The 47,012-nt window shown below is 39.2% G+C and carries 39 protein-coding genes, 3 tRNA genes, 2 rRNA genes, 1 pseudogene and 1 riboswitch; of the genes and pseudogenes, 7 read left to right on the forward strand and 38 right to left on the reverse strand.

Annotated elements, in window-relative coordinates; translation table 11 throughout:
- From tnpA to moaC, 6 genes are all read right to left on the reverse strand, one after another.
- Nucleotides 1-239: IS200/IS605 family transposase (tnpA, locus tag VCHSUH04_RS09975; RefSeq protein ID WP_146104570.1), on the reverse strand; the 239-nt coding region annotated here is incomplete at its 3' end.
- A 203-nt stretch (nt 240-442) separates the two neighbouring features.
- The gene (gene typA, locus VCHSUH04_RS09980; RefSeq protein ID WP_005385769.1) at nt 443-2,254 is read right to left on the reverse strand and encodes a translational GTPase TypA; all 1,812 of its coding nucleotides are present in this window, start codon (nt 2,252-2,254) and stop codon (nt 443-445) included.
- 302 nt (nt 2,255-2,556) lie between these two features.
- Complete coding sequence (gene murB / locus VCHSUH04_RS09985; RefSeq protein ID WP_105086446.1) at nt 2,557-3,489, reverse strand: UDP-N-acetylmuramate dehydrogenase; 933 nt, start codon at nt 3,487-3,489, stop codon at nt 2,557-2,559.
- Complete coding sequence (locus tag VCHSUH04_RS09990; RefSeq protein ID WP_060924059.1) at nt 3,461-3,829, reverse strand: YlbF family regulator; 369 nt, start codon at nt 3,827-3,829, stop codon at nt 3,461-3,463. Before VCHSUH04_RS09990 ends, murB begins: the two co-directional genes overlap by 29 nt.
- Before the next feature lie 104 nt (nt 3,830-3,933).
- Nucleotides 3,934-4,419, reverse strand: coding sequence for a tRNA (uridine(34)/cytosine(34)/5-carboxymethylaminomethyluridine(34)-2'-O)-methyltransferase TrmL (gene trmL, locus VCHSUH04_RS09995; RefSeq protein WP_005385766.1), 486 nt, complete (start codon nt 4,417-4,419; stop codon nt 3,934-3,936).
- 28 nt (nt 4,420-4,447) lie between these two features.
- Nucleotides 4,448-4,960: a cyclic pyranopterin monophosphate synthase MoaC gene (moaC, locus tag VCHSUH04_RS10000; RefSeq protein WP_105086447.1), complete on the reverse strand. Its 513-nt coding sequence runs from the start codon at nt 4,958-4,960 to the stop codon at nt 4,448-4,450.
- A 108-nt stretch (nt 4,961-5,068) separates the two neighbouring features.
- Between moaC and VCHSUH04_RS10005 the strand changes: the two genes are divergently transcribed.
- Nucleotides 5,069-5,746, forward strand: coding sequence for a metal-dependent hydrolase (locus tag VCHSUH04_RS10005; protein ID WP_105086448.1), 678 nt, complete (start codon nt 5,069-5,071; stop codon nt 5,744-5,746).
- Between the two features lie 124 nt (nt 5,747-5,870).
- On the opposite strand, the gene VCHSUH04_RS10010 is transcribed toward VCHSUH04_RS10005, so the two are convergent.
- The 17 genes and pseudogenes from VCHSUH04_RS10010 to VCHSUH04_RS10090 all read right to left on the reverse strand — a co-directional run bounded on the left by VCHSUH04_RS10010 (nt 5,871) and on the right by VCHSUH04_RS10090 (nt 25,975).
- Nucleotides 5,871-7,514, reverse strand: coding sequence for a VWA-like domain-containing protein (locus VCHSUH04_RS10010; protein WP_105086477.1), 1,644 nt, complete (start codon nt 7,512-7,514; stop codon nt 5,871-5,873).
- A gap of 138 nt (nt 7,515-7,652) precedes the next feature.
- Complete coding sequence (locus VCHSUH04_RS10015) at nt 7,653-8,753, reverse strand: AAA family ATPase (protein ID WP_105086449.1); 1,101 nt, start codon at nt 8,751-8,753, stop codon at nt 7,653-7,655.
- 12 nt (nt 8,754-8,765) lie between these two features.
- Nucleotides 8,766-9,572 (reverse strand): hypothetical protein, encoded by an 807-nt coding sequence (locus VCHSUH04_RS10020; RefSeq protein WP_105086450.1) that lies wholly within the window; start codon nt 9,570-9,572, stop codon nt 8,766-8,768.
- Between the two features lie 113 nt (nt 9,573-9,685).
- Complete coding sequence (locus VCHSUH04_RS10025) at nt 9,686-10,336, reverse strand: TrkA family potassium uptake protein (RefSeq protein WP_105086451.1); 651 nt, start codon at nt 10,334-10,336, stop codon at nt 9,686-9,688.
- A 73-nt stretch (nt 10,337-10,409) separates the two neighbouring features.
- Nucleotides 10,410-11,771, reverse strand: coding sequence for a TrkH family potassium uptake protein (locus VCHSUH04_RS10030; RefSeq protein ID WP_105086452.1), 1,362 nt, complete (start codon nt 11,769-11,771; stop codon nt 10,410-10,412).
- Nucleotides 11,772-11,781: 10 nt separating this feature from the next.
- Nucleotides 11,782-12,798 carry a carbohydrate kinase family protein gene (locus VCHSUH04_RS10035; RefSeq protein ID WP_105086453.1) on the reverse strand — a complete coding sequence of 339 codons (1,017 nt, stop codon included), beginning with the start codon at nt 12,796-12,798 and terminating at the stop codon, nt 11,782-11,784.
- Nucleotides 12,799-13,010: 212 nt separating this feature from the next.
- Entirely contained in the window at nt 13,011-14,651 is a 1,641-nt protein-coding gene (gene hutW / locus VCHSUH04_RS10040; protein ID WP_105086454.1) for a heme anaerobic degradation radical SAM methyltransferase ChuW/HutW, read from the reverse strand.
- Between the two features lie 19 nt (nt 14,652-14,670).
- Entirely contained in the window at nt 14,671-15,189 is a 519-nt protein-coding gene (locus VCHSUH04_RS10045; protein WP_105086455.1) for a flavodoxin family protein, read from the reverse strand.
- Between the two features lie 62 nt (nt 15,190-15,251).
- Nucleotides 15,252-16,046: an energy transducer TonB gene (locus VCHSUH04_RS10050; protein WP_105086456.1), complete on the reverse strand. Its 795-nt coding sequence runs from the start codon at nt 16,044-16,046 to the stop codon at nt 15,252-15,254.
- Nucleotides 16,047-16,048: 2 nt separating this feature from the next.
- Nucleotides 16,049-16,456: a biopolymer transporter ExbD gene (locus VCHSUH04_RS10055; protein ID WP_105086457.1), complete on the reverse strand. Its 408-nt coding sequence runs from the start codon at nt 16,454-16,456 to the stop codon at nt 16,049-16,051.
- A gap of 2 nt (nt 16,457-16,458) precedes the next feature.
- Nucleotides 16,459-17,076: a MotA/TolQ/ExbB proton channel family protein gene (locus VCHSUH04_RS10060; protein WP_105086458.1), complete on the reverse strand. Its 618-nt coding sequence runs from the start codon at nt 17,074-17,076 to the stop codon at nt 16,459-16,461.
- A gap of 35 nt (nt 17,077-17,111) precedes the next feature.
- Nucleotides 17,112-22,196, reverse strand: coding sequence for a TonB-dependent siderophore receptor (locus tag VCHSUH04_RS10065; RefSeq protein ID WP_105086459.1), 5,085 nt, complete (start codon nt 22,194-22,196; stop codon nt 17,112-17,114).
- Nucleotides 22,197-22,465: 269 nt separating this feature from the next.
- Entirely contained in the window at nt 22,466-23,356 is an 891-nt protein-coding gene (locus tag VCHSUH04_RS10070) for an AraC family transcriptional regulator (protein WP_105086460.1), read from the reverse strand.
- A gap of 212 nt (nt 23,357-23,568) precedes the next feature.
- Nucleotides 23,569-23,823 (reverse strand): annotated as a pseudogene (locus tag VCHSUH04_RS10075) (DUF454 family protein); the annotation flags it as partial.
- Entirely contained in the window at nt 23,824-25,191 is a 1,368-nt protein-coding gene (locus tag VCHSUH04_RS10080) for a PTS ascorbate transporter subunit IIC (RefSeq protein ID WP_105086462.1), read from the reverse strand.
- A gap of 31 nt (nt 25,192-25,222) precedes the next feature.
- Nucleotides 25,223-25,498 (reverse strand): PTS sugar transporter subunit IIB, encoded by a 276-nt coding sequence (locus VCHSUH04_RS10085; RefSeq protein WP_199176447.1) that lies wholly within the window; start codon nt 25,496-25,498, stop codon nt 25,223-25,225.
- A 12-nt stretch (nt 25,499-25,510) separates the two neighbouring features.
- Entirely contained in the window at nt 25,511-25,975 is a 465-nt protein-coding gene (locus tag VCHSUH04_RS10090; RefSeq protein WP_105086463.1) for a PTS sugar transporter subunit IIA, read from the reverse strand.
- A 357-nt stretch (nt 25,976-26,332) separates the two neighbouring features.
- Here VCHSUH04_RS10090 and VCHSUH04_RS10095 point away from each other — a divergent pair, with 357 nt between their 5' ends.
- Genes VCHSUH04_RS10095 through VCHSUH04_RS10105 form a run of 3 tightly spaced genes read left to right on the forward strand, consistent with a single transcriptional unit; the run spans nt 26,333 to nt 29,137 of the window.
- Nucleotides 26,333-27,340 (forward strand): iron ABC transporter permease, encoded by a 1,008-nt coding sequence (locus tag VCHSUH04_RS10095; RefSeq protein WP_105086464.1) that lies wholly within the window; start codon nt 26,333-26,335, stop codon nt 27,338-27,340.
- 26 nt (nt 27,341-27,366) lie between these two features.
- Nucleotides 27,367-28,113, forward strand: a complete 747-nt coding sequence (locus VCHSUH04_RS10100; RefSeq protein WP_105086465.1) for an ABC transporter ATP-binding protein — start codon at nt 27,367-27,369, stop codon at nt 28,111-28,113.
- Nucleotides 28,114-28,132: 19 nt separating this feature from the next.
- Nucleotides 28,133-29,137 carry an ABC transporter substrate-binding protein gene (locus VCHSUH04_RS10105; RefSeq protein WP_105086466.1) on the forward strand — a complete coding sequence of 335 codons (1,005 nt, stop codon included), beginning with the start codon at nt 28,133-28,135 and terminating at the stop codon, nt 29,135-29,137.
- A gap of 235 nt (nt 29,138-29,372) precedes the next feature.
- Here VCHSUH04_RS10105 and VCHSUH04_RS10285 read toward each other — a convergent pair whose 3' ends face one another.
- The 5 genes from VCHSUH04_RS10285 to VCHSUH04_RS10125 all read right to left on the reverse strand — a co-directional run bounded on the left by VCHSUH04_RS10285 (nt 29,373) and on the right by VCHSUH04_RS10125 (nt 35,472).
- Nucleotides 29,373-29,546, reverse strand: coding sequence for a hypothetical protein (locus VCHSUH04_RS10285; protein ID WP_167388607.1), 174 nt, complete (start codon nt 29,544-29,546; stop codon nt 29,373-29,375).
- Between the two features lie 414 nt (nt 29,547-29,960).
- Complete coding sequence (locus VCHSUH04_RS10110; RefSeq protein ID WP_105086467.1) at nt 29,961-30,959, reverse strand: inorganic phosphate transporter; 999 nt, start codon at nt 30,957-30,959, stop codon at nt 29,961-29,963.
- Nucleotides 30,952-31,581 carry a DUF47 domain-containing protein gene (locus VCHSUH04_RS10115; RefSeq protein WP_105086468.1) on the reverse strand — a complete coding sequence of 210 codons (630 nt, stop codon included), beginning with the start codon at nt 31,579-31,581 and terminating at the stop codon, nt 30,952-30,954. Before VCHSUH04_RS10115 ends, VCHSUH04_RS10110 begins: the two co-directional genes overlap by 8 nt.
- Before the next feature lie 282 nt (nt 31,582-31,863).
- A complete protein-coding gene (locus VCHSUH04_RS10120) occupies nt 31,864-33,333 on the reverse strand; it encodes a [FeFe] hydrogenase, group A (protein WP_105086469.1) in 1,470 nt (489 codons plus the stop codon).
- 132 nt (nt 33,334-33,465) lie between these two features.
- Nucleotides 33,466-35,472, reverse strand: coding sequence for an ABC-F family ATP-binding cassette domain-containing protein (locus tag VCHSUH04_RS10125; protein WP_105086470.1), 2,007 nt, complete (start codon nt 35,470-35,472; stop codon nt 33,466-33,468).
- 112 nt (nt 35,473-35,584) lie between these two features.
- Here VCHSUH04_RS10125 and VCHSUH04_RS10130 point away from each other — a divergent pair, with 112 nt between their 5' ends.
- A complete protein-coding gene (locus tag VCHSUH04_RS10130; RefSeq protein WP_105086471.1) occupies nt 35,585-35,905 on the forward strand; it encodes a hypothetical protein in 321 nt (106 codons plus the stop codon).
- A gap of 126 nt (nt 35,906-36,031) precedes the next feature.
- On the opposite strand, the gene VCHSUH04_RS10135 is transcribed toward VCHSUH04_RS10130, so the two are convergent.
- The 6 genes from VCHSUH04_RS10135 to VCHSUH04_RS10160 form a co-directional block, all read right to left on the reverse strand.
- The gene (locus tag VCHSUH04_RS10135; RefSeq protein WP_105086472.1) at nt 36,032-37,186 is read right to left on the reverse strand and encodes a glycosyltransferase; all 1,155 of its coding nucleotides are present in this window, start codon (nt 37,184-37,186) and stop codon (nt 36,032-36,034) included.
- A gap of 82 nt (nt 37,187-37,268) precedes the next feature.
- Nucleotides 37,269-37,568, reverse strand: coding sequence for an HU family DNA-binding protein (locus VCHSUH04_RS10140; RefSeq protein ID WP_005385694.1), 300 nt, complete (start codon nt 37,566-37,568; stop codon nt 37,269-37,271).
- A 51-nt stretch (nt 37,569-37,619) separates the two neighbouring features.
- Nucleotides 37,620-38,402: a nucleoside triphosphate pyrophosphohydrolase gene (gene mazG, locus VCHSUH04_RS10145; RefSeq protein ID WP_105086473.1), complete on the reverse strand. Its 783-nt coding sequence runs from the start codon at nt 38,400-38,402 to the stop codon at nt 37,620-37,622.
- Nucleotides 38,386-39,993: a polysaccharide biosynthesis protein gene (locus tag VCHSUH04_RS10150; protein ID WP_105086474.1), complete on the reverse strand. Its 1,608-nt coding sequence runs from the start codon at nt 39,991-39,993 to the stop codon at nt 38,386-38,388. The genes mazG and VCHSUH04_RS10150 overlap by 17 nt, the downstream gene beginning before the upstream one ends.
- The gene (mfd, locus tag VCHSUH04_RS10155) at nt 39,990-43,286 is read right to left on the reverse strand and encodes a transcription-repair coupling factor (protein WP_105086475.1); all 3,297 of its coding nucleotides are present in this window, start codon (nt 43,284-43,286) and stop codon (nt 39,990-39,992) included. The genes VCHSUH04_RS10150 and mfd overlap by 4 nt, the downstream gene beginning before the upstream one ends.
- Before the next feature lie 104 nt (nt 43,287-43,390).
- Nucleotides 43,391-43,475, reverse strand: a tRNA-Leu gene (locus tag VCHSUH04_RS10160).
- Nucleotides 43,476-43,963: 488 nt separating this feature from the next.
- Nucleotides 43,964-44,136, reverse strand: a riboswitch (cobalamin riboswitch).
- Nucleotides 44,137-44,277: 141 nt separating this feature from the next.
- On the opposite strand from VCHSUH04_RS10160, the gene VCHSUH04_RS10165 reads away from it, so the two are divergent.
- Both VCHSUH04_RS10165 and VCHSUH04_RS10170 read left to right on the forward strand, forming a co-directional pair.
- The gene (locus tag VCHSUH04_RS10165; RefSeq protein ID WP_060924083.1) at nt 44,278-44,553 is read left to right on the forward strand and encodes a helix-turn-helix transcriptional regulator; all 276 of its coding nucleotides are present in this window, start codon (nt 44,278-44,280) and stop codon (nt 44,551-44,553) included.
- Nucleotides 44,554-44,565: 12 nt separating this feature from the next.
- Nucleotides 44,566-45,009, forward strand: coding sequence for a hypothetical protein (locus VCHSUH04_RS10170; RefSeq protein ID WP_105086476.1), 444 nt, complete (start codon nt 44,566-44,568; stop codon nt 45,007-45,009).
- A gap of 157 nt (nt 45,010-45,166) precedes the next feature.
- Here VCHSUH04_RS10170 and VCHSUH04_RS10175 read toward each other — a convergent pair.
- The 4 genes from VCHSUH04_RS10175 to VCHSUH04_RS10190 form a co-directional block, all read right to left on the reverse strand.
- Nucleotides 45,167-45,243 (reverse strand) — tRNA-Arg (locus VCHSUH04_RS10175).
- A gap of 113 nt (nt 45,244-45,356) precedes the next feature.
- A tRNA-Trp gene (locus VCHSUH04_RS10180) sits at nt 45,357-45,432 on the reverse strand.
- Nucleotides 45,433-46,679: 1,247 nt separating this feature from the next.
- A 5S ribosomal RNA gene (gene rrf / locus VCHSUH04_RS10185) occupies nt 46,680-46,796 on the reverse strand.
- 74 nt (nt 46,797-46,870) lie between these two features.
- Nucleotides 46,871-47,012, reverse strand: a 23S ribosomal RNA gene (locus tag VCHSUH04_RS10190); the annotation flags it as partial.

A 47,012-nucleotide genomic window follows, 5' to 3' on the forward strand; every position in this document is an offset into this window, starting at 1 on the left:
CCCATAAAAGATGAAACTGATATTTTAGGTGGAATTAATACTAGCATATGCACATGATCTGCCATAAGCTCCCCCTCTATAATCTTGACGCCCTTATATTCACATAAACGTCTCAGTATTTCACGTAAACTATTTCTGTATTGATTATATATAACTTTACGTCTATACTTAGGTGTAAATACTATGTGGTATTTGCATAACCATTTTGTGTGCGCAAGGCTCTGTGTCTTTGTTGCCATATAAAATCACCTTTCTTTTGTATATAATGCGGCTTGAACACCTACATTATACTTAAGCAAGGTGATTTTTTTGTATAACTTTCGTTGCCGCACCCGCATAGCGGGTGGTTTTATGATTCGCGACTACGTCGCGAACCAGTCTAAAGACAATAATAATAAAAACGACGCCCCCATAGGAGCGTCGTTTTATATCACTAAGGATATTATTTTTTGTTTTTAGCAGCTTTCGCACGTGCGTTACGATCAAGGATTGTTTTACGCATACGAATACTTTCAGGTGTTACTTCAACAAGTTCGTCATCGTTGATCCACTCAAGAGCTTGTTCCAAGGAGAAGATACGAGGTGGAGTCAAGCGTACTGCTTCGTCAGATGAGCTGGAACGCATGTTAGTAACGTGTTTTTTCTTACATGGGTTAACATCCATATCAAGTTCACGAGTGTTTTCACCAATAACTTGGCCTGCGTACACGTCTTGATTAGGACCAACGAACAATGTACCACGGTCTTGAACAGAGTTCAAACCATATGGTGTAGTTTCGCCATTTTCAAATGCTACCAAGGCACCGCGTGTACGGGAAGGAATTTCACCTTTATATGGTGCATAACCATGGAATACATGGTTCATAATACCATTACCTTTTGTAGCTGTTAAGAATTGTGCACGGAAACCGATCAAACCACGTGCAGGAATTACAAATTCCATGCGAAGGTAACCAGCTAACTCAACCATGTTAGTCAATTCAGCTTTACGTTGGCCAAGATTTTCCATTACTGTACCCATGAATTCTTGAGGTACGTCGATAGTCAATGCTTCTAATGGTTCGCACAATTTGTCGTTAATAGTTTTGAAAATTACGCGAGGTTTACCTACTTGTAATTCATAGCCTTCACGACGCATAGTTTCGATCAATACAGCCAAATGCAATTCGCCACGGCCAGATACTTTGAAAGCATCTGCAGAATCAGTTTCTTCTACCTTCATAGAAACATTAGTTTCTACTTCGCGGAACAAACGATCACGTAAGTGACGGGATGTAACGAATTCACCTTCGCGGCCTGCGAATGGAGAGTTGTTTACGGAGAATACCATGGACAATGTTGGTTCGTCGATGGAGATGGATGGTAATGCTTCAGGATTTTCAGCATCTGCTACAGTTTCGCCGATATTGATATCGTCGATACCAGCGAACGCAATGATATCGCCCATTTCAGCTTCGTCAGTTTCAACACGGTTCAAGCCATTGTATGTATATACGCGACCGATTTTCGCTTTACGAGTGCTTTCACCAGTCATGATAGCTACTTGTTGGTTAGGTTTCATTTTACCGCGAACGATACGGCCTACTGCGATTTTACCGATGAAGTTATCATAATCAAGTGTAGTAACCATGAATTGAAGAGGACCTTCCAAATCACCTTGTGGTGCAGGAATTTCTTCGATCAATGTTTCAAACAATGGTTCCATATTTACAGCTTCGTCATCCCAGTTAGTTTTAGCCACACCAGCACGAGCAGATGCGTATACTACAGGGAAATCTAGTTGGTCATCATCAGCTTCAAGTTCCATAAACAATTCAAGAACTTCATCTTCAACCTCTTTAACACGTTGGTCAGGACGGTCAATTTTGTTGATAACTACGATTGGTTTCAATTTTTGTTCTAAAGCTTTACGCAAAACGTATTTAGTTTGAGGCATTGGACCTTCATAAGCATCTACGAGAAGCAATACGCCGTCAACCATGTTAAGTACACGTTCTACTTCGCCACCGAAGTCAGCATGGCCTGGAGTATCAACGATGTTGATTTTAATGCCATCATGCATAACAGCAGTGTTTTTAGACAAAATAGTAATACCGCGTTCACGTTCCAAGTCGTTGGAGTCCATTACGCGTTCTGCTACTTTTTCATTTTCACGGAACACATGGCTTTGTTTTAATAACGCGTCCACCAAAGTAGTTTTACCATGGTCAACGTGGGCGATAATCGCTACATTTCGAAGATTTTCGCGAATCATAAGATCCTCCCTTTAATTCTTTCAGTATATTCTATATCATATAACGCTTGTGAAAGTCGCTATATAGGTATATTCCCAAAATTGGCAACACTTAATTATAACGTAGTCTATAGAAAAAAGTCAAAGAAGTATAGAATTTCTAATCATGGCAATTTCTACATTTGATTATACTTTTGAGTCATCTTAAGGCTAAATTAGCTACATAAGCATATGGTATTAAAAAAGATTTCTTATGATACCTTGCCTCAAATAAGATAAGAGGAACGTCACATAAGAAATCTTGTATTAATATTTAGTTTGTATTAATCTTCACCAATCATACGTACTTCTGGTTCTAGATGTACACCATGTTGATCATACACGCGTTTTTGTACTTCTTTAATAAGATCAAGTACATCTTTAGCTTTAGCATTGCCAGTATTGATAACAAAACCAGCATGCTTATGAGATACTTGTGCGTCACCAACAGATAACCCTTTAAGACCTGTTTGTTCAATCAAAGTACCTGCAAAATACCCTGGTGGGCGTTTAAAGGTTGAACCTGCGCTAGCATACTCTAAAGGTTGTTTAGATTCGCGTTTTTCTGTGAGCTCATCCATGCGAGCCTTAATAGCATCCTTATCACCAGGTTGTAACGTCATAATAACCTCCCCAATAACCTCATGGTTATCATGGAATACGCTATGACGATATCCAAAATCTAAGTGAGATGCATCGTACTCCTTAATATTGCCCTCGAAGTCTACAGCTAGTACTGAAGTGACAACATGGCTCATTTCCCCGTCATAAGCACCTGCATTCATAAATACAGCACCACCAAGTGTTCCTGGAATACCAATGGCAAATTCAAGGCCAGATAGTCCGTTTTCCCAAGCAAATTCAGAAGCATCTTTTAACATATAACCAGAACCAATGCATAATACATTATCATTGCAATCCATGATTTGTGTCATATGTCGAACCGATACGACAGCACCGCGAATACCACCATCCTTCACCAAAATATTGGAGCCGCAACCAATAATAGTTACAGGCACTTGTAATTCGTGAATCTTGCGTAGCGTGAAGCTCAACTCATCCATCGTCGTAGGTTCAATAAATAAATCAGCAGGACCACCAATTTTAAATGTCGTATGATGACAAAGCAGTTCCTGTTCTCGTACACGTGTACTAGGTAATTTCTCTAATAAGGCTTCTTTTAAGTCCTTAATGTTTTGGTTGTTGTTGTTCGCCATGATCTAACACTTTCATCCCCTCAGTGATTGGTTCGCTAATGATTTTATAAATATCATTAGAGATTTGGCTCCAACGCATTTGTGCTTGTAAATAAGCAGCCGCTGCAGCATTTTCTTGAATTTGAGGCATCAATTCCTCTTGTTTCTTTTGCAATTCATCAGCTTCTGGTGCACCAGACAACTTTGCGTATTCCCATTGCATTTGTTGTGCCATAAATGTGCGTACCAACGCCGCTGCTACTGCATCAGCTTTCAAAGCCTCTTGAGCTGCCATTAACTCTTTGTACTCTTCGGATTCACGCATAGCGTGAGCTAAATCATGAGCTTTATCGTAGTTCATAATATCCTCCTCTAACAACACCTGTCAAAATACTACCTCTCATGTAGATTGGGTAGGATTTCTAACACATATTTATTGTATATATCTCAATGGTGAAAGTATATTTATTTAGGTTGAATCCAGTTGCCTTCGGCTTTAAGATCTGGATAATCAAGTTGGCGCATAGCTTCATACGCAATAATAGCTACTGCATTAGATAAGTTTAAAGAACGCGCCTCATCTACCATTGGTATGCGAATGCATGTTTCTTCAACACCTTCTAATAAGCTTTCAGGCAAGCCTCTTGATTCAGGGCCAAATACGAGCATATCCCCGATTTCATACTTTACCTCGGAGTGGGTATGCTTTGCTTTTGTAGTAGCGTAGAAATATCTGCGATCAGGATATTTCGCATACAACTCTTGAATATTTTCATGTACCTGTACATCTACCAAATGCCAATAATCGAGACCAGCTCGTTTCACGTGCTTATCGTCGATAGAAAAACCAAGTGGTTTGATAAGATGTAGGGTCATATGATTAGCTGCGCATAAACGCGCTATATTTCCTGTATTGCCAGGGATTTCTGGCTCATAAAGTACTATTTCCATTTTCGTTCCCCTATTCTTTATATCTATATTATTCTACAAAGGAACGCACAAAATGTCCACTTTTCCCGCCTTCTTTTTCTACGAGGTATGTAGGGCCCATAATCATGCCTTTATCAATGGCCTTACACATATCGTATACGGTGAGCAATCCTACTTGTACAGCTGTAAGGGCCTCCATTTCAACGCCCGTTTTTCCAGTAGTCTTAACGATGGCACGTACCTTAACGGCCTTGTTATGATTTTTATCAGTGCAAGCAGGGCTTTCACCATCTACTAAAGAGCAGTGAACCTCAACCTTTGTGAGTGCTAATGGATGACAAAGAGGAATGAGATTGCTCGTTTGCTTAGCTCCCATAATAGCAGCTAGTTGCGCAACACTAAGGACATCGCCCTTTTTTATAGTACCTGCTGCAATGCGCTTATAAATTGCATCATTGATTGCTATGAATCCTTCTGCGATGGCTGTGCGGGATGTGATATCCTTATCGGATACGTCCACCATCCAAGCATTACCATCTTGGTCAAAATGTGTTAAATCCATACTATATCCTTACTAATTATGCATAAATTATCATCAATAGTTTTATTTTCATTAGTTATATTATACAATAGAATTAAGATTTATATGTATAAGGAAGGAAGTGTTCCTATGAAAACAAAACTAACTTATTTCGGCCATGCTTGCTTTATTCTAACACGCGGTGATGTGTCCATGATTTTCGACCCATTCTTAACAGGTAATACATGGGATATCGCAAAAAAAGAAGATATCAAATGCCAATATATCTTTGTCAGCCATGGTCACGATGACCACTATGGCGATACAGATTTCATTGCTAAAGCAAATGATGCGCTCGTTATCTCTACTGCAGAGGTAGCTGGTAAAGCAGCAGCTGCTGGTTGTCGTACACACGCTATGCATTTAGGCGGTAAATTCGACTTTGAATTCGGTTCTGTTCGCATAGTTCCAGCCTTCCACGGCGCAGGTATCCCTGGCGGTCATGCAGCAGGTTGTATCGTAGACTTCTACGGAGATATTGTATACTTCGCAGGTGATACAGCACTCTTTAGCGATATGAAGTTGTTGAATCGCTTTGGCGATATTGACTACGCTTTACTTCCTATCGGCGATAACTTCACGATGGGCGTTGAAGATGCAGCTCTTGCTGCTTCTTATGTAAAAGCGCGTATCTCCATTCCAATTCACTACAAAACATGGCCTGTTATCGACCGTGAGCCAGGTGTATTCACAAGCTTAGTAGAAGGCAAATACAACCAAACAGCTCTTATCATCGATCCAGGTTCCTCTATCGAGCTCAACAGCTAATATAAAAAATAATGATTATGTAGAAATGACGCAATTCCAAGGAATTGCGTCATTTTTATATTCTTTTATAAACGCTTCTCTAGGTTAAACCAAAATATATCACTGCGCACCTTTATAAAGCAGCCTAAACCTCTTGGTTAGCCATAGAAAAGCCACTACGACTAGACATACGTACAAATTCATCTATATCTTGTGTTTCATCTACACCTACATAACCTAGTTCACGAACCAAGCCATACGGATTATGAATAGATAGTTGAGGATTTTCTCCGGTAAGAACCCATAAAACCTTATACCCTTTCGGAGACTCTCGTAATCGTTCCTCGCCTTTACCATCCGTGAAGTAAACCAATAAATCCACACGGTTTTGATTGGCTAAAGAAAATACTGGCGAGAAAGCTGTGGCGCCACGCACATCGAGGCGCGGCTTAACGTCCTTCACGGAATCCATCGTATAGGTACGGCGCACTTCGTTATCGCATTCCACTACGGTAATGCGGTGATTATAGGCATGCACAATTTGCAGTACTTGTTCTAAGGCATTGGTAAACTCAACATCGGTAATACTACCACTCATGTCGAGAGCCACCCACACATTCGCCTTATGTTGGCGCAAGGTACCGGATAATTCGAGACGCTCCGGCTGACGACGATTGCGCCGCATGGTCGTTTTTTTGTAACCACTCGCTACCTTACCCATCAGTTTTTTTAGGTAGAAATACCAAGGCAAGGCTCTCCGTGTCTTTTGGAATGTATCAATGAGACTTTTAACATAGCCTTCCATATCACCTTTTGAGGCTTCATTGATATAGCGCTCCGTAATTTGGTCCATCGTATCTGTATCGATTGAGTCAGATTCATCCCAAATGTCATGACTCGTTTGAGGATCAAATTCCATAGCTACTGCCGTATCAGAATTATCTACTGGTACAAAAAGTTCAGGTTTTTCCTTCATTGCCTTATCGATAGCTTTAGCATAGTACTCAATAGTACGGAATCGTTTAAGCATCAATCCAAAACGTTCATTTACATTTGCCACTGTTACTGCATCGCGGTCTACATGTTCTAAGTAGTCATTTACTACCATATCCATAGCCATGTGAACAGCCGTTTTATTAAAACTTTGGCTCAGTGATTTTACTCGCATCAAATGTGCAGAAATGATATGCAGAATTTCCCGCTTAATACCATCCTTCATCACATCTGGCGGTTGGCGTAATAAGATGAAAGGATTTACATACAGTACATAACCTCCCTGCTTTAGGTTAATACCAAAAGCACTGGTCATATCAAAGCGAATGCGATGCGCCATTTGTAAATAGAAATAACCAAAGAATTGGTCTTCTTCAAGGAGTAAGCTATTTACATCATGCAAAACATTCCATAATCGTTGCTCAAAGGCAGGTATCATAACCGCTTGCTGCATGACGGCAAGATTTGTGCCTTCTACCTCTACATCTTCAAGAGCTCGACCAATAGTGCCAATATGACTGTCCGACATATTATGATTCATCAAGTCCGCTGCTATACGTTCAGGTGCCATACTATGATGTTGCTCTTCGTAGCTATCTACATAGGTCTCGTAGGTTGCATATATTTGCGTATATAAAGCCTCTGCTTCACGATGAATGCGCTCCCGCTTTGCATGCCATCGGTCAAGAACCTCGATGGCCTTTTCATCGTAGGCCCCTGTTTTCTCCCACCCATCTATATGGGTAAGTAAGTCAGAGGCATCGCGGATATCGTCCTTGTCTAAATTTCGTTGCATCATTCCACCTCCTTTTCTTTGAAAAACAAATTTAATTTATATCATATTCATTATATTAGTAAGTATCACAACTAATAACGCACTATAATCGTTTGTCCATAAATAGCTACTTCGATTATAGTAACTATTCATATAGAACTATTTCTGTGCTTCAAAAAACGTATCTACAAATAAATCATCTTCAATCGCATAAGAGTAAACACGCTCATACGTGTTACGTAAGTCTTTCATAACTGCTATGCGTAAATCACCGGGATACAATGTAATAAATTCAATAAAGTGGTGAACTTCTTCCGCATTACTGTTTCGATTTAAACGATGTAACATATTTTTAGCCGCTACGTATAAACGAGTTGGACTTTCACTTTTAACCTGTTCAGCCATAGACATAATAGCACCTGGTTTCTGAACTGCTGCCAATACATCATCAAAGGTAATGAGTGGCTCTTGATCGGACTCAACAAAATTTACGAAGGCCTCTGCAATGAGTTTACCAACGTTACCACGGATAACATTCATAAATACGTCGCGACTATAAGCGTTACCTTCTTGGTTTTTATAAATCGTATACAGGCCAGATATGCGTTCAAAGGAACGAGGTGTAGCATCAATATCGTCTTCGTGGCGTTGATTTAAATATTCAGGATAAGAAGAAATGAATTCGATAACCTTTTCTTCAATGCCTGCGCCGATAGCCCAGTCAATCCATTGCATGTAATCCGCATTCATATAGAGCCATACAAAACGGTTTTGTTGGGCTGGATCCATGTCAATAGTTTGGTAATCAAAGGAATCCTCCGGGTTCATAGCGGCGATAATACGCACTTGATCACTCAAGGAGAATCCATTGATTTCACGATTTAAGATGAGATTCATTAACTCTTGTTGTACTGCATGTTCTGCACGGTTAATTTCGTCAATAAATAGTAATACTTGACGACCTTTATCCACGGCTTGAGCCACATGTTCCAATGTATGATGCACTGCATATACTGTAGTCTTTACTGAATGTGTGTTACCACGACCATCTGTATGTGTGACAGATTCTACAGTTGGCAAACCACCAATTTCACCCTCTTTTAAAAGGTTCCCATCGATGGTTACTAATTCCCAGTCGTGCACAGTAGCTACGCGTGCCGCAAGAGAGGTTTTACCAATACCCGTTTCACCAACAAGCAAAGGTACTTGATTGGCAGCAAGCACTAATTCTACGCTCGCCATTGTATCTATAAAGTTCATTCTATCTCCATTCTAATATTTCAAATATTCATCAACTGCAACTTTTTTTACAGTCTGTGTACCATAGTTATCGATAAGTGACAACAAATCAATAGACCACTTAGATTGGCGACCACCAATGGCCTTATTGTTGATTAATTCACGAATATAGTCCGCATCAGTGGTATCACTAGAAATAGCCTCTACGATGATAGCTTTAATTTCATCCACCGTAACACCTAATGTATTAGGGATGTAACCTAAGATAGCTGCACTTACTTTAAATAGATGTAACGCCAATTCTTTAGAAAGATTTGTAATTTGACGCATAGCCTGTGGATCTTGCTTTACTGCTGCTTCTAATACGGCTACGCTTGGTTCATTAATATAGCGTAACGCCAAGTAGCTTTCCTGTACGGCTTGTAATTGAACAGCTTCACTTGGCTCCTTGATGTACTGTAACGCATCATAATTGGCTCGTACAGCCTCTAATTGCAACTCTTCTGAGGGATATGCTATATAGCGAATGGCCCAGCCAGATTGCGCTAATGCACTTCGAATTAACGAGTCAGACGGATCGTTAATATATTCTAAAATAGCCCAGTCCTTTTCAACTAAGGCACCTAACAATTCCTCTGTAGGTTTTTCCACGAACTGTATTGCTCGTGGTGCTTGTGAAAGCGCCGTTTCAATAACTTTTTGAGTAGGCTCTTTGATATATTGAAGCAACATACCGTTTTGAGCTACACAGGTAAGTTGCATCGCTTCTGTTGGATTTGGAATATTCCGAATCCCATGGGGGTTATTGGTCAGCGCTGTTATATATTGTTCCTCTGTCATAATAACCTTCTTTTCTATCTAAAAAGGCCATACGAATACGTACGGCCTATACTGAATTCTATTCCTATTGTATCATAATTTTTCGATATAATTATATCTGTTTCGTATACTTACTACACTGTTAATGCATCTAAATCAGAATTATTCCCAATGACTAATAATTTATCATCTTCACCGAGGATGGTAATTGGGTTTGGTGGAACTTCTAAATCCTCACCGCGTCTTATGCCTACTGCATTAAGATTATATTTCTCACGCAAATTGGAATCTTTCAAACATGTGCCAACCATAAATGAAGGCATTTTAATTTCTATGAGACTAATATTTTTAGACAGTTGTAAATAATCCATCACATGATCTCTAGTTAAAAATTGTACAAGTCGTAATGCCATATCATATTCAGGATATATAACTTGATCTACACCTATTTTATGAAGCATTTTGCCTTGTATATTATTTTCAGCCTTGGCCACAATTTTATGTACGTTTAACTCTTTAAGAAGCATGGCTGTCATTAAGTTAGCTTGAAGATTTCCACCTATAGCCACAATAACCATATCAAACTGGCTTAGCGCCAATGCCTTGATTGCCTCTTCATCGGATGTATCTGCAACTATAGCATGTGTTATAAATGGTGAAATTTTCTGTACCACTTCTGGATCAATATCTACACCTAATACTTCGTGATTCATAGAGGCTAACATCTTGGCAACGGTACTACCAAATCGACCAAGCCCTATAACAGCTATTGTTTTATATTTCATACTCTACCTCTTCTATATTAGTCTTAATTAGTCTTAATTAGTCTCAATTTGTCTCAATTATCTTAATTAATTTTTATAATAATACATTTTCTTCTGCATATGCGATTGGCTTAGTTGGTGCCGTTCTTAAAGCCCATGTGCCAATTACAGTCATGACCCCAACACGACCCGTAAACATGACAAGCATCAATACCCATTTACTACTTTCAGATAAATCAGGCGTAATACCCGTTGTAAGACCTACTGTACCAAAAGCCGAGGTTACCTCAAAGAGCAAACGAATAAAATCATAAGGCTCGTCCCAAGCCAAATAGCAAGTAGCAAATAAAACAAAAAGGATTGATAAAAAGATTATCCCATTTGCCTTAAGGACAGTAAGCAACGAAATACGACGTTCAAAAACCTCTGTATCAGAACGGTTATTAAATAATGTACGCGATGCTAGAAAAGCGACGGCAATAGTACTAATTTTAACACCGCCCCCTGTAGAGTTAGGACCTGCCCCAATAAACATAAAAATGATGGTAATAAACAGTGTAATTGGATGTAAATCATTATAATCTACAGTTGCAATACCCGCTGTACGAGGTGTAATCGATTGAAACAGGGATGCCATGACCTTGTTCCATATAGGTAAAGGGCCAAACGTTTTGGGATTCGCCCACTCAACCCCCAAGAAAATAATAGTTCCTAAAAGGATGAGCGCCGTTGTACCAACTAACATTATTTTTGTATGTAGTTTTAAATCTACAAATCGTCGTAGCTTGCGATGCGACCAAATATCAAAAGTCGGGAGATAACCAAAACCACCTATTACAATAAGGGCCATTGTATTCATATTAAATAATACATCACCCACCATAGCATAAGGTAAATCATTATCAAAGAATATAAATCCTGCATTACAAAAGCTGGAAATAGATTGCATAATCCCCGTATATAAAGCAGCATCACCAATATAGGGATATAGCTGAATAGTATAGATAATACCCCCAATTATTTCGACACAGAAGGTATAAATGGTTAGCTTCTTCGTAATGTGTAGAAGCCCTTTCATACCATCTTGCCCTACATCCTCTGACAAAAGCACGCGATTTTTCAGACCTACCCGTCGCCCTAATACTAGAGCAATAATAGTGGTAAAGGAAACAATCCCCAAACCACCTAATTGGATAAGGATTACCATGACGATTTTGCCAAACAAGGACCAATGATGATAGGTATCTACTGTTGACAATCCAGTTACAGAAACACAAGATACTGCGGTAAAAGCTGCATCTACAAGCGTTGTACTATGGCCTTGAGCATTTGATATGGGCAACATGAGTAATATCGTCCCTATAGTCATGGTAGCCAAAAAGCTAAGGGCTAATAGGCGATAAGGATTTTGTTGCATATATTGCTGAACTTGATTTTTTGAAGTATTTTTCCACATAACTATAGTCCTATCCTATTAGTTCCTGCACTGACTTTAACGTTGGTAGTGGACTGCGCCCGCCTATGCCTTGTGTATTTAAAGAAGCTACTGCAGATGCAAAAATAGCAGCCTTCTCTAAATCGGAATGCGCACAAGCTTTTAGCAACTCTACAGCATGTATAGATGCACGGTCATGCTTAGTCGTCGAAGTTGTGTCTTGCCCCTTCATATGATTAATTGTATGCACTAAATTAGCTAAAAAAGCCCCATGGAAGCTATCCCCAGCCCCCGTTGTATCTACTACGGTAGCTTGAGTAAATGGTTCACATCGATAAAATGTTCCATCAGGCCATACAAAATAACTGCCATTAGCACCATCTGTAACACCTGCAATACATGCACCTCGTTCATGAATGATACGACAAGCATCTTCTAGATTAGTTGTGCCCGTATATTTTTCTGCATAATCACGAGCTACGATAACGATATGACTGGCTTCTGTAATAGGCTTCATGTCTTCATCGTAACGCTGAGCACCACCATCTAAAGAAATAATAGTGCCTACCTCTTTTGCAACGGCAATAGCAGAGCGCATGAGTTGGCGATGTCGACCATTGATATGCAGAATATAGGCAGATCCTATGAGCTGCTTATGGGTATCTAAAAACTCAGGCTCAGTTGCAGTAGACCGTTCAAAAAATACAGCACGCTCACCAGTACTCTGTTTTACGAGGATTGTTGCCACACCGCTCTTAGCACCGCGTTCAACTTGAATTGCCTCTGTATTAACATTGTATTTTTCAAAGTCATCTAATATATGACGACCTACCATGTCATCACCAATGCTATCAATCATAGCGGTACGGGCACCATATTTTCCTGCCACCGCTAGTGCTGTAGCCACTGGCCCACCACCATCTGTAGTAGACGATACGACTTGTTGTACCTCACGGCCTGTAGGATAATGATCGACGACGATAAATCGATCTAATGTACTGGCACCTATGCCAACAATATCTATATGTTTTTGAGGAAATGTACTCATACTAATCTCCTGACTCCGAAAACATAACTATTCATACAACAATATTACTTCTTATAGTTACAGAATACCTTTCACCTTATAAAAAGTAAACCCCAGACCATGGTCTGGGGCTACTTTGTAGTACAAAGTGTACTGTATGTCACGTAGTTTGTCTTATTTAGTATATGTTGTATGTGAGAAAGGTTGTTAGATATAAGGTGTAATATAACAGGTTAAGACATCATACGTTCCATCATATATTCAATTTCATCAGCACTCAAATTGTACATAGCCTGTACCATTCGCTCTGCTGACTCACCAGATGCACCACTTTTCGCAATTTCTGCTTTTGCCTTAGCTATAAGGGCTTCCTTGCGTTGTGCTTCGGAATCTTCATCTGTTGGTACGGAAATATTAGCTTTACCTTGACCAATACCACGTACCTCTTGGTTAGGATTATCTTTAGACGTTGTTTTCGTATCTTGGGCGGCCACCGCTTCCATAGCGAAGGAGTTTTTACCAGTCATGATATACTCCACAGCCTCCAAGGTACTTTGTGTAAGATTTACAGTCCAGAATTCACCAGCTGCAGTCAATTTATAAAGTAACCCATTGTAAGCTACAAGACCACGTTCTTCCCATAATTTATAGAGCCAGTTTAATTCTTCTAGTCTTGGATCTAGTGTTACTAAACTCATAATATTGAGGAACCCTTGTTCAAGTTGGCTTACCACTTGATTTACGACGGGTTGTAACTCACTTTGTTTCATAAGAGCCATGAATGGTTTTTCACCGCGACTAACCATATCTTCGTATGGCTTTAATGCACGATGTAACATCATGCCGTACCCATCAACGTTACCACCGGCACCGCTACCAAATGGGAACATAGGCACGCCCGCTTTAGCCAAGATATTATAAAGGCTACGTTCACGGTTGTTAGCACTCCAGTGGGCTGCACTCAATCGACGATAGGAACGCTCATCAAGGTACTTACGACCGAGTTCGAACATATCCCCTTGCATAGAAGTTGTCGCTGCCGCTGGCACTTTGCCCTTTGCAATGTCTTTATTAAGATCACTGCCATCAAATACGTTCAATTGATAAAGGTCAGCACCATCTACGCCAGAACTTACTAAATCAGCTAAGTCTTGTTCCCAAACTTCCATAGTTTGACCAGGTAAGCCATAGATTAAGTCGATAACCACAGAACATTGTCCATACGCTTTCAGCGCAGCTAAACGTTCTAACACAGTTTCTTTCGTATCTAAACGACCTACCATTTGACGAACTTCTGTGTTGAAAGATTGTACGCCGATAGACATGCGGTTAACACCATTTGCCATCCACACATCAAGATTTTCAGGAATCAAATCGTGAATACGGCCTTCTAATGTAAGCTCGTAATCGTTAGCTAGTGGCAAATATTCTTTAATTGCTTTTAACAATCGTTCAGAGTTTGTTGGAGACAACGATGTTGGCGTACCTCCGCCGATAAATACGGCATGGATTAACCCATCTTTTAATCTTGGACGCTCACTAGCAAGCTGTAACTCGCTAACAAGACCATCAATATATTGGTCCTCTACGCTTTGACTCGTACCATTTTGGAAGAAGCCACAATATGTGCATTTTGTCTTACAAAATGGAATGTGAATATAGGCGCATTGCATTTCACCCTTTTTAGGTGTGCCATTCATTAAGGTATCCCAAACAGCTTGTGTTTCCTTTGGAGAAACTAAGGTACCATTTAGCCCTGCATGAACCACCCGTTTATGAGGGAATGCACCACTCATCGGATTATCGCATTCTAAACCTAGTTGTAGATTGCGTTGTTTCTCCGGAATGGATTCAAAGAAACTTGCTAAACTCATACTCCAATCCCCTTTCAGTTTAGGCTTGCAACTTTGCAAGTACAGATTTAGTGAATTCTTTTGCATTGGCAAAGTCTTGTTCATCTGGATGCGTTTCAGCCGCTTTATGTAAGGCATCGCGTTCAGGGCTTTGACCATGAGCAGATCCAGGTGGGAACATTTTATACATCATTTCGATGACTTTAGGATCAATTTTACCTTGGCATACGAATCCATCTACAAGGGACTCTTTATTTTGTAGTAATTCAGATGCTTTTTCAATACTTTCACGAGCATGATCAGAATCTGCATACATACCTAATGTAGCAAAGAATACGATGTTAGGATTCTTCAAAGTTTCAATCAACTTAGCTGCTTCTTTATTTGCTGTACCGCGGTCTACCCAGAAGCCTACGAATACTGTATCATAATCAGCTAAATTCTCTGGCGCTTCCTTTACAGGAACGCAAGGTGTACCTTCAGGCATTACGGAAGCCATTGCTTCCGCTACGCTTTTTGTATTTCCCGTGAGGGAAGAATATAAAATAATGGATTTCATAATTAGCTCCTTTAATTCTTGGATGAGTATATTACTAAAATAGATCTATTACATAGATACTTTTATTCTTCCTCATCATCAGAGGATTCGTGACCTCTAAACTCAACTGGTACTTTGACATCGATATCTTCACCTGTTGGATTTCGATATGGTGTTGCGGCCACTACGGCAGACATTGCCGCATCATTGAATATTTCATTTGTAGAAGATACGATACTTTGTCCAATAAGATTACCATTTGTATCAAGTGTTACTTGTACAGTCACATCGCCTTGTAATTTTCTTTTTAAAGCCATGGAAGGCATTTGTGCATTGTCTTGCACTCTTGCACGGAATCCCTCCGTATCAAAGGCAGCTTTCACTGTACCATGACCATCACCATTACCATTGCCATTACCGTTGCCATTTCCCTGACCTTGGCCATCACCATTACCAGTGCCAACACCTGTACCGTTACCACCGCCAGAGCCGCCACCATGTCCGGGGCCGGAACCACCTGCGGAATTATCACCAGAGGTATTCCCTTTATGTTCGCTGCCTTTTTGGGGTACATCTACTGCATCAGGAATATCTGTTGCAGTAGATGGATCTATATTCGCTACAACAGCCTTTGTTCTTGCCGCCACTTCATCAGCCGATAGTGGTTTAGGGAATAGGTCTGACCTATTCCCGCCACCACCGCCGGCATGACCACTGCCGCCATCATCGAGTACACTTTGTGTAAGATCCACTTCATAGGTATCCATATCTTGAATAGCTGGAACGACCACAAAAAAGATGACCGCAATAAAGAGAGCAATGAGATGAACTACGGCGGATATAATGGCTGCTTTTTTCCATGATATGCCTAGTCCCATAATTATCCTTTCTGTTCAGCTGCAATTGCCAAGCGTTTAACGCCAGATTGTTTTAACATATCCATAATCGCTACAACTTGACCATGGGCAGCCCGTTTATCGGCTTGCAAGATAACACTGGCATTCGGATTTTCTTGAATACGTTGTTTAACCATTGCCTCAGCATCATCAATACTCATAGGATTGTTATCAATCGTAATATGACCTTCTGCATCTAATGTGAGTACTATAGGCAATTGAGCTGGTGCCGAAGCGCTAGTCGCCTGTGGTAATTGTACAGACAAGGCTTTTTGAGCCACTGTTTGTAAGCTGTTCATCATGAAGAATACCAACAAGAAGAAGATGATATCAATCATTGGGATAATCATGAATTCCGGCTTACTTTTCATACGAAAGCTTTGTAAATTCATAATTATTTCCACCCTTCTCGTTTAGCAGTCACAAGGCTTACACACATATTTTCAATTTGGTTAATAATAGAATCTAAACGATGACTAAAGATTGTATACACAATAAATGCCATGATAGCTACGCACAAACCAGATGCTGTGGCGATGAGGGCTTCACCGACACCACCAGTAATGGCAGATGCACCAGCACCAGAGTCGAGGATGCTGAAAGAACCAATCATACCTGTTACAGTACCAAGCAACCCTAACAATGGAGAGATTGTTACTGTTGCACTGAGGTAGTCCATATATTTACGGAAACCTACTACATCTACCCCCATTTGGTCCGTAAAGGCTGTTTTCATCGCTTCTTCGCTAGAAGCATTATGTAAACCTGCTTCTGCAATACGGCTCGCAACAGATGGGTTTTCTTTGATTACTTTATCAATTTCTGTCCAATTTTGTAATTTTGCCAGTTCATTGACTGCATGGGTAACAACGAAGGTTTTACCGGCATATTTGCGATAGTAGAAAGCTCGTTCTGCAGCGATAGCGATCACCATAAAAGACAAGAGTAATAATGGATACATTACATACCCGCCGCTATGAAACAAGTGAATGACATAATTTAAGTTTTCCATATTAGTAACCTTTCTGCCTGTTTACAGACTGAACATTAGAACCTGTAGGTCCCTTGAATTCTTGTATAATCGCCTAACTTAAAGCTTTCACTACCATATAAAGTATCTCGTTTATTAGTGCCCTTCGCATCGAATGTGTAGAATGCCTCAAGGAGCAAGTCCTTGCGAGGTACATAGCCGGCACCAAATGTAAAGCTGCGAATACCGTCGAGATAACGATCCGGTACTGCGCCAGTACCATTACCGCCAAAGAAGGAGCCATGTTCAAAGTATTTGTAATCGATGAACGCATTCCAGGATTTTGGAAGATCTAGGTCAGCACGGCCAATATCTAGACGAGCCATCCAGAAGTGTGGTGTACCACCCATTTGATGACCTTTAAGCGCAAAGTCTGCTGTGCCTCGTTCATGTTCATAAATCGTATTACCGTTTAAGTAACGGCCAAGGTTGGAACGATTTTGGCCGTAGTCAACGGTAACAGATGCATTAGCACCCAGTTGATATTTAGCGCCGATACCGAATACATGAGCTACATTGGAGAAGCTATATTCATCATTGCCGTTGCCATTTGCATTGAGGTATGTATGAGTTTTACCACCAAAGGATCTCAAATACCACGCTTGCAAACCAAGACGAGAGCCTATTTGTTTTTTATATTGAACAAAGGCTGCTTTATCAATAGCTGGCACAGTATCTTTTTCAAGAACTACCCCTTCTGTGCGAATCAAGTTGCCAATGATCTTACCAATCGCTTCACGAGGCAATTTGTTTTCAGACTCTGCATCATGTACAACCTTTTCAAGATTATACATATAGTTAAACATTGCATTTGGCATGCCCCAACCATAGTAAGAACTACCTTCACCCCAATCACTGGAGGACATGGTAAAGTTCTTTTTATAAATGGCATCTTTAGCATCAAAATCGCTAAATACATAGCTACCACTATCGTATTTATACGTTTTAGCACCTAAATAGCCAGTGAACTCATAATCACTAGCTGGTTGTCCATAGTAATCATAAGATTGTTTGAACGTGCCATCTGGCTGTTTAACCCAAACCACATCAAGCTCACTATTGTTATAGTTACTCCAGTTATCTGTAGCATTATATTTAGCAATTTCTTCAATGGATTGATTAATTTCAGCACTATGTTTATCAACATACTCTTTTGGATTCAACAAAGCATCTTTATTATCAGTAGATACGATAAGACCTTTAGCCTTTTCTTTTAAGGATTCAGGGTATAAAGAAGAGTTCACATTATACATAATGTCGCCAGTCTTATATAGTTTTTCCCCTGTATTCTTATTAGTGATTTCGTACATTGCATAACCACCAGATGGAATATCGAGGGAGAATTTTTTCTCCGCCATATCTGTAGGGTATGCCTTTGTAAGAATATCTTGTAATCGACTCATCACTTGAGCTTGTTTTTGTTGTGTTTCTGCAAGCTTAGCATTAGCCTTTTCAATTTCTTGATCCCGATTCGGATTGCTCCAACTTAGATTCAATGTAGCTTTATACGCTTCATATTCATCTTGCAAACCTTTTAGCTGTTGATAGAAGTAAAGGCTATCTGTCTTGCCTTTATAAGTAGAATCATAAATACCATTAGGACTATCTGGTGCAGCTGCATCTTCATCAGATTTTTTCTCACCATCAGAACCTGTTTTTGTAGCACTACTAATATCGTATGGGAACTCATCACGGTTAATACCGATCAATTCAGCCGCTGTTGGTGGTCTGTAGATAACTTCATGTACTGCATGAGTGTAGGCAGAATCAGTAATGCCTGTACTATGTTTGAAAGTACCAACACCGATACGAACTTGAGAGTCGTGACCATTCCAAACGGCACGAACACCATCATAAGATTGGCCAAACCAGTAACCACTAGCCCCCATTGGCTCTGTTAGGCGGCCCACTGATACGTCCCATTTTTTAACGCGTCTTGTGAGATCCACTGTATCGAGTCGTTGATGGTTAAAGCCTTTAGAATCAGATTGAGTCCAGCTTGTATCGACACCACTCATGCCAGTCGCACTGCCAATAACCTTAAGATTAGTAAACTCATTAAGGCGTGCATCAAAGCCAAGACGCAATCGTTGTTCAAAGCTATGACGATTAGCATCGTACATATTCGCTTTTGCAGAACCGATAGCGGAGTTAGCTCTAAATGGAGATTGAGGTCTATTAGATCCATCATGTGCCATCCAGCGTGCTCTATAGTCGCCGACTAATGTAACACCACGCTCTTTAGTGGTATCAAAATCAGAATGAATAAAGTCAGTTAAGCGAACTACATCAGCTACATTTTGTACGCCAGATTCAGCACTACCAACTTCACCATTTGCACCTGCTACACTTGCACCTGCTACGCCAGCCTTTGCGCCATCTTTGGTCTTGCCGATAGCTGTCGTTTTTGTACCATCGCCACCACCGAATTTAAGGTTAACGCCCACGCGGTATACCCGTTCTTGTGTAGCACGGTCATCATCGCGATGGTTAAAGATATTGTTGATACCAAAGTACATCATGGCATTTTTATTGAATCGTTTTTGAACCATTACGTTCCAAATGCCAAATGTTTTCTTTTCATAAGTTTGCTTATTATAAACGCCTGCATCACCGGACAAGATATCTGGCCAATAGTTACCACCATTATTAAGAGTATTACTATCAAGCATGTTGATATAGTAATCACCCCAAATGGAACCATTCCAACCGGATTTAGGATTGTCATAAGTAATACCGATGTCAACCTTGTGCATTGGTTTATCAAGCAATTGACGAGGCATTGAAGGATCGCTCTTGTTGATGGCATGTAAGTATGTATAACCTAACTTACCAGACCAATATTTGCCGAACTTTTGTTGTACTTCCGCTTGTACCCCTGTGATCTCTGCTTTACCAATATTTTTAAAGCTGTAAATCATATCTGGTGCCCGTTGGTACTTCGCATCGCCTTTGAGGTATGGTGCAAAGTCCATGAAGTCCCCTGTGAAGTACACAGACATATAGTTCTTGATGCGGTTATGGAATACGCCTACGCGAGCATAGGTATTTTTATTTTCCCCTTCTAAACTCATATCAAAGTTTACAGATTTTTCTGGTTTTAAATTAGGATTACCAGCCCAGTACCAACCGAGTTTTGCTACACCAATCCCCACAGGGTTAGAAGCGTACATTTCCCAGTTATACCACAATTCGCCCATACCTGGCTCAGTATAACCAGTACCTACATTGGCTTTAAATCTACGGTGTGTATTGCCCTTTACGTTATAGGTCATACCTAAGGAAGCAGATAAGTTAGAACCAAACAAGCTACTATTGTCAAAACGTAAAATTGGAGACAACGTTAAATTCTTATTCACCTGCCAAGTATCAGAAATATAAGCGTTTAACTTACGGATTGAACCGCTACCAGTGGTCAATCGTTGGTCTCGATTGCGGTACTCTTCTAAGAAGGCTTTGCCATTTAATTTAGGCGCCTTTTTACGCATTTCTGGGTCATTGGACTCGCCATATTTAAAATAGTCACCTACGATATTGGCACGTGTGGCAGATAATACGGGATTTTCTGCTTTTAAACGATCCTCTAAGGCTTTATAGCGAGCTTTAAACTCATCCGTTACAGGTTGATTATTTGGGGATGTACTAGACCAATCACTTAATCGGCTTTCAGATAAACCATAATTTATATAGTCATCATATGTAATACCTGGTTTTTGAGCATCTGTTTCGGCGCCATAGTATTCATAATCCATATCCCATTGCGGCATACCCACACCTGAATTGATGAATTTGTAGTCGTGGATGTGAGAATAGACCTTAATACTGTTATCACCTTTACGTCTTACAAGACGATCGAGTTTATCCACTAGCAAGCTCTTATCGTAATCCCATGGATCGATGTACATAGTGCTTGTATTAGGAGAGCTCTTTAGACGGCTGCCAGAGCCTTCTTCACGAGCATAGCTTACGCCGTAGCTAAGCAGATGATTTTTATTGAGCTGTGTGTTTGCATTAGCTCGAATGTCTAATTGACGGTGATCGATATTATCAATATAGCGTAACTCATTGGAGCCTTCATAAGCAGAACGACCAGTATAACTAATGAGGGCTACGTCATTTTCTTTGATGCGGGAGTAGTTAGTTTCAACCGTCCAGTCGCTTTTACCAGCTCGAGAGGACCATTGTAAGTTTGCTGTATTACGGTCCGCAGTACGTTTGAAATGTTGTTGTGGCTCTAAGTCGGAGTCAGAGTGTTTAACATCGCGTACAAGATCTTCTGTATAACGGTTGAGACGCATTTCAAATTTATTTTTATCATTTGCATCATAAGTTGCTACAAAACCAATATCTGCCGCATCACCATAGTAACGAAGTACATTTGGTTTGAAGTTATGCTTAGCATAATCAAAAGCCATACCGGAGTCACGACGTTTAACGGATGCTAAAACAGGCAAAAGATCACGTTTACTACCAGATAAACCGACCTTTAATTTCCCCATTTGACCAGAGTCGGCACGAATGAAAAAGTTTTGGTATGGGAACGCATCGCCATCGCTCTTACGGCGCATACCTTCTGCATTTAATTGCAAGGTTGGTTTCTTTTGTGCCTTTTTAGTGATGATATTAACTACACCACCTATAGCATCAGAGCCGTATTTAGCACTGGCCGCACCTTGAATAACCTCTATACGTTCAACGTTTTCTGTACCTAGCCGTTGTACTTCGTCTGCTGCACCAGAGTACTTATCAAAATCGCCGAGAACGGGTTGACCATCTACAAGGATCAGCGTGTGACGCGCTTCGGCACCGCGGATAGATACACCAACACGGCCCATAGCATCAACTGTTCTAGATACACCTGTTTGAGTAAATATAATATCTTCGACGGACTTCGCCTGTTTCTTTTCAATCTCTTTCTTGGTAATGATTTGCACTTGCTGTGAGTTCAATTTTGCTTCTTCTTCAGCCCATGTTCCTTTAACATGAACTACATCTGTCGTAACAGTCGCATTCTCCGCCCATACTACAAGCGGTGCACTAAGCCACAAGGCAACTGCACTGGACAGAATAATGCTGCGTTTTGCATGTCCCCACCGGTTCATTGTGCCCTCCTCAATTTCTAACTAACCATATGTTTTGTATCTCCCACACAAAAATAAAAAGATACACTTTACCAACATATAATGACATTGAAAATCATTTACATTTTAATGTTAGCAAAGTGTATCTTGCATATCTACTCCGAAAAGACCAAAAATATACATTTCGGACAATATTAAGTTTTTATAACCTACTAGTTCTAAACCTTAAACACTTATATTTTAAATATTACTAATACTATAATCCATGTCTTGGTTTAGTTTGAAGGTATTTATACTTTACGATAAGCACTAGGCGTTACACCTGTGGCCTCTTTGAATGCACTAGTAAATTTACTACCATTCTCGTAGCCTACGGCATTAGCAATTTCTAAAATAGATTGATCTGACTCTTGAAGCAAGTGCTTAGCTGCATTAATACGACATTCCTTTAAATATTGATGGATTGTCGTACCATATACCCCTTTAAAACAACGCTTTAATGTTGATGTAGGAATATCAAATAGGTCAGACAAGGAATCTATGGTTATCCGTTTCATAAACTGTGTAGATATATATTCATTAACAGCTTTCACAATATCTACTTGTTGTTTACGATAGGAGCTTCTCTTTTCATGATTAGCTGTCGAAATAACAGATAACAGTAAGAAGATTTCAATGACTTTTAATTTAAAATAGTGCCCCTTAATTTGATTAGGCACCTTATATAAACTAGAAAAAATCTGACGAACAGATTCCGTTTCTTCCATCATCATACCAAAGTCAGAATGCTCACAAAATCGATTTGCTAATTGAGTCAAATCGATGCGCGCTTCAGTAACAAGTCCATCTAATACGGGTTGAGCCTTTTCAACATCTACGAGTAATACAATCCCCTTAAAGAGTTTTGTAGGGAAGTAGTTCTCATGTTGATGATCAGCATGAGTATGCCATCCTAAGGACATATCCCCTGGCCCCATATATAAATATTCACCAGATGTAAACTTGCACTCAATGCGCCCTTCTTCACAATGATTTATGGCAAACGTCTTTGTATGTGATTTAGCATAAAATTGAATCGTTTCTTGCTTCACATCAAGGAACATCAAATCAATACCGTCAAACACTGTATGTCTCGACATAGAAGTTCCTTCATATGAAACTGCATGATTATGTGGATTCATACGATCACCATATACACAAATATTATAAAAATTATTATATACACATTTATCATAGTATATTTATTGATATTCATTGTCAAATTCAAATTAGTAATAATTCATTTTTTCTTTAAAAATATAAGTTTTTGATTTTACAATAAAATAAGCCTTGCAAGTTAAACCCATGCAGTCTAACTTACAAGGCTAGATTTAGAATTATCAGAGATAATTCTTTATTTTTTTGTTTTTACAATAAAGACTAATGCTATAACATGACCAATCCATACAAAGGCCATAACGATAAGTGCAATGGGCATATCTTGACTAAAATAGGCACCAATTGCCATTATTGTACTAACCGATAAGAGAATGGACAACTTTGTCCGCAACATCAACGCTTTATCGCGTTCATAAGCACCAACAGTCTTTTGATATAAACTAGATTCTAAAAACATTCTATGAAAACGTTCAGAACCTCGAGCTAAACATTACTCCTCTTCTACATAATTAATAACTTTACCTTTTGTTTTAATAAAGTTTGGAATAATAAGTACAAGAGCTGCAATGGCTACGATACCATAGATACCAGCCATACCGATCCATTCGAATGCATGACCTAGTACAAGACCCATTACTGCAAAGTCCGCATCACCAAATGTTGTATTTTGGAAACCTAATTGACCAAGAACTGGCAATGCCAATGCTGGTAAGAAGGTAATAGCCAAACCATTAAGGAAAGCACCTACTGCTGCACCACGGCGGCCGCCTGTAGCATTACCATAAATGCCAGCTGTTGCACCACAGAAGAAATGAGGTACAAGACCAGGAATGATCAACACACCACCTACAGCACCAAGGATGAGCATACCGATGATACCACCGATAAAGGAACTTATAAAACCTAATACTACCGCAGTTGGCGCATATGTAAAGAATACTGCACAGTCTACTGCTGGGATGGCATTAGGAATAATTTTTGTAGCAATACCTTGGAATGCTGGAATCAAGTCACCCAAGATCATACGAACACCAGAATATACGATAGCTACACCTACAGCAAAGTTCATAGCACTCATAACTGCGAATAAATATGGGCTCATCGACCCAGATAATGTTGCTACAAATTCAGAACCGGCAGCTAAAGCAGCAATCAAATAGAATACAATCATAGTCAATGCAGTAGATAATGTAGAGTCACGTAAGAAACCCCATTTTTCAGGAATTTCAATATCTTCCGTGCTATCTTCTGCCTTACCTACATACTTTGCTACCCATGCTGATAGGTAATAACCTAAGCTACCAAAGTGGCCAAGTGCAATTTCATCACCGTCTGTAACTTTGGATGTATAACTTTGACCGATTGCTGGAGAGATAGCAGACCAAGCGCCCATCAAGAAACCACCTACAAGGATGAGTTCCATACCAGACAAACCTGCTGTACCAAGTACGGCAGACATAAGACATGCCATAAACAAGCTATGATGACCTGTTAAGAACACATATTTGAACTTGGTGAAACGAGCAATACATAAGTTCATCAATAAGCCTACAACGAGAATAGACATCGTTTCAACACCAAGTACCTTTTGTGCTACAGCTACAATAGCTTCATTGTTTGGTACAACGCCAGTAATATGGAAGCCATGTTCAATCATCTTGCCTAGTGGGTCAAGATTGCTAACGATAACGCCAGCGCCTGCTGCGAGCATTAAGTAGCCAAGAATCGGTTTCAATGTACCTGTCATTACCTTATGAAACGGACGTTTCAAAGCAACCAAACCTACACATGACATAATACCAATTAAAAGTGCTGGTTGAGACAGCACGTCACGTAAGAACTCTAATACCATTTCCATGGCACTACCTCCTATATATAGTTGTTACATTTTATTTAGCTGCTTGTTTCAATGCATCAAGAATATCTTCAGTGATTTTCTTTTTATTGATATAGCTGCGAACAATAGCGACATTCTTATCTTCAAATTGTTCAGCTAACTCTTTTACAGTTACAATAAGGTCTGCTTTGCGGCCTTGTGCGGCATTAAAATCAATAGATTCAACTTGTGCATCAATACCATTTTCAGCACAAATCTCTTCAATTTTCATTTTTAGCATCAAGCTAGAACCAATGCCATTACCGCATACAGTTAATACAGAAATCATACTTGCCTCCTCCTAAACGTATTCTTGATCTTCTAAATGCTCTGCCAAGAATTCTTGTACATCTTCAATACTTTCAAAATCAGCTGCTGCATCTAAAAACTCGTCATCTTCAAATAATGTAGCAATATCAGTCAACAATTGAATATGTTCATCCTTGTTAGGAGCACATAAGAATAATGCAACAGAAACCGGATCGTTATCAGGGCTACCAAAGTTTAATGGTTTTTCTAAGGTTACTAAAGCAGTACCTACACGTTTTGCCCCATTTTCCGGACGAGCATGTGGCATAGCAAGACCTGGTGCCAATACAATATATGGACCCATCTCACGTACAACCTCTACCATAGCCTCTGTATAAGATGGGGTAGTAAAACCTGCATCAACCATAAGTTGACCACCATGACGAATTACCTCTTCCCACGTTTCTGCGGGATAATGAAAAGATACATTATCCTCAGATAGTAAATCTTGTAACAAGCTAACACCTCCTAAATTTACTCACGTATATACTTGTATTATATCTATTCTTACAGTTTTTTCATATAACAAAATAGGAATACGGTAATAAAAACAAATAAAATTAACATTTTCCCTATTATTTTATTAATAGATTACCCAAAACTAAATAACGAATATTTATTTATAATTCTAAATTTTTATTAATACCAAAACCCTATTTTAAATTTCACTTTGAGTTCAATTCTATAAAGAATTTCTATAGAATTATACTTATTATAATCAATACCTATACACGTATGTATATTGTATATATATAGAAAGTTCTCTATACTTAGATAAGGTTATATTACCTTTAAAACAGAATAAGGAGATTTTATGCAAACTTCTATAAAAGCATTAATACTATGTGTAATATTATGTATTTCCTTAGTAACAGCTTTGCAATTTGGGGCCAATTTTATCCCTTTAGATCAAATTATTTCAGCTCTTATGTCGATGATTGATCCCAACGCCAAAGCCTCTATGACAGATACAATCATTACAGATATACGATTACCACGACTTATTTACTCGGTACTGACAGGTATAGGCCTATCCCTTGTAGGTTTGTTAATGCAAACGGTAACAAGAAACGCACTAGCCGATCCTTATGTATTAGGTGTTTCATCGGGTGCTAGTACAGGTGCCGTGTTTGCTATTATCATGGGCGGTATTCCACTACTAGGGGCCTATAATACACCTGTTTTTGCAGCCCTAGGTGCAACGCTCTCTATTATCTTGGTATTGCTCTGTGTTGGTAAAAGCAACAGCCCGGTGAAGCTCATCCTAATCGGTATGGGCATGACGGGGATATTCTCGGCTTTAACTATGATGATCATCTACGGAGCCAAGCATGAGGCACAAGTTCGAAGTGCTATGTTCTGGCTCCTAGGTAGCTTCGCAGGCATTCAATGGGGTGATTTACCATTAACGGCTATCATTGTAACCTTGTTTATGCTATACATCTATATGTTTAATCAAGATCTTGATGTGCTACTACTGGGTAATCATGAAGCAGCACAAATGGGCTTATCAGTTAAACAGTTACAGCTAAGCATCGTTATTATATCCTCTATTGTCATTGCCACATTAGTATCAAAAGTGGGTGTAGTTGGTTTTATAGGACTCATAATTCCACACCTAGCTAGAATTGTAGGTGGCCCTAAGCATAGAAACACATTACTTTTTAGTGCTCTAATCGGTAGTATCGTCATGATATGGTCAGATGTATTATCAAGAGCCCTATATAGTCCGGAAGAAATCCCAATCGGTGTTCTTACATCCTTACTAGGGGCGCCACTCTTCATTTGGATTATTATGAATCGTTACAAACACAATGGTTAGTGTATATCATATCTATAGGAGATACTATGTATCAAATTAATCAGCTGTCCTTCTCCTACGAGAAGAAAGAAGTGTTAAAGAATATTTCTGTAACATTTCCTAATAATAAAATTACAGCCATCATTGGGCCAAATGGATGTGGTAAGTCTACATTACTGAGCCATCTTTATCGACTACTACCATCAAAAGATAAAATCACATTAAATCAAAAGCCATTAGAGTCTTATAAAGGTCGTGAGTTTGCTCAATTAGTAGCAGTTTTAACACAGTCTAGGGACTCTATGATTGATGATTTTCTCGTAAAAGACATCGTCCTCATGGGACGTTATCCATATAAGCAACACTTCGGCACCTATAGCGCAGAAGATGTAAAAATTGCAGAGCACTATATGAACGAAGTAGGCATTACACATTTAGCTGACGAAGAAATTCATCACCTCTCAGGTGGCGAGAAGCAACGCGTTTTTATTGCGAAAGCTTTAACGCAAAAACCTCAAATACTGCTATTAGATGAACCTACTAACCATCTAGATATGAAGTATAAGGTAGCACTTATGAAACAATTGCGAGCTTTCAAAGGTACAACTATCGTAGTTCTACACGATTTAAATCTAGCTGCTCAATATTGTGATCATATCGTGATTATGAATAAAGGAACAATCCTCAAGGAAGGTTCCCCAACTGAGGTACTAACACCCGAAATTCTTGAACCCATATTTGAAGTTCCGTTCAAAACCTCTTGGGATGAAGGGCGCTATCACTTATATTATTAATTAAAAGAAAGGACTTACTATGTTTCAAAAATTAAGAAAGTCAAAAAAATTAGTATTAATTGCTATAGCATGTGCCACATTTGCTATCGCTGGTTGTGGTTCTGATACAACTAAAAGCACAGCTGACAATGGCAAAGCTGTAACGTGGAGTGAAACATTTGACGGTACAAAAACTGACTTTGCTGTAAAATCTTCCCCTACTCACGCAGTATCCATGTCTCAAGCAACAACAGAAATGATGCTTCAATTAGGTCTTGAAGACAAGATGGCTGGTACCGCTTTTAAAGAAGAGGAAATCTATCCACCTCTACAAGCCGCTTATGACAAGGTAAAAGTATTATCCGATAAATGGCCGTCCTACGAAGTATTTATGTCTGTAAAACCTGACTTTGCTACAGGCTGGCCTGACTCCTTCAGCAAACGCGCTATCCCTGCAGACAAAATGATCGCTCAAAAAGTTAATATTTGGATTCCTGAATCTATGTTGTCTACTAAAGCAGATTTAGAAACTAACTTTAGCGACATGATTAAATTAGGTGAGATCTTCGGTGTAAAACCAAAAGCTGAAGAATGGGTTGCAGGTCAACGTAAAACATTAGACGCTATCCAAACTAAACTAAAAGACTTACCTCGTAAACGTGTATTCATTTATGACTCCGAAGATGGCCAACCATTCACAGCCTTCGAAGGTTATACTACTAACATCTTAAAACTCATTGGCGCTGACAATGTAATGAGCGGTTTAGGTGTAGATAAAACATGGGCTAAAGGATCTTGGGAAACAGTAATCGCTCAAAATCCTGATTATATCATCATCGCTGACTATGGCAACTCTATCCGTAACGATGACGATTTCCAACAAAAAGTCGAAAAAATCAAAGCTAATCCTCAACTTCAAGACATTACAGCAGTTAAAGAAGGTCACTTTATCCGTGTAAAACTTTCTGAAATCACGCCTGGTGTACGTACAGTTGATGCTCTAAAACGTTTAGCTGAAGAAATTCACGGTGTGAAAATCGACTAATAAACCATAATAATTCAGGAATTCGCTACGTAATATAAGGATTCCTAAAATTATAGCAACATAATAAACGAAGAAGGTCCCAATTCTATAAATTGGGACCTTTTTCGTACTGCTTGTATTGCACACAGCATATTGTAGAGAGTAGAGATGTGTTGTAGTTGAAAGATTTTAAAATGGATTATTGTAAAATAGATGTAAAGTTTATTAAGTTGTATATGCTGTGACAATGCCTTTTTTATCCATTTCGATTATATTGTTGCTTATATCTTTTATCATTATTTGCCTTAATGGCCATAATTAATGGTTTGAGTGAAAGAAACTCTTCATCACTGAGTCGAATGGTTCTACCAATACGTTTAATCGGATTACGTGGGCGCCCGGCACCGCGTCTAGTTCCACCCCATGCCATATACATACCTCACTTTTCACTTGAAAAACTCCTTCTACCGATAGTATAACCGCTCATACATAAGTATGCAATATCCATTCATTATAAACAATCTCATAATAGTCTTTAAACGTGCAATAAACTGCATTTATTAATAAAATGCATAATCAAGAAAACCACATATTTATAAGCATTTTCCTATTCTCAACTTGAATTGCAACATCAACGTTGCCAAATATAGATAAATCGCTTTTATAGAATATAGTATTTAAAATCTAATGTATACCTATATTCTTTGATTACATACTAGATACAATTAGTCAAATTAAAATATTAAAATCTAATCAACAAATGGGATAACTTAATCAATCTAATACTTTAACTACAGAAAAAAAGACTGCTTTCGCAGTCTTTTTATTTCTATATATGATTGTATTAACCAAATAGTAAGTGACCTACTTCATACGCAATAGCTGCTACAATACCAGATAATGGAATTGTTACAAACCACGCCAATACCATAGATCTTGCTACGCCCCAGTTAACAGCTTTCAAACGTTTAGAGGACCCAACGCCTAGCAAGGAACCACTTACAACGTGTGTAGTACTTACAGGTAAATGTAAGAATGTAGCTGTAAAAATAGTGATGGCAGAGTTTAAGTCAGCAGCGAAACCATTGATAGTTTCCAATTTGAAAATCTTAGTCCCCATAGTAGAGATGATTTTCCAACCGCCTACCGCTGTACCCATGGCCATAGCCGTAGCACAACAAAGTTTAACCCATACTGGTACATCTAATGTATCGATAAAGCCACCGCTAAGTAATGTTAAGGTAATAATCCCCATTGCCTTTTGCGCATCATTAGAACCATGAGAAAAGGCCATCATGATAGCAGATACAATTTGCATGGATCTAAATCGATCATTCAATACGATTGGAGAAAATCTACCAAAGATAAGCAACAATACTTTCATCACAATATAGCCACCAATCATGGCCACAATTGGAGATAAAATGAGGGATAAGAAGATTTTTAAGATGCCAGCCTCATTTAAAGCATCGAACCCTACAGACCAACCTACGGCACCGATGATACCACCGATTAGCGCATGAGATGAGGAGCTTGGAATCCCCCAGTACCATGTAAGTAAATTCCATGTGATGGCACCAATAAGAGCAGCGGAAATAATGCCACTATTGATAAGAGATGCAGACATAACGATGTCACCACCGATAGTCTTCGCAACACCAGTACTAACCATAGCCCCCAAGAAGTTGAGCGCTGCAGTCATCATAATTGCCTTTTTAGGTTCAATAGCACGGGTGGAAACAGATGTAGCAATGGCGTTCGCTGTATCGTGGAAGCCATTGATATAGTCGAAGGCTAATGCTAGAAATACTACTAGCCATACTAAATATTGAGCATCAAGCATACTTCAATACTACCCGGCGGAATGTACCAACCAAATCTTCGCAACCATCGATTACATCCTCCATGGCGCTAAGGATTTCCTTCCATTTGATAATTTCAATAGGATCTGTACACTCAGTGAAGAGCTTAGCCATTTCTTCATGGTAGATATTATCCGCTTCGGACTCAAGTTTCAAAACTTGGTGCACACGGCCTTCTACCTTTACATGGTCCTTTTTAAGACTGCCCATGTAACCAATAGATTTGTTAATATGCTTAACGCATTTCACAACAATTTCACTCATACGGATAGCACCATCACTTGGATTACCAACGTGGTACATAACCATTTTATCCATGATTTCTTTAATATTATCCAAAGTAGTATCTAATTGATCGATTAAAAGCTGAATATCTTCACGATCCATTGGAGTAATGAATGTTTTACGCAAACGTTCTACAGTTTCGGTTACTAATTCATCGGCAGCTTTTTCCTTTATATCAATTTCAAGAAATGCCTCTTCTTTAGAAGTCTCGCCTTTAAACACACGTTCCATCATCTCTGCACTTTCATATGTAAGAGCAGCATGATTTTCTAAAATACTGAAAAATTTTTCTTCTTTTCCTTTTAATTTAAAAGCCATGAAGATCCTCCTGAAACAGTATTGATTGCTTCCATAAATATAATTTAATTATAGCACACTAACCATAATTCCTAAACAATTTACCACGTTCTATATTCTAACCCCTATGCGTATATGACATATATGCTATTCCTCAACATGAAATTATCTACTCTTAAATTAAATGGTAATGATAAATAATTTAATCCCCTATACAATGCAAAAAGCAGATAGCTGATAAATTATCAACTATCTGCTTTTTATAGTTACATTATGTATTACGCCTAAATAACTTAAGCTAAATTAATTATTAGCTTCCGCTGCTGCTTTAGCCGCCTCTGCTGCCTTTTTCAAATTAGGCACAGATGTTGGACATGTAGCAGGCGTACAAGCACCATTAGGACCTAAGTCTTCTGCACGGCTCACAAATGTAGTATGTAACATGTGATGTGCTTTATGGCTCATAGGTTTGCCATCGAAGAACTCAGCATATAATTTTTGGATATCTGGATTATCACAAGCTGCTTTCACTTGTACCTCTGCATCGCGAGTATACAAGGACGCAATACGAGCTTCACGAGCTTTATCAGCCATTGGTAATTTAACGCGTGGTTGACCACCACCACCAATACAGCCACCACGGCAAGCCATTACTTCAATGAAGTCATAATGGATGTTTTCTGCACGCATGCGTTCGATGAATTTACGCAAGTTGCCTGTACCATGTACTGCTGCTACGTGCAATGTTTTATCTCCAATTACTACATCAGCTTCACGAGCACCATCCATACCGCGAATTGCTTCAAATGGAATCAATGTTTGAGGTGCATCTTCACCAGTTGCTAATTTGTAAGCCGCACGCATAGCCGCTTCCATAACACCACCAGTATTACCGAAGATGATACCGCCACCAGAAGCTTCACCCATCAACGGATCGAATGAGGAATCTTCAAGGTCATCAAAGTTGATTTCTTCTGCACGTAACCATTTTGCAAGCTCACGTGTCGTAATACAGTAGTCTGTATCGCGCATTTCTGGTACATCCCAGTATTCAGCAGAGGAGTTCATTTCGTCACGACGGATCTCGAATTTCTTAGCTGTACAAGGTGTTACTGCAACAGCAACGATTTGTTTTGCATCAAGGCCCATTTTTTCAGCAAAATATGTTTTTTGCGTAGGCGCTTGCATAGCAATTGGACTCTTAGCAGTAGACAAGTTTGGCAAGAATTCTGGATAGAATGTTTCAGCAAACTTAACCCAAGCAGGACAGCAAGATGTGAATTGAGGTAATACCGCATCACTATTGATAACGCGTTCCAACAATTCAGATGCTTCCTCCATAATAGTCATGTCAGCACCAAAGTTTGTATCTAAAATATAGTCGCCACCCAATTTACGAAGAGCAGCTACCATTTTACCTTCTACGAATGTACCCGCATCAAGACCAAACTCTTCACCTAAGCCAACACGTACAGCAGGTGCAGTTTGGAAAACGACGATTTTATTAGGGTCAGCAATCGCTGCTTTTACTTCATCAATTTCAGAGCGTTCATTAATGGAATCGAATGGACAAATAGATGCACATTGACCGCAATGAATACAAATTGGATGATCCCCATTAGTTGTTAAGTCATAATAATCAAATACGCCCATGTCTACAGCACACGCTTTACGACATAAGGAGCAGTTTTTACATTTGGACAAATCTTGAACTAATGCAATATTGCCGTCTTCAATAGGTACACGACGGTCTAAAAATTGGTACTTACTCATGAGTTCCTCCTACTTAGGTAACGTTGTTATCGTTAATCGATGAAATTATACTATACATTGTGATTTTTATCAATAAATTCACATGTAATTCCTTTGCATAACAGATATTAAAAAATCGCATGATACAAGGAATTATAGGCGTTCTTCTAATTCCATCCACCGTTCTGTGAGCGCATCTATTTGGGATTGAGTCTCTTCTCGCTCAGCCATCAAGGATTGCATCTTTTCATAATCAGTAGCAACTTGACTAATCATGACATCGAGCCCCTTTACTAAATGTTCTAATTTAGGTAATTCATCCATGATGTTAGCATACTCTGCTTCTTCCGCTTTATTGAGTCCCTTCTTCGGTGTTTCTTTGAAAGTATCTTCCCCAACTGTATCCATATTACTATCACTACCATCTATCGAAGCACTTAATGATGAACCATCACACCCAGTACTAGTTTCAGATTTGTTAGTTTTATCAGTTTTAGAAGCAATAGATGTATCAGTATTAGCCATGTAAAATGGGCGCTTTCCACCACTACTTTCATCTAAAGAATCCTTGTAATCGGAATAGGAACCGTGAACAATTTCAATTTGACCATCACCACTAAAAACAAAGAGTTTGTCCACAACACGGTCTAAGAAGTAACGATCATGGCATACTGTGATAATGACACCGCTAAAGGAATCAAGGAAGTCCTCTAGCACCTCTAATGTAGGAATATCAAGATCATTGGTCGGTTCATCTAGTAATAAAACATTAGGAGCGCTCATAAGCAATTTCAATAGATATAAGCGACGTCGTTCACCGCCTGAAAGCTTACGAATCGGCACACCATGTAGCTCAGGTGTAAAAAGGAATCGTTCAAGAATCTGACCAGCACTCAACGTAGAACCATCACCCAGAACCATGTAGGAATGATCTTCGCGAATATAATCGAGAACACGCATATCTTCGTCAAACTCTGGCAGTTCTTGTTTGAAGTGAGCAATACGAACAGTCTCTCCCTTACCAATAGTACCGCTTGTAGGCTCATAGGTACCATCAAGGATATTCATAAAGGTAGACTTTCCTACACCATTGGGCCCTACGATACCAATTCGGTCATGACGCACTACATGGTAGGTAAAGTCCTTAATCATAGGGCGTTCATCAAAGTAAAACTCTAAATGCTCAATATCAAAGATGGTTTTCCCTAAACGCGTTTTTAAAGCAATGGGATCCATTTGATCGGGACGTCTAGTTTTCTCCATATTCTTAAGTTTTTCATAGCGATCTAGACGAGCCTTTTGTTTGGTAGTTCTCGCCAACGCACCACGGCGTACCCATTCGATTTCTCGTTTCAAGAACTGACGGCGTTTCTCTTCTGTAGCGGCCTCGCGAGCCTCTCGATCAGCCTTCAAGGCAATAAATTCTTCGTAATTACCGTCATATTGATACATACGACGATTAGAAAGCTCTAAAATTCCATTACATACAGAGTCGAGGAAATATCTATCATGAGTACTGATTAATAGGCCCCCTTGGCGAGCACTTAAGTAGGACTCAAGCCAGTCGATGCTATCTTCATCTAAATGGTTTGTCGGTTCGTCTAACAATAATAGGTCACAAGGATATAATAATGCCTGTCCTAATGCGAGACGACGCTTTTGACCACCAGATAACATAGCCACTTTTTGATCCATCTCAGGAAAACCCAATTTGGTTAAAATAATACGAGCCTCTTGCTCTACTTGCCATCCATCTTGTTGATCCATTTGTTCTAACGCATTCATATAGTTACGCGATATTTTACTATCCTCGCTACCAGACTCTTGCATTTCACGATATTCACGACTAATGCGTTCAAAGGATTGAACCATCCGCAAACGAGGATGGTCTCCATCAAGAACAGCTTCTAGCAAAGTTGATTCTGGATCAAACTCTGGGGTCTGAGCCAAATAATGAATACTCGCCTTACCATTCCGCTCAATAGTGCCCTTATCAGGTTCCATTTGGGCTGCCAAAATTTTTAGGAATGTAGACTTACCCGTCCCATTAATCCCTACAAGACCTAACCGTTTGTCTGTGGTGAAAGTAATATTCACATCTTTAAACAGCAGTCGTGTGCCATATGATTTTTCTATATTTTGTAAACTAATAACGTTCATCGTATGCTCCTATTATGTCATTCTGTTATTTATTATACTACACATTACCATTGACAGTAACAGGCGCCGTCAGTAGAATAAACGTAACGTATATATTCATGAGGAGGTCCACATGGCAGCAGATATCGTTTTAGACTTTTACGAAACTATCAACTTTGAACTTATCGATATCGATGGGTATGACACATTATTTACAGAGCTCTTGGAAGATGGCACCTATGCAACTGTGTCCGATGATGACGGTCATTTGCCAGAGGATTTAGAGACGTTAATCGTATTCAATGTGTACGACGATAACGACGCCTTCCAATGGAGTGTGACCCTAGATGATTCCTACCAACTAAAAGACTTGTTGGACAGTGCTGAAAGCACAGATACATTCTTAGAAACACTTCAAAAAATTCGACAAGAACATATTGAACAATACCAGTAAAACAAAAGCGATGACCTTAAATAGGTCATCGCTTTTATAATTTTATGATAGAACATATAACGTTGATAAAATAAGTGTAGTTATATAGCTCTTAACACCACCATAATTCAGTAGGATACGTGACTATTAACTAATAGATTCCTCTGCCTTCACTAATTCAACAGGCTTCTCAGCATCTAATATATCGATAAGACCATTTACAATATTAGCAGCTCCATCTACATGCCATTTACGAGCACACTCAGACATTTGTTGTAATCTTGTAGAATTAATAAGAAGTGTGGTCACAACATCCTCCAAATTATGAATATCACGGGCCCAACGAGCACAACCACGTTGTTCTAATAGCTCTGCATTAGCCTCTTCTTGCCCTGGGATGGCATTAAAGAATACCATAGGAACACCAATTGTAACAGCCTCCATACAAGTCAAAGCACCAGGCTTTGTAATGAGTAAGGATGATGATTTCATAAGCTCTGAAATATTGGTTGTATAGCCATATACAGTAGTATTTTTTTTCATGGAAACACTAAGGATAACTAAGGATTCATAAAGAGATGTATTTTGTCCGGCTACAACTGTAATTTCATCAATACCATTTACTTCATCTAAATGTTTTAATGCAGTTTCAAGAGAACCTAAACCAAGCCCCCCGCCCATAACGAGTACTTTCACAGGCTCTTCTAATTTATATTCCTCTATAGCATCACGGAAAAAGGCACGACGCACAGGAATACCGGACACATGAATACGAGCTTCATCAATACCGGCGGATACCATTTCGGTAACCATAGACTCGGTCGCTACATAGTATGTATCAATTTGTGGATAGAGCCAAAATTGATGACTGCTAAAGTCCGTCATAATAGCTACTAATGGTACATCAATATGTCCTTGGCGTTTTAATATAGACGCTGCACCACATGGAAATGGATGGGTAAAGACCATCACATCTGGCTGCTCTTGTTGGACCAATTTTAGCATACGACTTTTAAGGAGATAAGATAATGCAGTTTGCAAAATAGTCCCCCGTCGCTCCCCTTTTGATACGCGATAAATCATATCGTATAGCATAGGGAATACGTCAATCATCTTAATATATGTCCCCTTAATTAAATGCTCTACCGACAAGGTATCTGTATCAAGAAAGTCCACATGAGTAATCGAGGCTTGTGGTTCTTTCTCTTTCCAATATTCTTCTATGGCTCTGGCGGCTTGCATATGTCCCGTTCCAATAGAAGCGGACACGATGAGAACCTTCCGTGATCTTTCGTTATTCATAGTACACCCTTTCTCTGTGCATTATACCATAAATAGACGAAAAAAAGAGACCTCGAAAGGTCTCTTTCCAATCCATTAAAGATTATTTTTTGCGTTTTTTAGCTTTTGCAGCGTTAACTTGTTCTTTCAAACCTTTACCAGCTTTGAATGCAGGGGATTTGGAAGCTGCGATTGTGATAGTTTTACCGTTTTGTGGGTTACGGCCTTCACGAGCTGCGCGTTCACGAACTTCGAATGTACCGAAGCCGATAACTTGTACTTTACCGCCAGCAGCTAATTCTTCAGCAACTGTGTCAAATACAGCTTTTACCGCTTTTTCAGCGTCTTTTTTAGTTAATTCAGTTTTTTGTGCAACACTTGCGATTAATTCTGTTTTGTTCATGACAGAACCTCCTTAAAAATACTATACCTAAGAAGTATGCAAACCTCTAGGCTACTTTTCCTGCACTTTAGCCTCCTCCCAAAAAGCATCCAGCTCAGCTAATGAAAAGTCTTCCCATGAGCGATCGCTTTGGTTAACACAAGCTTCTACATGTAAAAAACGCTGTCGGAACTTTGTGTTTGTGCGATTTAGTGCATTTTCACCGCTTATTTTATACCATCTTAATAGATTAATCAAGGAAAAAAGCACGTCTCCCGCTTCTTTTTCCATATTTTCTCTATCTTCTTGGTCAATAGCCTCCTTAAATTCATCCATTTCTTCCGAAACTTTCGCCCAAACCGGATCGAGCTCATCCCAGTCAAAACCTAGCTTTGCGGCCTTTTCTTGTAACTTATAAGCCGCCACCAAAGCAGGTAAACTTTTAGATACACCATCTAATACAGATTTTTGTATATTTTTCTTTTCTTGTGCCTTTAATTCGTCCCAACTGTATGATTTTTCATTATTTTCAGGGTCAAAAACATGGGGGTGACGGCGAATCATCTTCTGAGTCACATCATTAATTACATCTTCTAATGTAAATTGACCAGCTTCTTCAGCCAATTGACTGTGAAAGACAACTTGTAATAATACATCACCTAGTTCTTCACGAAGATTATCCATATCTTTATTATCGATAGCATCTACTACTTCATAAGTTTCTTCAATGAAGTATCGACGCAATGATTCATGAGTCTGTTTTTGATCCCAAGGGCAACCATTAGGAGCTCGCAAGGCTTTTACTACATCTACTAATGGTTGTACCGATACAGACTTATCAGTATTGTTCTTCATATAGTTTAGCCTCCTCCTTATCTCGGCGAGCTTGTAAACGCTTGCCTATAACAGGGAAATGATACATATCAGCTTTTACAACGGCCTTAGTTAACCATAAGGATAAACCATATACAAATACAGCCACAATAATAGCCGCTGCCACTGCACCACCATTGCCGAATAACTCTACGGTAGTCACATACACTACCTGTGTAGCACCGCCCATAGCCATGGCAGACACTACAATTTTTAATAGCTCTAATTTATCAAGTACAGATCCTACATATTTTTTAACAAATATATAGTTTATGAGTGCCGCAATGGCAAAATTCAAATTCGTTGCCCATGCAGCACCATTAATGCCTAACTCAATAGTACCGGTCAATTTATAGTCTAAGAAGGTCTTAGCCAACAAACCAATAAAAATGGCTACCATAGGAATAACAGTTCTGCCTAGCCCTTGCAAGATGCCTGCTGTAATCTGTTGCCAACCTAAGAATATAATGCTTAAGCTAATAACAGCAATAACAGGACCTGCATGAGGCGTTGCATATATCAGTTTAGATATAGGTGTCGCCAATACACAGAGGCCGATACAGGCTGGAATAGTAAACATATTTGCAATTTTAATGGCTGTCCCAGCGCGCTGTACAATACGATGTACATCACCTTGGGCATGTGCTTCTGATACAGCTGGTACAAGACTAGCTGCTAGAGATGTAGTCAAAATAATGGGCAACCCAATCAACGATGTAGCCATCCCTGTAAGATAACCAAATTGTGTGGTCGCTTCATTGAGATAATACCCAATATCCATCAAACGCTTTGGCACGATGAATGTATCGATAAGGGATACCATAGGCAGCATAATATTGGCCATCGAAACAGGTATGGCCAAACTAAATAGTCGTTTGACTACAGAACTATTACTTGCACCAACAGCATTCGGATTCTGCTGTGCCAACATTTGCGCCCGTACACGACGTTGACGATAGTAAAAGTAAATTAATACGAGTAATCCCGCTAATACGCCAGGGAATGTAGCAAAGGTTGCACCACCAGCCGCTAAGTGTAACCCTCTATCAATGAAGTAATAGGCTAAGCCTACCATAGAGGATACGCGGAAGATTTGTTCAAAGACCTGGCTAGTCCCAGTAGGAACCATGTATTGGAAGCCTTGGAAGTAACCTCTAAAACAACTCAAAATCGTAACGATAAAGATCGCTGGAGATAATAGCTGAATGGCAAGCAATGCACGAGGATCTGTAATAATATGAGAATCTATGAGCCACTGTGCACTGCCATATAAAGCAACACTAAATACAAGGCCTAACAGCGTTAACACCTTTAAAGATACGGAAAATACTTGTTGTACGCCACGCATATCATCATTAGCTAGCTTTTCTGCAATCATAATAGATATGGCTACAGGAATGCCTGCAGCGGAAATACTAACGATAATTTGATAAATTGGATAGGCCATCATATATAGGCCAATCCCTTCACCACCGAGAACACGTGCAATAAGGACTTTACTGAAAGCACCAATAACCTTAACGATAATCCCAGCCAAGGTTAAAATCATAGCACCCTTTAAAAATCGATTCATAGGCCCTCCTTAGACGATGATTTCTGGCTAAGGGCCTTCATCACCGCTTCCGTAATGGTCAAAATAGAACCTTTCATGCCGTTAAGGCTCACATACAATATGGCTGGCTTGGAGTCTGCAAATTTCATCTTTTTCCATAAATCTTCTCGTACAGCCCCCATATCCCAGTCGGCCATTTTGGAATCGTCATGCCAATGAATGGTAAGCTGTTGATCTCTACGGACGATACTTTTAATACCAAGTAAACGTGCTTGCTCTTTAATTTGAGCAATACGCAATAATCGGTCTACCGGATCTGTTGGGGTACCGAACCGGTCAATGAGTTCGTCTGTCATATCATCAAGCTGTTCTTTTGATTTGATATGTAACAAACGTTGGTATACAGAAATTTTACGTGCACTATCTTTGATATACGCATCGTCGATAAAGGCATCTACCTCTAAGTCGATGGCTGGATCAATGGAAACCTCGCGCTCTACCTCTTTATTTTGAGCCTTCGCAATGGCTTCCTCTAACATACTTACGTACATACCAAAGCCGACAGAGGCGATGTTACCATGTTGCTGTGAACCTAAGAGATTACCCGCACCACGGATTTCTAAATCTCGCATAGCCAATTTAAAGCCCGCACCGAGCTCAGTGAACTCTTCAATAGCTTTCAAGCGTTTTTCTGCTGCCTCTGAAAGCATTTTGTCAGGTCGATACATAAAATACGCATAGGCCCGTCTACGAGAACGCCCTACGCGTCCACGCATTTGATATAGCTGAGATAAACCTAATCGGTCCGCATCATAAATGATAATAGTATTGGCATTAGGAATATCTAAGCCAGTTTCAATGATACTTGTAGACAATAATACGTCATAATGGCCTTCATAGAAATCGGTCATAATTTCTTCAATTTGACGGCCCGTCATCTGACCATGAGCAATAGCATAGCGTAAATCAGGTAATGCTGCTTCTAATAACTCACCCATATGATTAATTGATGCAACGCGGTTATATACGAAGTAAACTTGTCCGCCCCGTGCCAATTCTCGCTTGATGGCATCAGCAACGATGTTCATATCATATTCCACCACATAGGTCTGAACCGGTAATCGTTCCTCTGGTGGCGTATTGATGACGGACATCTCCCGAACACCTACAAGAGACATATGTAAGGTCCGAGGAATTGGGGTTGCACTCAAGGTAAGCACATCAATATTACTAGCCCACTCTTTCCATTTTTCCTTTTGGGCCACCCCGAAGCGTTGTTCTTCATCAACAACAAGCATGCCTAAATCTTTAAAGACTACTTTTTTATTAAGTAGTGAATGGGTTCCGATGAGAACATCGATAGAGCCATCCTCTACACCTTTTAGAACTTGTTTCTTCTCAGATGTACTGCGGAAACGATTGAGCACATCTACTTTGACCCCAAATGGAGCAAATCGGTTCCAGAAGGTTTGGAAGTGTTGCTGTGCCAAAACAGTAGTTGGCACAAGTACTGCAACCTGTTTGCCACTCATAACGGCCTTAAAGATGGCACGCATAGCCACTTCGGTTTTACCAAAGCCTACATCACCTGCCAGTAAGCGATCCATAGGAACAGGTTTTTCCATGGACGCCTTAATTTCTGCTGTAGCCTGTAATTGGTCTTCCGTTTCTTCATAAGGAAAGGCATCTTCAAACTCTTGCTGCCATGGTTGATCTGGTAAAAATGCAAATCCTTCTGTAATTTCTCGTTGTGCATAGATCTCAACGAGCTTATCTGCCAAATCATCAATGGATTTTTTTGCCTTTGTAACAACCTTAGCCCAGTCACGGCCACCCATTTTATGGATGCGCGGCACATCACCTTCATTACCAATGTATTTTTGTAACTGATCTAGATTGTTTGCTGGTAGGAATAACTTATCCGTTCCGGCATAGGCGATTTCAATATAGTCCCGATGAATGCCTTCTGTTTCTATCGTTTTAAGGCCAATATACTTACCAATGCCATGCATGCTATGAACTACATAGTCACCTGGTGTTAAGTCCGTAAAGTAATTGATTTCTTGACCCTTTTTAGGCTTGTTGCGAAGCTTACGTTTTTGTTGTCCGTAAATATTACCTTCTACAACAACTACGAGATGGCTATTAGGTAATTCAAAACCATCGGTCAATAAACCTTGCAAAATAACGACCGTATTAGGTTTTGCAATCCATTCCTCACTCTGAACAAAGGAAATCCCTTCACCTTCAAGAGCTCGTTCAATACCTTCTCGTCGTTGTTGGTTATTTAATACCAATACAACTTGATGATTGAGGCGGTGCCATTGCTTAATTTCATCTGTTAGGAGTGGAATTTGACGCTCAAAGCTCGTCATCGTCTTACCTTGAATACCGATTGGATTAAATCCAGGTAGACCTATAGAGCGTTGTTGCATAAATGTGAAAGCTACTTGATTTGTAGCCTCTACAGTACGTTGTAATTCACTCCAGTCGCAATGATTTTTACGATGTGTAGGATCTTCCTTGAGGAACTTCTTTAATGCTTCCTGGATACGACCAGGCTCATCATAAATAAGAGTCCCTTCTTTCACATAGGATAATAAGGTGCAATTTGCATCACTTTTACCAAGGAAGAAAGGTGTCACCGTATACGAATCAATTTGTTCAATGGAACGTTGATTCTCAACAGAGAAGAACCGCAATGTATCGATTTCATCGCCAAAGAACTCAATTCGTATTGGATGTTCACTATTAACAGGATAAATATCTAGAATATCCCCACGCACGGCAAAATGACCACGTTGTTCCACCTGGTCTACACGTTCATATCCAATTGTGACAAGCTGTTCAAGAGCTGTGTCGCGTTCAATCGTATCATTCAAAGAAAAATGTAACGACTGGCCTTTTAAATATTGTGGAGATACTACATATTGAGTAACCTCTTCTGCATTCGCTATAACTACGGCAGGTTCTTGCCATGCTAGCAATGCTAAAGCACGCATTTGTGCACCTTGATCTTCAAGGCTACGAGCAGTCGTTGTAAACTCCACATTGTCAGTTATAGGAAATGATAGGACTGAGATATTAGGCCAGAAAAAGGCTAAATCTCGTTCCCACATCTCTTTATGGTCCTTATCATGGACTACGATAACTACGGGCTTTGTAAGACCTGTAGCAAAAGCTTGGTTTAAGAGGAAACTCTTTTGAGATCCACTTAGACCATATATAACTGACTTTCCTTTTCGCTGAAATGCGTTTAGCCCATCCACAAAGGATGGGTTCTGTGAAAGCAGCTTAGTTAATGTATTATCCATACTGCACCATATAGTATTCATGATTATTTAAATAAATAGTTCTAACTCATTTATTATAACATTTTTAGGCAAAAAAAATAGCACCTCAAAAGGTGCAATAAAGTTGGTGCGGGAGAAGGGACTTGAACCCCCACGCCGTAAGGCGCCAGATCCTAAGTCTGGTGCGTCTGCCAATTCCGCCACTCCCGCGTCTCAACTGAAATAATAATATCATGTATATAATTCATCGTCAATCATTTTTTTAGATTTAACTAAAATTTCATGTTGCCTCTAAAAATATCTACTATATAACTAATTAAATATCTACTATATAACTAATTCTATTTTTTCTATTTTTCTTATTTTAACCTTACATATTGGTTATTATATAAATTGTAAAATGAAAAAGAGACTGACCCAGAATCCGAACTACTAGAATCCTGGGTCAGCCTCTTTTTTAGGATGATGATGAATAAATGCATGCCCTACATTTACCATAAAATATATTAACAGTCATAACACATGTCATGCTGGTAATACCAAGAAGGTATTATTCACCATAACCATGCCATCGACATTTAGGGCTTTCGAATACAATCTAGCTCATAAATAATGAAGATTATATAGAACTAAAAAATCCTTTTTACGGGTACGTAAAAAGGAGCTACTAACTTCTCCTCCCTATCTCTCGTAGGTCAAATGGTGAATGTTGAATAGGCAGTTCTCCTGACTCGGCGTCATCGCTTATCTAGCCTTCCCAGTTTCCCAGTGACTTAATTTAGACTCGCTCGACCATACAGTGGCGGGACCGTGCTGGCATTTAACCAGCTTCTCTATTATGCTTTTCAGCACCTATTCCCAAATATGATGTTTTCTATGAGTTAATATTAACACCACTACGGTATTAAGTCAATTTATTTTTGTAATTTTATTAATTCATCTTTTATTCATCTATTGCCATATATGATATTTTTAATTACAATATAAAGGTATCTAAAAATAGGAGGAATCTATGTATATCGGAGATTTCATTAAAGAATATCGGGAAGCCAATGGTGTGTCCATTGAAGACTTTGCCACAAAAGCAGGCTTAACAGTTACAGAAATTGAAGCCTTAGAAAATAACTTACAAGAAGATGGTACTGTAATACCAGTTGCGATGCGACAAATCAAAGGTATAGCAGCAGCTATGAGTGTGCCAATGCCTGTAGTTATGGCTCAGATTCCTTCCGATCAAGAATTAGTTGTCCATGTAGTAGCTGAGTCTGATCAGCCCCATGCAAAGTAATAAGGAGAATAAATGAAGCGTAGTTTATTAATTGCAGCAGCTTTCACTATCTTAGGCATCCTACCCTCTCAAGCAGTCAATATTGCTGACTTAGAGAATGCAAGAGGTTATGCCTACTTATATCGTATGAATGGTCAAAACTATTACGCAGAACAACGCGTTAAAGTTATCGCTGGTGAAGGTAATAAATTTGAAATTATCGGTCGCACCTATAGCCATCAAGGGGCTCAATATTATATGACAGAGTACATAAACCATTATTACTTTGATCAAGATGCCGATACAATTCAATGGGTCCAAGAACAACGTAATATTATCGATGCCCGTACAGGTAGAATATTACGTGAGGAAAAACGACCTAAAGCTAAATTGATTACTTTAAAACCAGATACTTATGGTTATATGCAAGCTATCTATTGGCGTGACCTTGCTGTTGCCGCTGGTCAGCTTAAATAAGCCAACGATAGATGAATTTCTTGTTTATAATAGTTTCTGTATAAAAATCTACATACAACAAAGGACTCTACTCATAAGAATGTAGAGTCCTTTTGATTATACTATTACTATAAGTAGATAAAATAAAAAAGCACCACATTACTGTGATGCTTTAATTTGGTGACCCAGAAGGGATTCGAACCCCTGGCCTTTTGATTCGTAGTCAAACGCTCTATCCAGCTGAGCTACTGAGTCATGTACTTGGTACTCACTTATATTAACACAACGCTTAAATCTATGCAAGCATTTTTTTAATATTTTTTGAGTAATTTTATGGACATGCGGTCCGAAGACCGCAACCCAAATTTTGGCAGGGGCAGTAGGACTTGAACCCACAACCAACGGTTTTGGAGACCGCTACTCTACCAATTGAGCTATACCCCTATGTTCATCAAGCCGTGCTTGATACTTGATTAGTTTAACAAAAAATAAACCCTATGTCAAGAAACAAAGCGATTTAAAATAATGAAATAATAGTGAATTCAAAAGGAAAAAGAGCCCTTTTTCAAGGGCTCTTATGTCTACCTAACTTTTACCTTTATATATACGGGAGATGGTATATATAATTAGAGAGTTTTGTATATGTATTGTTTTGTTTATACACAGGGAGAGTATTGTTGTGTATTTAAGTGTTGTTTTATGTGTTGTATTGTTTTGTGTTGTGTTGTTTGTATTATTTGTAAAAGGGACAGGTAAAAGTTATTTGCAGTAGACCTCCATTTCCTTAGTTGATCTCAATCAACTATAGTTAGTATAAAGATACTACGTGAAAACATAGTGAAAGTTTTATGAGATATATATGAAACGAGTAAATTTTGGTACATATTTAAACATTACAAATATTACTATAAAAGCAGCAATTACCTACACTTTTAGGTTTATATATATTTTTTAGATAAAACTATGCATGAATAGAATATGTAGTAGATAGTGATTATTAGAATTTAAAAATAAAGTAACATTAATTACATCATAACTATTAATAAGAAGGTTTGATTATAAAAACATGAAGAATAAAAAAGCTGTGATGCTCTATTAAATATAAAAATATAAGTGTACTATGATATATAGGTTATTTTCGAGATTATGAATGTATTGGGCCTTATATATATAAAATGAATAAAGACGCAATTTAGATGAATTTTACTGAGCTAAAGACTAATTCAAATGGATTAGTAGGCTATGAACTTACTCAACTACTTGGCGATACGGATACCAATAGTACTATGCACGAAGGTATCAGTTAATTACAAGTACTTGAAGCTACTCAACTGCGTTACAGTTCGGTAACATTGGCACGTTGTGCCGTGTTACCGTAAGGATATAGTTTGCCTCCTACCACTAGCCGCGGCTTCCTATCACACTCGCCCATGGCAGTATTTAAAATAGTCTTTTAATGTACAATACTGATTGTAGGGCTTCGTCGAACCTGATGCAATGGACGTACGCGTCGCTGCGCTCCTTTACGCCCTATTGCCCTAGGTTTCACACGCCGTCTGACACGGACACATACATAGATAGTACCTCTACAACCTTGACTGGAGACGGCTCTAGCAGGTATAAGAGCTGTGCTCGTTAGAGCACAAAAATAGAGGGCCAACCCTTTAGGGTTGACCCTCTATTTTATGCTTAATCAGCAGCTTCCTATCCTCCCAGGCCGTCTCCAGCCAAGTACTTTCGGCGTTTATGAGCTTAACTACTGTGTTCGAGATGGGAACAGGTGGATCCTCATAGCCATCGCCACTGAATCTGTCAGAGTTTGTACTCTGAAAACCACATAGAAGTTATATATATTTGTTGCACATTCTGCTTAATGTTTATTTAAGTAAAGCCCTCGATCTATTAGTACCAGTCAGCTCCAAACCTCACGGCTCTTCCACACCTGGCCTATCAACCATGTCGTCTACATGGGATCTTACTAGCTTATGCTATGAGAAACCTCATCTCAAGGCTGGTTTCACGCT

The organism is Veillonella sp. T14073-2 (genome assembly GCF_002959875.1).
Classification (GTDB): domain Bacteria; phylum Bacillota; class Negativicutes; order Veillonellales; family Veillonellaceae; genus Veillonella; species Veillonella infantium.

Coding starts and splice junctions, on each gene's coding strand:
- typA (WP_005385769.1), bottom strand. CDS start 2,254: ATGATTCGCGAAAATCTTCGAAATGTAGCGATTATCGCCCACGTTGAC.
- murB (WP_105086446.1), bottom strand. CDS start 3,489: ATGGCGAACAACAACAACCAAAACATTAAGGACTTAAAAGAAGCCTTA.
- VCHSUH04_RS09990 (WP_060924059.1), bottom strand. CDS start 3,829: ATGAACTACGATAAAGCTCATGATTTAGCTCACGCTATGCGTGAATCC.
- trmL (WP_005385766.1), bottom strand. CDS start 4,419: ATGGAAATAGTACTTTATGAGCCAGAAATCCCTGGCAATACAGGAAAT.
- moaC (WP_105086447.1), bottom strand. CDS start 4,960: ATGGATTTAACACATTTTGACCAAGATGGTAATGCTTGGATGGTGGAC.
- VCHSUH04_RS10005 (WP_105086448.1), top strand. CDS start 5,069: ATGAAAACAAAACTAACTTATTTCGGCCATGCTTGCTTTATTCTAACA.
- VCHSUH04_RS10010 (WP_105086477.1), bottom strand. CDS start 7,514: ATGCAACGAAATTTAGACAAGGACGATATCCGCGATGCCTCTGACTTA.
- VCHSUH04_RS10015 (WP_105086449.1), bottom strand. CDS start 8,753: ATGAACTTTATAGATACAATGGCGAGCGTAGAATTAGTGCTTGCTGCC.
- VCHSUH04_RS10020 (WP_105086450.1), bottom strand. CDS start 9,572: ATGACAGAGGAACAATATATAACAGCGCTGACCAATAACCCCCATGGG.
- VCHSUH04_RS10025 (WP_105086451.1), bottom strand. CDS start 10,336: ATGAAATATAAAACAATAGCTGTTATAGGGCTTGGTCGATTTGGTAGT.
- VCHSUH04_RS10030 (WP_105086452.1), bottom strand. CDS start 11,771: ATGTGGAAAAATACTTCAAAAAATCAAGTTCAGCAATATATGCAACAA.
- VCHSUH04_RS10035 (WP_105086453.1), bottom strand. CDS start 12,798: ATGAGTACATTTCCTCAAAAACATATAGATATTGTTGGCATAGGTGCC.
- hutW (WP_105086454.1), bottom strand. CDS start 14,651: ATGAGTTTAGCAAGTTTCTTTGAATCCATTCCGGAGAAACAACGCAAT.
- VCHSUH04_RS10045 (WP_105086455.1), bottom strand. CDS start 15,189: ATGAAATCCATTATTTTATATTCTTCCCTCACGGGAAATACAAAAAGC.
- VCHSUH04_RS10050 (WP_105086456.1), bottom strand. CDS start 16,046: ATGGGACTAGGCATATCATGGAAAAAAGCAGCCATTATATCCGCCGTA.
- VCHSUH04_RS10055 (WP_105086457.1), bottom strand. CDS start 16,456: ATGAATTTACAAAGCTTTCGTATGAAAAGTAAGCCGGAATTCATGATT.
- VCHSUH04_RS10060 (WP_105086458.1), bottom strand. CDS start 17,076: ATGGAAAACTTAAATTATGTCATTCACTTGTTTCATAGCGGCGGGTAT.
- VCHSUH04_RS10065 (WP_105086459.1), bottom strand. CDS start 22,196: ATGAACCGGTGGGGACATGCAAAACGCAGCATTATTCTGTCCAGTGCA.
- VCHSUH04_RS10070 (WP_105086460.1), bottom strand. CDS start 23,356: ATGAATCCACATAATCATGCAGTTTCATATGAAGGAACTTCTATGTCG.
- VCHSUH04_RS10080 (WP_105086462.1), bottom strand. CDS start 25,191: ATGGAAATGGTATTAGAGTTCTTACGTGACGTGCTGTCTCAACCAGCA.
- VCHSUH04_RS10085 (WP_199176447.1), bottom strand. CDS start 25,498: ATGATTTCTGTATTAACTGTATGCGGTAATGGCATTGGTTCTAGCTTG.
- VCHSUH04_RS10095 (WP_105086464.1), top strand. CDS start 26,333: ATGCAAACTTCTATAAAAGCATTAATACTATGTGTAATATTATGTATT.
- VCHSUH04_RS10100 (WP_105086465.1), top strand. CDS start 27,367: ATGTATCAAATTAATCAGCTGTCCTTCTCCTACGAGAAGAAAGAAGTG.
- VCHSUH04_RS10105 (WP_105086466.1), top strand. CDS start 28,133: ATGTTTCAAAAATTAAGAAAGTCAAAAAAATTAGTATTAATTGCTATA.
- VCHSUH04_RS10285 (WP_167388607.1), bottom strand. CDS start 29,546: ATGGCATGGGGTGGAACTAGACGCGGTGCCGGGCGCCCACGTAATCCG.
- VCHSUH04_RS10110 (WP_105086467.1), bottom strand. CDS start 30,959: ATGCTTGATGCTCAATATTTAGTATGGCTAGTAGTATTTCTAGCATTA.
- VCHSUH04_RS10115 (WP_105086468.1), bottom strand. CDS start 31,581: ATGGCTTTTAAATTAAAAGGAAAAGAAGAAAAATTTTTCAGTATTTTA.
- VCHSUH04_RS10120 (WP_105086469.1), bottom strand. CDS start 33,333: ATGAGTAAGTACCAATTTTTAGACCGTCGTGTACCTATTGAAGACGGC.
- VCHSUH04_RS10125 (WP_105086470.1), bottom strand. CDS start 35,472: ATGAACGTTATTAGTTTACAAAATATAGAAAAATCATATGGCACACGA.
- VCHSUH04_RS10130 (WP_105086471.1), top strand. CDS start 35,585: ATGGCAGCAGATATCGTTTTAGACTTTTACGAAACTATCAACTTTGAA.
- VCHSUH04_RS10135 (WP_105086472.1), bottom strand. CDS start 37,186: ATGAATAACGAAAGATCACGGAAGGTTCTCATCGTGTCCGCTTCTATT.
- VCHSUH04_RS10140 (WP_005385694.1), bottom strand. CDS start 37,568: ATGAACAAAACAGAATTAATCGCAAGTGTTGCACAAAAAACTGAATTA.
- mazG (WP_105086473.1), bottom strand. CDS start 38,402: ATGAAGAACAATACTGATAAGTCTGTATCGGTACAACCATTAGTAGAT.
- VCHSUH04_RS10150 (WP_105086474.1), bottom strand. CDS start 39,993: ATGAATCGATTTTTAAAGGGTGCTATGATTTTAACCTTGGCTGGGATT.
- mfd (WP_105086475.1), bottom strand. CDS start 43,286: ATGGATAATACATTAACTAAGCTGCTTTCACAGAACCCATCCTTTGTG.
- VCHSUH04_RS10165 (WP_060924083.1), top strand. CDS start 44,278: ATGTATATCGGAGATTTCATTAAAGAATATCGGGAAGCCAATGGTGTG.
- VCHSUH04_RS10170 (WP_105086476.1), top strand. CDS start 44,566: ATGAAGCGTAGTTTATTAATTGCAGCAGCTTTCACTATCTTAGGCATC.